The organism is Actinomadura litoris (assembly GCF_009733595.1).
GTDB classification, from domain to species: Bacteria; Actinomycetota; Actinomycetes; order Streptosporangiales; family Streptosporangiaceae; genus Spirillospora; species Spirillospora litoris.
The window spans coordinates 342,164-399,455 of record NZ_WOFH01000007.1; the positions used below are offsets into that span (position 1 = coordinate 342,164).

Genomic DNA, 57,292 nt, shown 5'->3' on the forward strand with positions numbered 1-57,292 from the left:
GGGCAGGCGCAGTTCATCCGGCACGAGGACCCCCCGGACGGCGGCACCGCGCTCCAGCCCACGCTCGCCTGGCTGGAGGCGAACCTGCACCGCCCGCTGGCGCTGGAGGACATCGCCCGGCACGCCTGCGTCAGCGTCCGCACCCTGACCCGCCGGTTCCGCGAGCAGGCCGGGACGACGCCGCAGCAGTGGCTGTCGCGGGCCCGGGTCCGCCGCGCCCAGCAGCTGCTGGAGAGCACGGACCTGCCGGTCGAGCGGGTCGCCGCCGAGGCGGGCTTCGGGTCCCCGGTGACGCTGCGCGCCCACTTCGCGCGGCGGGTCGGCGCGTCCCCGCAGTCCTACCGCGCCGCGTTCCGCGCCCGCGCGTCCTGACCCCCCGCCTCCGCCGGGCCACCGTCCGCATCCGGCCGACCCCGGGCCCCGTCCGGGCGCCCGCCCCTACGCTCGGCGGGAGGTAGAGACCCGCTCCCGGAGGGCCGGCCGTGGGCAATCCCCCACCACCCGAATCAGGACGCGGCCTGGCCGCGCTGTTCGACTGGATGACCGGGCGGCTGCCCTGGCGTCCCGACGCGCGCCCGTTCCCGCTGATCGTCCTCGAACCCGCCGGGCCGGACGACCCCGAGCCCCACATGGAGGAGCTGCGGCACCTCGCCGCCGAGATGGCGCTGCCCTTCGTCTCCCCCGAGGCCCCCGCCGGGCCGGACTCGGACGCGGCGGCGATCGCGCTCGCCGACGCCCTCTCCCAGCCGATCACCTGGAGCCGGACCCGCTCCCAGTTCAGCCGCCCCCGCTTCCCCCGCTCCGACCTCGTCCGGACGATCGAGCGCGCCGCCGCGCCCGCCCCCGACGACGGCGACGCCGCTCCCCCCTACCGGCGCTCTCCCGTCTCGACCGTCGAGCGCTGGAACGACCATGCCGGGCTGTTCCGCTGGCAGGGCGGGCCGCTGCGCGCTCCCGCCTGGTGGTCGACGATCGGCGCGTCGCTCGTCGCGGTGATCGCCGTCCTCGCGGGCGGCATCGCCGAGCAGACGCCGCGGCGCATCCTCGTCACCGCCGCCGCCGTCCTCGCCGGGGTCCTGCTGCTGGTCGCCGGGCTGTCCGCGCGGCGCGTCTGGCTGCCGGTGCTCGCCAGCGTCGGCATCGGCGGCCGCTACCGCTGGTTCGCCCGGACCTCGTTCTTCGCCGCCCTCGGCGACGAGGACGGCGACGACCTCGGCTTCGACGGCCGCCTGCACCGGGTCGCCGAACGGCTCACCGAGCCGGGCGCGGCCCGGTTCCTGCTCCACATCAAGACATTCGCGCTGCTGGAGGACGTCCGCGACCAGTACCGGCGGTTCGCGCCGAGCCTGCGCGGCTTCAAGCGCCCCGCCCCGCTCGTGGTGTTCCTCTCCCACGCCGGGCACGGCAACGGCGGCCTCGCGCTGCTGGCGGCGATGAGCGACATCCGCGCCCGCCGCAGCGAACTCCACCCGCTGCTGGTCGTCGCGTCGCTGGACGCCGCCACCCGCGACGCCTGGCTCGGCGGTCCCACCCCCGGCGAGGACGCCCGCGACCGCTACGAGCGGTGGCGGTCCTCGCTCGGCGCCGCGCTCGGCCCGAGCGAGTCGGTCCCGCTCCCGTGGCTGCTGCGCGTCCCCGTCGCGGGCGAGCCCGCCGCGGACCGCCCCGACGGCGCGTTCCGCCCCCGCCGCCGCCCCCGCTGGACGTGGCTCTGGTCCTGGCGCGGCCTCATCGCCGCCGCCGTCGCCTTCGCCATCGCGCTCACCTTCGCCCAGGTGCACCTGCGCTCCACCTACTGCAGCGTCGGCTTCCCCGTCGGCTGGAACGGCGACACCCGCCAGCAGACCAACCCCGACGGCAGCCGCGAGTGCGTCGGCGTGTCCACCCGCGGGGTCCGCTTCGAGCGCGGCGCCGACAGCATCGCCCTGGACGGCGACCGCCGCCGCCCCTCCCCCGCCAACGCCGGGGGCCACATCACCCTCGCCGACCTCCAGCGCGACATCGACAAGGAGAACCGCGCGGTCGTCGCCGACCACCAGCCGTACGTGACGATGATCTACGCCGGGACGTTCACCGCCAGCCCGGGGCAGAGCGAGCTGACCGTCAGCAGCGTCCACGAGCTCGCGGGCGCCTACCTCGCCCAGCTCCGCAACAACCACCGTGGGCAGCCCGGCGAGATCGGCAACACCCTCAAGCTGCGGATCCTGCCCGCCAACACCGGCCAGGACATGGCGTTCGCCGGCGAGACCGCCGACCGCGCCCTGCACCTGGCCCGGCGCGACCCGTCGATCGTCGGCGTCGTCGGGCTCGGCCGCAACACCCGCTCCTCCCGGGCCGCGATCGAACGGCTCACAGCCGCCGGGCTGCCCGTCATCGACACCGTCAACTCCTCCGACGAGCTGCCCGGACTCGCCCGCTTCTACGGGCTGGCCGCCACCAACCGCGAAGAGGCCACCGCCGGCCTCGCCGCCCTGCGCGACGCCGGCCTGCGCGGACGCGTCGACCGCGCCATGATCGTCGCCCGCACCTCCGGCCCGCCCACCGACGTCTACAGCAGCGAGATCGCCCGTGACGTCGTGAGCGTGCTGCGGCCGCGCGCCCCCCACACCGTCGGCTACCGCGGCCCCGGCGACATCTCCAGCAAGGTCAAGGCCGCCTGCGACAACGGCCGGCCCCCCTACACCCTCGTGTACTTCGCCGGGCGTGCCGAGGACCTGCCCGGCCTGATGAACGGCCTCGTCCAGGGCGGCTGCACCCGGCACCGCCTGCTCCTGATCGCGGGCGACGACGTCAGCAAGTCCCGCTTCGGCACCGGTCCGCACGAGGTGCCGCTCCCCCAGAACACCACCCTGTACCACACCGTGTTCGCCTACCTGCCCCACCTGATCGCCAAGGACGCCGACGTGACCGGCGACTTCTTCCTCATGGCCCGCAACCGCTTCGGCATCGGCGCCCCCCGCGTCCGGCCCGACGAGCCGCTGCTGGTGGACGGCCAGATGGCCATCACCTTCGACGCCACGTTCGCGCTGAGCCAGGCCGCGCAGAACGCCTACGACCTGCTCGGCCCCCGGCTGGTGACGGGCGAGCGGTCCGTCACGTCCGGGACGGTGCTGGAGGAGCTGCGGCACCTGCGGATCACGCGGGGCGGCTCGGCGACCGGCGACATCGACTTCACCAACGACCACGGGGACCCGCCGCGGCCCCGCAACCGGGGCCTCACGCTCGTCAAGGTCACCCTGAAGGACGGCCGGCCGCAGCCCACCGCGATCTGCGGCCGCCTCGGCGGCGGCGTGCCGGTCGAGGGCCTGCGGCCGTGCTGACGCCTCACCCCGGCCGCAGGACCGTGCTGCGGCCCCCGCAGGCGTCGCGGCGGCGGCCGCACACCTGGAGGTGGACGGCCGAGGACGCGCCCGTCCAGGCGTAGGCGAAGGCGACCTCGCGGGTCTGCCCGCAGGCGAGGCCCGCCGCGTGCTCGGCGTCGGGCAGCCCGGCCAGCACCACGGTGATCTTCAGGTAGGACGGGCCGTCCTCGCAGCGCAGGTCCCGGTGCGTGCCCCGCACCACCACCCCTCGCGCGCCGACCGTGACCGTGCCGTGGCTGACGCCCTGCCCGCGCAACGTCTTCGCGTAGCGCAGGCCGCGGTTCCCCCTGGCCGCGCCCCGCCCGTTCCGCTGCGCCGACGTCGCCGAGACCGTGGACATCGTCAGCGGGACGGACACCCCCTCCACCGCGCCGTACCCCACGATCGCGACGGCCGGCACGAGCACGGCCGCCGACAGCAGGCCGAGCGCCGGCCTCACCCAGATCATCTGCCCCCTCGACACCTCGCGATCCGCCGGTGCCGACGAGGCTAAGGGCTCGTGATCACCCGCCCTAGGGCCCTAGGGCCCTATGCGCGAGCGGCCGGGACCCCAATGCGGGCTAGGGCGTGCGGGTGAGCCAGGTGACCTGGGTGCCGTTGTCGAACTCCTCGCGCGCCGTCGGCGTGAACCGGGTCGGCCGGAACCCGCCCGCGAAGGCGGGGACGCCCGCCCCCGCCACCACCGGGTAGCTCTTGACGATCATCTCGTCGATCTCCGGCAGCAGCGCGGCGGCGAGCCTGCCGCCGCCCGCGAGCCAGACGTCCATGCCGCCGTCCTCGGCCTTGAGCGAGCGGGCGAGCTCCAGCGGGTCGCGGACGAGCGTCACGGCGGGGTCGGCGATCTCGGGCAGCGTGGTGGAGGCGACGTACTGCCGGACGTGCGCGTAGGGGCTGGTCACGCCGATGTCGAGGGCCGGCCGGTAGGTCCCGAGGCCCATCACGAGCGTGTCGAAGCGCTGGTTCGGCGCGTCCTGGATGCCGAGGTGCGGGCGGACGTGCGTCGGGAGCGTCTCGGGATAGTGCTCGCCGATCCAGGCCATCACCTGGTCGCTGACCGGCAGGAAGTCGATCTCACCGCCGGGGCCCGCGATGAAGCCGTCGAGGCTCGTTCCGACGTAGTAGACGAGCTTGCGCATAGGGGATTCCGTTCGTAGTACTCTACTTGAAGTGGTTGGAACGTAGTACTACGTCTGGAGTGGTGTCAAGTGAGGAAGAACGTCGAGCGGCGCGCCGCCCTGGTCGACGCGGCGATCGAGGTGCTGGCCAGGGACGGCGCGCGCGGCCTGACGTTCCGCGCGGTGGACGCCGAGGCCGGCGTGCCCGTCGGCACCGCGTCCAACTACTTCGCCAAGCGCGACGACCTGTTCACGCAGGCGGGCGGGCGGATCTACGAGCGGCTCCAGCCGGACGCGGCCACGCTCGGCGGCATGCTGGAGGGCCCCCGCGACCTGGCCCGGGTCACCGCGCTGCTGACCGAGACCGTCGGCCGGATCTCGGCGTTCCGGACCGGCTACCTCGCCCTGCTGGAGCTGCGGCTGGAGGCCACCCGGCGGCCCGGGCTGCGCGCCGTCCTGACCGAGCGGGTGCGCGAGGACGTCGAGGCGAACGTGGCGCGGCACCTGGAGTCGGGCATGCCGGGCGACGCCACCACCGTCCGGCTGCTGTACCTGACGCTGAACTGGCTGATCGTCGAGAACCTGACCCTGCCGGAGGTGTTCACCGAGGAGGACGTGCGGCGCCTCGTCGCCGACGCCGTCGAACGCTCCCTCCCCCGGCAGGACCCCCGCTAGGAGACGGGGCGGCCCGGCCCCTTCTTGACCTGCTCGATGAACAGCCCGGCGAGGGCGTGCTGGCCGCTCACCGTGGGGTGGTAGCTGCGCGGCTCGGCCTCCAGGGCCGACAGGTTCACCGTGAGGCCGTTCATGTACGGCTGGCCGCTGCCGACCTCGTGGCCCGCGAACGCGCTGTAGGAGTCGACGAACTCGACGCTGCCCTGCTGGTGCCGGGCGGCGATGCGGCGGTCGGCCTCGGCGGCGGTCTCCCGGATGAGCCGCCCGAGGTCGTAGGCGCGCGCGTTGAGCCACTGCTGCTCCGACACCCTGAGGTTGTCGCCGCCGGTGCCCTCCACCTCGGAGAACGCCTTCGGGTAGCCCATCAGGATGATGCGGGCGTGGGGTGCGCGCGCGTGGATCTGGCCGATCAGCTCGGGCAGGTTGCGGCGCAGGTCGGACATCTTCCTGGCGATGTCGTCGCCCTGCCTGAAGCAGCTCCTGCTCCACGGCAGCTTCACCACGCAGCCCGCGACGACCTTGGAGAACCCGATGTCGTTGCCGCCGACGCTCAGCGTGACGAGGCTCGTGTCGGCGTTGAGCCGGCCGAGCTGCGAGGGCTCACCGTGCCTGCCGTCGCGGATGTCCGCCGTGGTGGCGCCCGAGCACGCCCAGAACGAGGTGCCCTTGGCGAACGGGAACGCCTTGGAGACCTCGTTGTAGTACGCCTTGGACGTCCGGTGGCAGCGCTCCAGCGGGTTGTTGTCGCCGACGGTCGCCTCGGCGCCGACACCGGAGGAGTAGGAGTCGCCGAGCGCGACGTAGCCGCCCCGCGTCGCCGCCTCCACCGGGGTGAACTGGCGGCCCGGCGCCGACACCGGGTCGGCGCGGACCTCGGGCGGCGGCGTGCGGCACCCGCTCCCGAACACCTCGCAGCGGACGGCCGGCAGCGCCACCAGCGGGACGACCGCCAGCGCCAGCAACGCCACCAGCGCGGTCAGCGCGAGCCCCCGCTCGCCGAAACGCCCGCGCGCCCACCGTGCCCATGACCCCGGACCCGTCATCGTCCTCCTCCGGCTCCCTCAGGCTGACGCTCGCGCGACGTCACCGGTTCCCACCTTTACATTGTAGATTTTTAGTGGCGCACCGCCGTCCCCGGCGGGTCTCCGGGAGACCACATTACGTGCCGGGGCGGTGCCGGGGCGGCGCTCAGCGGGACGGCGCCCACATGACCGTCCGGGGGCCCAGGTCGTGCAGGCCCGCCTCGATCTCGGCCTTCCAGTAGGCGCGCAGGCCGGGCCCCCAGCGCTCCTCGGGCAGCTCGGCGAACCCGTGCGCGGCATACCATGGCCCGTTCCACGGGACGTCGCGGAACGTCAGCAGGCTGACGCCCGGCGAGCCGGCGGCGGCCGCGCGCTCGCGCACCGTCGCCAGCAGCCGGGTGCCGATCCCCCGGCCCACCAGGTCGCCCCGTACGGAGATCTGCTCCAGGTGGGTCGCACCGTCCACCTCCTCGACGGCGGCGAACGCCACCGGCGGGTCGCCCGCCACGAGGATCTCCACGTCCGCGCCGTCCATCTGCTCGATCACCGTCGGGCCCGGCGGGAACACGATCCCGAGCGGGGCGAACAGCGGGTCGGCCGAGTTCTCGATCGCCGGCAGCACCGCCAGATCGGCGGGTCGCGCCAGGCGCACCTCGTACTCCATACGGCGATGGTAGGTCCCCGCCGGGGCCGCCTTCCCGGACTCCCGCGCGACACTTCCGGGACGTTCGCGCGGGCGGCCCCGGGAGGGTCAGTGCGGCCGGGGCAGCAGCCCGCGCTCCATCGCCACGACGACCGCGTGCGTGCGGTCGCTGACGTCGAGCTTCGCGAACACCCGCAGCAGGTGCGTCTTCACCGTCGCCTCCGCGATCACGAGCCGCCGGCCGATGTCGGCGTTGGACAGGCCGTCGGCGACGCCGTTCAGCACGTCCACCTCGCGCGCGGTCAGCGGCACCTGCGCGGGCCGCCGCATCCGCGCCACCAGGCGCTCGGCGACCCGCGGCGCGAGCACGGTCTCGCCGCGCGCCGCCGACCTGATCGCGTCGGCGAGCCGCTCGCGGGTGGTGTCCTTGAGCAGGTAGCCGACCGCGCCCGCCTCGATCGCCCGCTCGATCTCGGCGTCGGTGTCGTAGGTGGTGAGGATCAGCACCCGCGTCCCCGACGCGCCCGCGACGATCTCGGCGGTGGCGCTCGCCCCGTCCAGGACGGGCATCCGCAGGTCGACCAGCGCCACGTCGGGCCGGAGCCCGGCGGCGAGGTCGACGGCCGCGCGGCCGTCGCCCGCCTCGCCGACGATCTCGATGCCGGGCTCGGTGGCCAGCAGCGCCACCACCCCGGCGCGCATCACCGTGTGGTCGTCCACCACGATGACGCGGAGCGTGCGGTCGGTCATGTCACTCCTGCGGGCTCGTCGAGATCAGGGGGGTCGGCGGGTCCTGCGGGCTCAGCGGGATCATCACGTGGATCCGGGTGCCGTCGCCGACCGAGCTGGTGACGGTCAGCCCACCGCCGAGCTCGGCCAGCCGGCGGCGCATGCCCTCCAGGCCGAAGCCGGCGGCGGCGCCGACCACGAAGCCGCGGCCGTCGTCGGTGATCTCCAGCTCGACGCCGTGCGGGTGGCGCTCCAGCACGACGCCGACCGACGAGGCGCCCGCGTGCTTGCGGATGTTCGCGAGCGACTCCTGCGTGCAGCGCAGCAGCGCGATCCGGGCCGGCTGGTCGCACTCGACGTCGGGCAGCTCCGCGCCGACGGGGATGCCGGTGTCCTCGGTGAAGCGGTCCAGGACGCGGCGGAGCGTCGCCGCGACCGGGCCCTGCGCGGGGCCGTCGCGCCGCGCGGAGTCGACCAGGGCGCGCGCCTCCGCGAAGTTGTCGCGCGCCGTCCGCTCGATCGAGCGGAGCTGCTGCTCGCTGCGGCCCGGCTCGGCGCCGAGCCCCGCGCGGGCCGCCTCCGCCAGCACGATGATCGAGGCGAAGCCCTGCGCGAGCGTGTCGTGGATCTCCCGGGCGAGGCGCTCGCGCTCCTCCGCCGCGCCCTGCCGCCGGTTCGCCTCGGCCAGCTCCCGCTGCGCCACCGCCAGCTCCGCCGACAGCCGCCGCGCCCGCTCCTCGGTCTGCCGCACGTACCGGTGCGCCGCCAGGCCGAGCAGCAGCCCGGCCAGGAAGCCGCCGACGGTGAAGAGCATGTTGCCGGTCGGGAGGTGCGCGGCGCCCGCCGCGACCTCCCCGGCCAGCGTCGCCAGCCCGGCGGCGCCGCTCAGCGCGACCGCGTACCGCTGGCTCCTGGTGAGGATCCAGAACTGCGGGAGGGAGGCGATGTAGAGCGAGGCACCGCCTCCCCGCACGTACGACAGGGCGCCCACACCGGCGGCGAGCACGCAGAGGTACGCCATCGGCGGCAGCACGCGCGGGTACAGCTCCGTCACCGCGTAGCAGGCGCCGAGCACGACCGGCAGCACGATCCCCGAGACCCGCGCCGCGCCGGGGTCGTCGGCCGCGGCGAGGACCTGCGGGATCAACCCCAGCACGAGCCACAGCGCGGCGTACCACCGGACGAGGGCGCGGACCTGGAACCGATCGTCGAGCTGCGGCCGGGCGTCCATGCCGGTCAGCCTACTTTTTCGGCGGGACGCTCCGCCGCGGCCCGCACCCGGCGCATCCCCCGCGAGGGCCACCAGCTCCGCTCCCCGAGCAGCAGCATCGCCGCCGGCAGGATCATGATCCGGATGATCGCCGCGTCCAGCAGCACCGCGACCGCGAGGCTGAACCCCATCTGCTTCATCTCGATGATGTGCAGCGGCACGAAGCTCGCGAACACCGTCACCATCACGAACGCCGCGCTCGTCACGACCCGCGCGGACCCGCCGACGCCCTCCAGGACGGCCTGCCGGGTCGGCACCCCGGCCAGGGCCGCCTCCCGGATGCGGCTGATCACGAACACCTGGTAGTCCATCGACAGGCCGAACAGGATCACGAACAGCAGCAGCGGGACGCGCGAGCCGATCGACCCCGTCGAGGTGAAGCCGAGCAGGCCCTCCGCCCAGGTGTACTGGAACACCGCCACCAGCACGCCGAGCGACGCGGCGGCCGACAGCAGGTTCAGCACGACGCCGACCAGGCCGAGCACCACCGACCGGAACGCCCACGCGGTCATCGCGAACGTCACCAGCAGCAGCGCCCCGATGATCATCGGCAGCTTGTCCTTCTGGTGCTCGGGGTAGTCGGTGTAGCGGGCGACGTCCCCGGACACCGCGACGTCCGCGTCCAGCTTTCCGAGCGAGGCCGGGATGTACCGCTTCCTGAGGTCGCGCAGGGAAGCACGCGCCGCGTCCTCGCTGCCGTAGTGCGGGACGGGCAGCTCCAGGAGGCTGACCCGGCCGTCCGCCGAGGTGCGCAGGCTCGGGGCGCCCGCGAAGCGCCGGTCGCCGCGCGTGCGCCCGGCGAGGTCGCCGAGGGCGGCGCGCACCTCGTCCGACCGTCCGGCGTCGGCGCGGACGACGACCTGGTGCGTGGACTTCAGCTCCGGGAACACCGCGTTCATGCGGTGGTAGGACTGGACGGCGGGGATGCTGCGGGGATGCGTCTCCCGGCCCATGTCCGTGAGCTTGAGGCCGAGCAGCGGGGAGGCGAGCGCCAGCATCGCCAGCACGGCGACGGCCAGGGTGACCGCGGGGCGCTTCTCGGTGGGGCGCAGCAGCGCCGTGGTGATCCGCCCGGCGCCGTCCTCGCGGTGCGCCCGGACGGCCTTGCCGCGCCGCGCCCTGCGCTCCCGGCGCCGCTCGGCCCGCGCGCCGAGCTTCGCGAGCAGCGCGGGCAGGACGGTCATCGAGCTGGCCACCGCGACCAGCGTCACCACGATCGCGCCGGTGGCGAGCGAGGAGAAGATCACGTCGTCGGCCAGGAACAGCGTCGCGCTCGACACCGCGACCGCGAGGCCGGACACCACCACGGCGTGCCCCGAGGTCGCCGCGGCCAGCTCCACCACCGCCCGCGGGCTGAGCCGTCCGCCCGCGCGGGCCCGCTCCTCCCGCTCCCGCTTGAGGTAGAAGAGGGTGTAGTCGACGCCGACGGCCAGCCCGATCAGCAGGATGACGTTCGTGCCGACCCCCGCGTCCGGGAACACGTGCGAGGCGAGCATCGACAGGCCCACCGCCGCGACGATCGACGACAGCGCCAGCAGCAGCGGCACCACCGCGAGCGCCACCGACCCGAAGACCAGCAGCAGCGTGATCAGCGTCACCGGGAGCGCGATCACCTCGGTGCGCGAGAGGTCCTTCCCGCGCAGCTCCTCGACGCCCTTGCTGACCGACGGCCCGCCGGTCTCCTCCACCCGCAGCCCCGGGTAGGCGGCCCGCACCGCGTCGGTCTGCTCCCGGAGCGGCTCGACGTGCTTGCGCCCGTCCAGCTCGGCGCCCTTGAGGGTCACGTCGACGCGGACGACGTCCCCGCCGGGGGCCCGCACCGGCGCGGCGACCGACTCGACCTCCGGCAGCCCCTTCATCCGTCCCGCGATGTCGCGCGCGGCGGCGTCCCTGGCCCCCTCGCCCGAGATCATCACCCGCTCGACGGGCTTGTTCTGGAGCCCGCCCTCGGCCGCCATCGCCTCCGCCCGGCCGGCCTCGCCGACCCGGAAGTCCGCGGACGTGGCGGCGTGGCCGCCCACCGAGATGCCCACGCCGAGGCACAGCGCGACGAACAGGAACCATCCGGCGATCGCCCGCCAGGGGTGCCCGGCGCTCCACCGGGCCGCGCGTACTGGAAGATTCATCATGTGCTCGATGCTGCTGGCCGGGCCCCCTTCCCCGGCAGCGGCGAACGGCTGAACCTGCCGTCCACCGATCGGTGGACCCCCCGGAAGGAGACAGGATGATCTACGCCGAGACGCCGCTCACGGGCGCCATGCGGAAGGCGGTCCAGGATGCTTGGAACGTTCCCGCCGACGGCCCCGCCGAGCGGCTGTTCGGCGGCGAGGAGTCGGCCGCGTACCGGATCGGCGATCTCGTGGTGCGCGTCGGCCCCGCCTGGCGGAGCGACGCCGAGACCGAGTGGTGCCACGCGGTGGCGGCGCACGCCGCGTCCCGCATGCCCGAGGCGGTGGCGCCGCTGCGCGCCCGCGACGGCGCCACGGTCGTCCGGGGCGACGGCCGCCCGCTGTCGCTGTGGCGCCACGTGGAGGGCGAGTGGCCCGACACCGAGGAGCCCACGACGCGCACGCAGGCCGCCGCGCTCCTCGCCCGGCTGCACCGGGCGCTGGCCGACCACGCCCCGCCGCCGCGTCCGACCCGCTCCTTCGCCGAGATCGGGTTGGACGGCGCCTTCCCCGAGGACGTCCCCGAACTCGCCGACCCCGACCTCGACCGGTGGCTCGCGGCCTTCCACGCCCGCACCCCGGCGCGCCAGGTCGTCCACGGCGACTACTACGAGGGCAACACCCTGGCGCGCGGCGGCCGCCTGGTCGCCCTCCTGGACTGGGACGAGGCGTTCGTCGCCGCCCCCGAGTTCGAGGTGGCCTCCGCCGCCCTCGAATGGACGGACGAGCACGCGCGGGCCCCCGAGCTGCGGCGCCGCTTCGTCGCCGACTACCACGCGGCGGGCGGCACCGCCGGGCCCATGGACGAGGAGACCGTCGCCCAGCTCATCCGCCACCGCCTCCGGCGCGAGACCGCCTACTTCAACCTGGCACGCGCGCGAGGCGTCGAGCACGACGAGGACGATCTCGACTACCACCGGCGCCGCGTGCGGGAGTTCTTCGCCCTGAAGCCGTAGCCGGCCCTCGGGCTCCCGCACCTAAAGGACGGGTCAAGGGGAATTCCCAAGTACCCGAACAAAGGCCGGTACAAAGAGCGGGGCGATAGGCGGGGCGAAGGCCGGACCAAAGGGCGGGCGACCTCCCGTACCCCCGTTCGACGCGACCGGATATTGGACCGCGCACACCCGTCCTCATAGGTCGCGTATTTGCACCAAGCGGCATCATTCTGGGTTACGGACAGGTTAATATGATCCTTCGCCTGTGGCACCGAACAATGTCCGCAGGGACAGGTAATCCGATTTACCGGAAGCCCCATACCACCGGGTATGGTTGCCTTATCCCGTTTTCTCCTCCTCGAAGCCGCCATCGATCGCTCCGGCGCCATGAAGATCGGATATCGGCGGGATGGTCAACCGGCGCGCCCGGATGTCATGCTTCTCGCGTTTCGCATTCCACCGAGAAGAGCGGAAGGCGGAACACGGGAGATCTCCCCTGGGAAACCCACGGCAAGAGGAGGAGAAAATGCAGAAGTACGAGACCCCCGCCCTTGTGGCGGCCGGCTCCTTCCGCAAGGTCACCGGACTGCTCGGCTTCCACGGCAACGACCGTGTGATCCTCAGCAAGAACTGAGCCGGGCGTTCACGGCCCATGCCTGATCACGATGGCATGCCGGGCCACGGCGAGGCGTCCTTCGTGGTCCTTCCGGACCACGAGGCGGCCCTCGCCGTGGCCGCGGGCCTGCCCACACCCCCCGAACGCATCCTGCGGCACCGCTCCGGGCGGCCCTGGCTGGCGGGCCGCTGGAGCGACGCCGAGATGACCGAGGCCGCGGCGGGAGACGCCCGGATCGCGATCATCGGCACCTGCCCGATCGGTCCCGAGCGGCTCGCCCGGGAGGCCGGGCGGCTGCGCGACCTCGCCTCCCTCGACCGGCTCGTCCGCTCCCTGCCGGGAAGCTTCCACCTGGTCGCCGCGCTGGACGGCCGGACGCGCGTCCAGGGCGACGCCGCCGGGCTGCGGCTGGTCTTCCACACCCGCGCGGGCGGCGTCACGGTGGCCGCCGACCGCGCCGACACGCTCGCGGCCCTGACCGGGGCCGCGCTGGACGAGCGCCAGATCGCCGCGCGCCTGCTGTGGCCGCTCCCGCACCCGCTGCTCCACACACCGCTGTGGCGCGGGGTCGAAGGCGTCGAGCCGGGTGCCCACCTGCTGCTGGAGCCGGACGGCCGCGCGCGGACGCGCCGCTGGTGGGCCGCGCCGGAGGCGGTGCGCCCGCTCGCCACCGCCGCGGACGAGGTCGCGGCGGCGCTCACCGCGGCGGTCGACGCGCGCACCGCGGGCGGCGGCGTCGTGAGCTGCGACCTGTCCGGCGGCCTGGACTCGACCTCGATCTGCTTCCTGGCGGCCCGGGGCGAGGCCGAGGTCGTCGCCGCCACCTGGCCCGGCCGCGATCCGGCCGACGAGGACCTGGCCTGGGCGCGGCGCGCCGCCGCGCACCTGCCCGGTGTCGAGCACACGGTCTGGCCCGCCGAGGACGCGTCGCTGGTCTACGCGGGGCTCCTGGAGATCGACGACCCGCTGGACGAGCCGAGCATCGGCGTGATGGACCGCGCCCGCATGCTCGACCACGTCCCCCGGCTGGCGGCCAGGGGCAGCCGCCTGCACCTGACCGGCATCGGCGGCGACCACGTCGCCTGGTGCTCCGAGGCCCACTACCACGGGCTGCTGCGCAGGCGGCCGCTCCTCGCGCTGCGGCGGCTGCGGGGGTTCCGGGCGCTGTTCGACTGGCCGCTCGCCCCGGCGGCGCGCGCCCTGGCCGACGGCCGCCCCTACCGCCGGTGGCTCCTGGACGCGGCCGGTGACCTCCGCGCCCCCGCCCGCCCGGCCGTCGCGGGCGCGCTCGGCTGGGACACGGCTCCGCGCCTGTTCGACTGGGTCACCCCCGAGGCGGCGGAGGCGGCGGCGCAGGTGCTGCGCGAGGCCGCCCGGACGGCCGAGCCGCTGGCCCCCGACCGGGGGCAGCACCTCGACCTGCACTCGATCCGGGCCTGTACCCGCATCATCCGGCAGTGGGAGCGGATGAGCGCCCGCGCCGGCCTGCCGATGGCCTCGCCCTTCCTGGACGACCGGGTCATCGAGGCCTGCCTCGCCGTGCGCGCGGAGGACCGGGTCACCCCGTGGCGGTACAAGCCGCTCCTCGTCGCGGCCATGCGCGGCGTCGTCCCGGCCGAATGCCTCGCACGCGCCAACAAGGCGGAGGCGTCCATGGACGCCGCCGACGGGCTGCGCGCGCACAGCCGCGACCTGATGGAGCTGTGCGAGGACTCCCGGCTGGCCCGGCTCGGCCTCGTCGACGGCGAGCGGCTGAAGGCCCTCCTCGCCCGTCCCGACACGCCCGCGCTGCGCGGGGCGATCCTGTACTCCACGCTCGGCTGCGAGGTCTGGCTGCGCACCCTGGACCGCCGGCGCGCGCGGCGATGACCCGTCCGGAAGACCGGTACTGAAAGGAAGACCCCGCATGGGTTTGCGACTGCGCCCCGGCGTGTCCACGACCGACACCGCCTACGGCACGGTGCTCCTCGACGAGCGCAGCGGCGACTACTGGCAGCTCAATCCGACCGCCGCCCTGGCCCTGCGGCTGCTGGCGGACGGCCGCACCGCCGAGCAGGCCGCCGCGGCCATGGCCGAGGAGTTCGACGTCGACGAGCCGCGGGCGCTGCGGGACGTCACGGCGCTGGTGGGACAGCTGCGCGCGGCGGGACTGGTGCGGCCGTGACCGTCCCGAGCGCGCTGGAGCGCCCCCCGAAGGGCCCGCTGCGGCGCCGCGCGGCCGCGCGGCTGGCCGTCCTGCTGGCCCGGCTCGTCGCCCTTCTGCCGCCCGCGCGGATCCGCACGCTCCTCACCCTGCTCTCCAGGGGCGCCTCCCCCGCCACCTATGACCAGGCGAAGCGGGCGCGCGACGCCGTCCTCGCCGGCAGCCTCGCCTGCCTCGGGCCGCGGGGGTGCCTGCCCCGGTCGCTGGCGACCGTCCTGCTGTGCCGGATGTGGGGCGTGTGGCCGAGCTGGTGCGTCGGCGCCCGGGTGCGGCCGCCGTTCGGGGCGCACGCGTGGGTGGAGGCCGAGGGCCGCCTCGTGGAGGAGAACGTGCCGGACGGCTACCTCGCCGCGCTGATCACCGTGCCACCGCGCCGGGACGGGGCCCGTGGACGCTGAGGCGCCCGCGCCGGGCGGCCGGGCCGGGCACCGGAGGAGCACGGCGGGACCGCGCGAGGTGCTGCGGCTGGCCGCCGGGCACCGCGGCGCCATCGCCGCCACCGTCGCGGCGACCCTGCTGGCGTCGGCGCTGGCGCTGGCCCAGCCCCTGGTCGCGCGGGACGTGATCGCGGCCGCCGCGTCGGGCCGGACGCCGTGGGCCGCCGTGGGGGCGCTGGTCGCGCTGTTCGCCGGCCAGGCGCTGGTGCAGGCCCTGGTCCGCTTCCAGCTCGCGCGGACCGGCGAGGGGATCGTCCTCGGCGTCCGGCTGAACCTGATCGACCACCTGCTGCGGCTCCGCATGCCCGTCTACGACCGGCACCGGATCGGCGACCTGATCTCCAGGGCGGACGCGGACACCCTCGCGCTGCGGCAGATCATCGCGGGCGGGCTCACCGACGCCGTGACCGGCGCCATCGGCCTGGCCGCGACGGTGGTGCTGATGCTCTGGCTGGACTGGGCGCTGTTCGCCTGCGTCGCGGCCGTCGTCGCGGGCGCGGGCACGGCCCTCGCCCTCGCGCTGCGGGGCATGCGGGCCGCGTCGCTGCGGGGTCGGGAGGCGGCCGGCGAGATGGCCGCCGGTCTGGAACGCGCGCTCAGCGCGATCCGCACCGTGAAGGCCGGGCGCGCCGAGCCCCGCGAGAGCGCCCGCATCGGCGGGCGCGCCGAGGCCGCCTATGCCGCGAACGTCCGGATGGCCGGTTTCGACGCGCTGGTCTCCCCCGCCACCCAGCTCGCGGTGACCGGCTCCTTCCTCGTGGTCCTCCTGGTGGGCGGGACGCGCGTCGCGGGCGGCACGGGCTCCGTCGCCGACCTGGTCGCGTTCCTGCTCTACATGCTGTACCTGACGGCGCCGCTGGGCTCGATCTTCGAGGCGTTCAGCGCCGTCCAGCAGGGCACCGGGGCCGTCCACCGGATCACCGAGGCCCTGGCACTGCCCCGGGAGACCGACGCCGCCCCGGGCCTCCCCGCGCTGCCCCGCCCACCTGGCGCGACCAGCGGACTCGCCGGGGACGAGGTCTCCGCCGGGCCCTGCGCTCAGGGCGGCACCGTAGCGGAGCCCGGTGCGAACGGTGGCCGAGCGGCCGCACTGGAGTTCCGGGAGGTGTGGTTCGGGTACCGGCGGGGGCGGCCGGTGCTGCGGGGGGTGTCGTTCCAGGTGCCGGCGGGCGGGCACGTGGCCCTGATCGGGCGCTCCGGCGCGGGCAAGTCGACGGTCTTCGCGCTCGCCGAGCGGTTCTATGATCCCGACCGCGGCGAGGTGCTGGTCGAGGGCGTGCGGGCCGACTCACTGAGCCGCGACGGCCACCGGTCGAGGATCGGGCTGGTCGAGCAGGACTGCCCGGTTCTGGACGGGACCCTGCGCGACAACCTGGTCTACGCGGTCCCGGAGGCCGGGGAGGAGGAGATCCGCCGGGCGGTCGCCATGACCAACCTGGACGAGCTGGTCTCGCGGCTGCCCGAGGGGCTGGACACCCGCGTCGGCGAGCACGGGAGGGAGCTGTCGGGCGGGGAGCGGCAGCGCCTGGCGATCGCCCGCGCGCTCGTCGCGCGGCCCCGTCTCCTGCTGCTGGACGAGCCGACCTCGCATCTGGACCTGGAGAGCGAGGTGGCGCTGCACCGCGCGATCGAGGAGGCCGCCGGGCGGTGCGCGCTGCTCGTCATCGCGCACCGCTTCACCACCGTCCGCGCGGCGGCGGGCGTCATCGTCCTCGACCAGGGCAGGATCGCCGCGTCCGGCACCCATGAGCAACTCCTGGAGACCAGCGCCTACTACCGCGACCTCGCCTCGCAGTGGCTGGCGCGCCGGGGAGACCGCTCCGCCACCGGGAGCGGCTGTGAGCACGCCGGCCGAGGCTGAGGACCGAGCCATGCCGGGTGGCCGGCAGGCAGCCCCGGAACGCGAGCGTGTTTGCCCGCCGCCTCCCGGCCGCCCTGGTCACGGACGTCCCCGACCACGTCAGGGACGTGGTCGGCGAGCGTGACCAGCAGGCGTGACCGGCGAGCGTGACCAGCAGGCGTGACCGGCGGACAGGATCGGCGGACAGGATCGGCGGACGGGGTCGGCGGAGGGCACGGTGGCGCCAAGGGCCGGAGCCCATGGCGTGTTCCGAAGTGGCCTCGGCCACCGCGCGGGCGCGTGGCTGAGCGGTGGGGCCGACGCCGGAGGCGAGGCCCCACCGCGAAGATCGCGAAGCGATGCCGCGCCCGCCAAGGCACGGTCACCCCCCGAGCCGCCAGGCGAGGGGGGTGGGCCGGGTCTTCATGAGAACAGCCGGGACTTTACGAGTACAGCCAGGGGGCCTAGGGCGTTTCTGATGGATCATCAGGGCGACCTTGCGGGTCCTGGAACGGCTCCACAAACCACCTCTCGGCGACCTGCTGCCACAGCAGCAACAACCACGTTGCTCGTTGGGTCCGCCCAAGATTCATCAGAAGCGCCCTAGCTGACGCCCGCCTCCTTCATTTCGCGGAGTTCGCGCTTGAGTTCCTTGATCTCGTCGCGGAGGCGGGCGGCCAGCTCGAACTGGAGGTCGGTGGCGGCCTGGTGCATCTGGGCGGTCATCTGCTCGATGAGGCCCTCCAGCTCCTCGCGGGGGCGCTCGCCGACGAGGTCGGCGGCGTGGCGGCCCACCTCGCGGGTGCGGGAGGCGAGGCCGGGCACGGGCGCCTTGCCGCGGCTCTGCTGGCGGCCCGCGCCGCCGATGAGGGTCTCGGTGTCGGCGTCCTCGCGGGCGAGGGAGTCGAGGATGTCGGCGATGCGCTTGCGCAGCGCCTGGGGCTCGATGCCGTGCTCGGTGTTGTAGGCCTGCTGCTTGGCGCGGCGCCGGTTGGTCTCGTCGATCGCGCGCTCCATCGACGGGGTGACGGTGTCGGCGTACATGTGGACCTGGCCGGAGACGTTGCGGGCCGCGCGGCCGATCGTCTGGATGAGGGAGGTCTCCGAGCGCAGGAAGCCCTCCTTGTCGGCGTCCAGGATCGCGACCAGGGAGACCTCGGGGAGGTCGAGGCCCTCGCGCAGCAGGTTGATGCCGACCAGCACGTCGAACTCGCCGGCGCGCAGCTCGCGCAGCAGCTCGATGCGGCGCAGCGTGTCGACCTCGCTGTGCAGGTAGCGGACCTGGATGCCGAGTTCGAGGAGGTAGTCGGTGAGGTCCTCGGACATCTTCTTGGTGAGCGTGGTGACCAGGACGCGCTCGTCCTTGTCGGTGCGCAGCCGGATCTCGTGGATGAGGTCGTCGATCTGGCCCTTGGTGGGCTTGACGACGATCTCGGGGTCGATCAGGCCGGTGGGGCGGATGACCTGCTCGACCACGTCGCCGCCGACGCGGGTCATCTCGTAGTTGCCGGGCGTCGCGGACAGGTAGACGGTCTGCCCGATGCGCTCCAGGAACTCCTCCCACTTCAGCGGCCGGTTGTCGATCGCCGAGGGCAGCCGGAACCCGTGCTCGACCAGCATCCGCTTGCGGGACGCGTCGCCCTCGTACATCGCGCCGATCTGCGGGACGGTCTGGTGCGACTCGTCGATGACGAGGAGGAAGTCCTCGGGGAAGTAGTCCAGGAGGGTGTTGGGGGCGGTCCCGGCGCCGCGGCCGTCGATGTGGCGGGAGTAGTTCTCGATGCCCGAGCAGGTGCCGACCTGCCGCATCATCTCGACGTCGTAGGTGGTGCGCATGCGCAGCCGCTGCGCCTCCAGCAGCTTGCCCTGCCGCTCCATGACGGCGAGCGTCTCCTCCAGCTCGGCCTCGATGCCGGCGATGGCCCGCTCCATCCGCTCGGGGCCGGCGACGTAGTGGGAGGCGGGGAAGACGTACAGCTCGTCGTCCTCGGTGATGACCTCGCCGGTGAGGGGGTGCAGGGTGGCGAGCTTCTCGATCTCGTCGCCGAACATCTCGATCCGGACGGCGAGCTCCTCGTACTGCGGGATGATCTCGACGGTGTCGCCGCGGACGCGGAAGGTGCCGCGCGTGAACGCCAGGTCGTTGCGGGTGTACTGCATGCCGACCAGCTGGCGGAGGAGGTCGTCGCGCTCGATCCGCTGCCCGGTCTGGAGCCGCACCATCCGGTCGACGTACTCCTGCGGGGTGCCGAGGCCGTAGATGCACGACACCGAGGCGACGACGACGGTGTCGCGGCGGGTCAGCAGCGAGTTGGTCGCCGAGTGCCGCAGCCGGTCGACCTCGTCGTTGATCGAGGAGTCCTTCTCGATGTAGGTGTCGGTCTGCGGGATGTAGGCCTCGGGCTGGTAGTAGTCGTAGTAGGAGACGAAGTACTCCACCGCGTTGCCGGGCATCATCTCGCGCAGCTCGTTGGCGAACTGGGCGGCGAGCGTCTTGTTCGGCTGCATCACCAGGACGGGCCGCTGGAGCTTCTCGACCAGCCACGCGATCGTGGCGGTCTTGCCGGTGCCGGTGGCGCCGAGCAGTACCGCGTCCTTGTCGCCGCGGCCGATCCGCTCGGCCAGCTCGCTGATCGCCTGCGGCTGGTCGCCGGACGGCGTCATCTCGGTGACGACCTCGAAGGGCGCCACCCGGCGCCGAAGATCGGTGACTGGCCGCATCCCGGCCCCCCTCCCCTGTGACTACTCCCCCACTGTACGCACGGCGTCCGACAAACCGGTCCACGCTGGTCAGCGGGCCGGACGGCGATCAGGACGCGGGCAGCGGCAGCCGCGCCCGGACGGCGTACCCGCCGTCCGCGCTGGGCCCGGCCTCGAAGCTGCCGCCGAGCGCGGTGACCCGCTCGCGCAGCCCCACCAGGCCGTGCCCGCCGCTCGGCAGGCCGTGGTCGGGCGGGGCGGTGGGCGCGTCGTTGGCGATCTCGACCTCGACGGCCTCGGGGAGCAGCCCGAGGCCGACGCGGGTGTCGGCGGCGCCCGCGTGCTTGTGGACGTTGGTCAGCGCCTCCTGGACGAGCCGGTAGACCGTCCGCCCGACGGCGGGCGGCATGGGCCGCTCCTCGCCGCGCACGGCCAGGTCGACCACCAGGCCCGCCGCCCCCGACTGGTCGACCAGCTCGCGGACGTGGGCGAGCGTCACCGCCTCCTGGGGCAGCGCCTCCTCGCCCTGGCGCAGGACGCCGATCACGTGCCGGAGCTCCTCCAGCGCCTGCCGTCCCATGTCGCCGATGACGGTGGCGGTCTCGGCGGCCCGGCCCGGGTCGCGGACGGCGATCGCCTTCAGGGCGCCCGCGTGGACGACCATGACGCTGATCCGGTTGGCGACGACGTCGTGCATCTCGCGGGCGATGCGGGTGCGCTCCTCGCCCCGCGCGCGCTCCGCGAGGAGGTGCTGCTCGCGCTCCAGCCGGGACGCCCGCTCCTGGAGGGAAGCCAGTAGTTGCTTGCGGGCCCCCATATAGAGGCCCAGCAGGATGGGGACGGCCGTGAACGCCACCCCGAAGATCGCCTGGGCGAGGAACGGGTCGTCGCTCTCGGTGGGGCCGGGGAAGGCGATCCCGGAGACGTACCCGAAGGCGGCGATCGTCCACACCGTCCGGCGGTTGGGGGTGTAGGCGGCCAGCGAGTAGAGGATCACCACCAGCGCGAACACGCCCGCGCCCGCGACCGTGCCGAGCGCCACGGCGACGAGCGCGAGCCGGACCGGGTGCCGCCTGCGGAAGACCAGGCCCAGGCCGAGGAGGAAGCTGCCGACCGACGTCACGGCGGGCGGCAGCCAGAAGTCCTGAGGGGCGAACCACAGGAACACGCCGTCCACGACCGCCAGCGACACCGCGAGGGTGAGGTCCAGCGCCCGTGAACGCGGTGTCGGCCATGCCGCCGACCACCAGCCCCGCAGCTGCATGCGATGAGTGTAGGGGGCGGAGGGGACCAAGGTCGTCCATGCCGGAAAGCGTGGTCGTCCGCGGCCCGAGGGGAACGTGACCTGCGGCGCCTCAGCCCCGGCCGCGTAGGGGACGCGGGCCGGTGGCCCCCCTCGCGGTGCTGTGGTTACGATGACGGCGCCGACAAGGACGGGGAAAACGCATACAATGACCCGCTTCGCCACGTGGCTCGGGAAGAACGCCGACGCCTTCATCGCGCTGATCCTCGCCATCACGGTCGCGGTGCTCGGGGTCGGGGTGGACCTCCCCCACGAGGACGAGGTCACCAACAGCGCGATCCTCGCGGTGGTCGGCCTCCTGGCGACGTCGGTGCTGCGGGACCGGGGGCGGCGCGTCCCGGTCGAGGCGGAGGTGCGCGACACGCTGCGGGCGTCCTCGGCCACGCTGGACGAGCTGAGCGGCAAGCTGACCCACATCGAGACGTTCGAGGGCGTGCTGGCCGACACCAAGCGCGCGCTGGACGAGACCACGATCGTCCGGGTGATCAGCGGCGCGCAGGTGGCGCAGGTGCTGGAGGAGGCGCGCCGCGACACCGACCGCTGGATCTTCAAGGGCGGCACCGGCACCTACATCCGCGCCAAGACGCTGCCCGAGACCGTCGCCGCCGCCCGCCGGGACGGCCGGACGCTGCTGTTCCGGCTGGAGATCATCGACCCGACGGACGTCGAGGTCTGCGAGGCCTACGCGCGGCACCGCCGCTCCTCGGCGGACGGGCCCGACGGCACCGGCGAGCCGTGGACGCTGGAGCGCACCCGCAAGGAGGCCTACGCCACGATCCTCGCGGCGTGCTGGCACAAGCAGCGGTTCGGGATGCTCGACATCGACATCGGGCTGGCGCGGACGATGACGACGCTGCGCTACGACCTGTCGTCCTCGCTGATCGTGGTCACCCGCGACAACCCGCGCGGCCAGGCGCTGGTGGTCGACAGCACGAAGTTCTACTACAGCTGGCTGAGCGCGGAGCTGCTGACGAGCCTGGACCAGGCGCGCCGCGTGCCGGTCGAGCAGGCGCGGTTGGCGCCGCTGGACGATGAGCCGACCGTCGAGGAGGTCCGCAGGCTCTTCGAGGTGATCGGCATCGACATGGCCCAGGGCTACACCGACCGGGACGTCATCGAGATCATCAGGAAGGCGCTGCGGCCCAAGGACCCCTACGAGTGACCGCGTCCGCGCGGGCAGGACGCACGCGGACGCCACAAAGGAACAGCGACATCGGGTGCGAGCGATGAGGTACGAGGAGATCCGCAGGGAGATCGAGGCCGGGACGGCGGCGCGGACGCTCCCGGCGTGGGCGGGCCGCGTCCTGGCGGACGTCGCGGAGGGGCGGTCCCGCGTCCCGGCCGTGCGGCATCCCCTGGGGTTCCTGTGCCTGCCGGTGGAGCGCGCCGGCGACTTCGGCGTGTGCCTGCACATCTGGACGTCCGAGGTCGACCCGGCGCCCTCCACCACCTCGCCCGTGCACTGCCACAGCTGGGACCTGCTGAGCTTCGTCCTGTACGGGACGGTGCGCAACGTCCGGATGGACGTCGGCGAGGGCCCCGGCGGGGCGGCGGCGCAGGTCTTCGAGGTCGTCAGCCGGGGCGAGGTCGACGAGCTGAGGGCCACCGGGCGCACCGTCCGATACTCTCCCGGCCGTTCCACCGCCCACGGGACGGGCGAGTCGTACACTCTGCCCGCGGGCGTGTTCCACAGCACGCTGATCGAGGACGGGCGGGACGCGGCCACGGTCGCGCTCGGCCGCCAGACGCCCGGGGGCGGCGACCTGTCGCTCGGCCCGCCGGACGTCGCGACCCACCGGGTGCGCCGCGCGCGGTCCGACCCCGGCGAGGCGGCGCGCGCCCTCCACCGGTCGGCCCGCGAGGTCGCGAACGCATACGCCGCTCGTCCCGCGCCGCCCGGGCCGGGACGCCCCCGCGACGACCTGTCACCGACGCGCCGGTAGGCGGCCGCCGGACCCCGAGCCCCCGGACCCGACTGGAGAGGCCCCCGATGAGATCCACGACAGCGTCACCGGCCCTACCGGTCGATCTCGGCGAGGCCCGCCGGGTGGCGGTCGATGCGGCCGAGGCGGCGGGGGCGCTGCTGCGCGCCGGCACGGGCGGCCCGCTGGTCGCCCGGCCCAAGGGCGGGAACGGCGACGTCGTCACCGAGCTGGACACCGCCGCCGAGGAGCTGATCCTCGGGCGGCTGCGCGCCGCCTACCCCGGGCACCGGATCATCGCCGAGGAGTCGGGGGTGCTCGACGGCGCGGACGGCTCCCACCTCGTCTGGCTGGTCGACCCCCTCGACGGCACCAACAACGTCGCGATCGGCATGCCCGTGTACGCGGTGGGGCTGGCGCTGTGCGCGGGCTCCGTCCCGGTGCTGGGCGTCGTCCACGACCCCGTCTCGGGGCGGACGTGGACGGCGGTGCGCGGCGAGGGCGCGCTCGACCCCGACGGCGCCCCGCTGACGCTGGCGCCGCGCCCGCGCCCCGGCCGGGAGCGCAACCCGGTGCTGGGCTGGACGCAGGGCCACGCGGTCAAGGCGGGCGACCCGTCGGCGCTGGCGCTGCGCACGGCGCTGGAGCTGCGCTGCTCGCGGCTCCTCCAGCTGTGGGCGCCGCTGGTCGCGTGGGCGATGCTGGCGCGCGGCGACATCGACGGCATCGTCGGCTACCGGCCCGAGCTCGTCGACCTGCCGCCGGGCGCGCTGCTGGCGGCCGAGGCGGGCGCTGAGCTGCGCCGCCTGGACGGCGGCCCCTACGAGCTGAGCATCGACCGCACGCCGTCGGAGCTGGGGTTCGTGGCGGCCCGTCCGGAGCTGCTCGCGCGGCTCGTGGAGACCGCGAACCGCGCGCTGGACACCGCCGGGCCGGACGGCCAGATCCCGCTCGTCCGGTAGTCAGCGGGTCGCCGGCAATGCCGCGATGGCGGCGGCGCAGCCCAGTACGGCCAGGACGGTCCCGGTGAGGACGAACTTGCGCATGGGGACGCGCACGTCCCAGCGGCGGCACCACTCGAACCACAGCAGCGTCGCCAGCGACCCCCACGGCGTGATCACCGGGCCCACGTTCGTGCCGATGAGCAGGGACAGCAGCTGGTCCCGGTTGGCCTCGGGGACCGCCGACTCCCCCGCGACGTAGGCGGGCAGGTTGTTGAGGACGTTGGAGAGCCCCGCCCCCGCGAACCCGGCCCTGACGGCGCCCGCGGCGCCGTCGTCGCCGCCGACGAGGGAGCGCATCACCTCGTCCAGCCCGTACCGCTCAAGGGTCGGGACGACCAGGAACAGCCCGGTCACGAACACCATCAGCCGCCACGGCACCAGCTCGCCCCGCAGCGCCGACCGGTCGCGGACGGCGAACGCGGCCACCGCCACGACGGCGGCGGCGGTCGCGGCGAGGCCGAGCTGGAGGCCGGTGTGGACGCCCGCGAGGATCGCGCCGATGAACAGCAGGCACGCGGCGCCCGTCGCGGAGAACAGGACGCGGTCGCGGACGGGCGCGACGTCCGGCGGGTCGTAGGTGTCGGCGCCGCGCATGCCGCGCCGCCAGAAGAACGCCCACAGCAGCAGCATGGTGACGGCGAGGACGGCGACCTGCGGCAGCCACATCCGGGCGGCGAACGCGGGGGTCTCCAGGGCCACCCGGTCGGCGGCGAGGAGGTTGGTCAGGTTGGACACGGGCAGCAGCAGGCTCGCGGTGTTGGCCAGCCACACGGTCGTCATGGCGAGCGGCAGCGCGGCGATCCGCGCGCGCGCCGCGAGCGCCAGCATGACCGGCGTCAGCAGCACGGCGGTCGTGTCCAGGTTCAGGAAGACGGTGGTGGCCGCCGCGAACCCCACGCACAGCAGGAACAGCGCGGCGTAGTTGCCCCGGCCCGCGCTCGCCATCCGCTGGGCGATCGCGTCGAAGACCCCGGCCTCCTTGGTCAGCTCCGCCAGCACGATGACGCTGAGCAGGAACAGCAGCAGCGGCGCGATGCGCTCGACGCTGTCGCGGGCCGTCGCGGGCGGGAGCAGGCCCGTCGCGACGAAGACCAGCCCGAGGGCCAGCAGCCCCACCCTGACGCGGTCCAGGAGGCCCATGGACCGGACGGCTCGGCGCAGGGTCGCGGGCGGGGACGGCACGCGCGACATGATCCCATAGGCGGCGCGGCGCGGCGTCCGACGGGCCGCGCGGCCCGGTTCTCCACAGGCGGCACGGCGTGCTGAACTCCCCGCCCCCGCACGCGATACTGGCGGCATGACACCCCCCGGTGACCACTCCAGGCAGGAGCGTCCGACCGACTTCTTCATCAGCTACTCGCCCGCCGACGAGCGGTGGGCGTCCTGGATCGCCTGGCAGCTTGAGGCCGCCGGGCACCGGACGATGATGCAGGCGTGGGACTTCGTGCCCGGCACGAACTTCATCGACTTCATGGACCGGGGCCTGTCGGAGGCGAAGGCCGTCGTCGCGGTGCTGTCGAGCAACTACCTGCGCTCCCGCTACGGGCGCCTGGAGTGGATGGCGGCGCTGCGGGCCGACCCCGACGACCCGGCGCGCAAGCTCGTGACGGTCCGCATCGAGGACTGCCCGATCGACGGCCTGCTGTCGACGATCACCTATGTGGACCTCGTCGGCGTCGACGACCCCGACCGGGCGCGCGAGCTGCTGATGCGGCGCATCGGAGAGGCCCTGGCCGGGCACGCCCGCCCGCTGGACGGGCCCGGGTTCCCCGGCGGGCTCTCCCGCCCCCCGCTCGCCGGGCGGGTCGAGGAGGGCCGCGCCGAGCCGCCTCCGGAGCCGCCCGCGCCGACGGGCGAGCGGCCGGTGCGGCGCGCGCCGGTCGCCGCGCCCGCCTTCCCCGCCCGCGACGGCGGCCCCCAGGAGGACCGCGAGCACCTGAGCGTCCTGCACGTGGGCGGCCCCCGGTTCGGCCGGACGCTCGCCGAGCCCGGGGAGCCGACGACCGCCAGCGAACTCCAGGACCGCATCTGGAGCGATGTGGCGCGGCTCGCCGACTCCGGCGTCCCGCGCCCCGACCTGCTGGTCGTCACCGGGAACCTCACCCACTCGGGCAGCCGCAAGGAGTTCACCGAGGCGCTGTCGTTCCTGACGAGCCTGCGGGCGCTGCTCGGGCTGGAGGCGCAGCGGGTGGTGGTCGTCCCCGGCACCCACGACGTGACCCGCGCGGCGTGCCAGGCCTACTTCTCCAGCTGCGAGGCCGACGACATCGAGCCGCAGCCGCCGTACTGGCCGAAGTGGCGGCACTTCGCGGGCCTGTTCAAGGAGTTCTACCAGGGCCTCGACTCGCTGATCTTCGACAGCGCGCAGCCGTGGACGCTGTTCCCCGTCCCCGACCTGAAGGTGGCGGTCGCCGGGCTCAACTCCACGCTGCCGCAGACCCACCGCGAGGAGGACCGCTACGGCCGGGTGGGGCAGGCGCAGGCCGCCTGGTTCAACGAGCGGCTCCGCCACTTCGAGGACGAGGGCTGGCTGCGCCTCGGCGTGGTCGAGCACACCCCGATCGCCGGGGAGCCGGGCGCCCTGCGCGACCCCGAGACCGTCGAGACGCTGCTGGGCGGGCACGTGAACGTGTTCTTCCAGGGCGCGCCCTCGGAGTTCGGCGCGGTGCCGCTGCTGGCCTCGGGCGTCCCGGCCGTCCCCGCGCTCGGGCCCGGCCGCCACCAGATCGTCGTGCTGCGCCGCGACGGCATGGAGCGGTGGATCCCCGAGGACGCCGCGCGCCGGGGCCCCGAGCGACTGGAGGCCGCCTGGCCGCGGGTGGAGGGAACGTTCCCCCTGCCGTCCGGGCGCGGCGCCGCCGGCCCGGCACCCGAACTCGGCCCCGGCGGCTCCCCCGCCCCCGGCGGGGCAGGCGAGGACGAGGCCGCCGCCGACCCCGTCGCGCGCCTGCTCGACCGGCTCACCGAGGCCTGCGAGACCCGGTTCGAGCGCGCCACGATCCGGCGCGTCGTCCCGCCCGCGCGCGAGGACGGCCGCGCCGAGACGCCGCACCTGCTGCTCACCCACCTGGAGGACGGGTTCGTCCGGCAGTATCGGATCGGCGCGCACGTCGGCCGGGTCACCGAGGACGACGTGGACGCGTTCGTGCGGCACGTCCACGCCGACGGCGCCGATCACGGGTCCGAGCTGGTCTACCTCGGCCCGGCGCCCGCCCGTTCGCTGCGCGAGGACGCGCTGCGGCGCGGCATCCGGGTGCGCAGCCTCACCGAGTTCCAGGGGCTGCTCGACCTGTCGGAGTACGTCTCCGCGCAGACCGGGCGGCTCGCCTCCGGCGGCCTGTACCCGCCGTCGCTGTACGTCCCGCAGCGCTACCGCGAGCTGGACCGCCTCCGCGCCGACGGCGAGGGCGGGGGCGGGCCCGGCGAGGTCCGCGAGGACGTCGTCGGCGAGATGCTGCGGCTGCTGGCCGCCGACCACGGCCGGTTCCTGCTGCTGCTCGGCGACTTCGGGCGGGGCAAGACGTTCTCGCTGCGGGAGCTGGCCCGCCGGATCCCCCAGGAGCTGCCGCACGTCGTCCCGATCCTGATCGAGCTGCGCGCGCTCGACAAGGCGCACTCGGTGGACGGCCTGGTCGCCGCGCACCTGGCCAACCACGGCGAGGAGCTGATCGACCTCAAGGCGTTCCACTACATGCTCCGGCAGGGCCGCATCGTGCTGCTGTTCGACGGGTTCGACGAGCTGGTCACCAGGGTGACCTACGACCAGGCCGCCGACCACCTCGACACGCTGCTGCGGGCCGCCCAGGACAAGGCGAAGATCGTCGTGGCGAGCCGCACCCAGCACTTCAAGTCGCAGGCGCAGGTGCTCACCGCGCTCGGCGAGCGGGTCGGCGTGCTGCCGCACCGGCGCGTGCTCGGGCTGGAGGAGTTCACCCCGTCGCAGGTCCGCTCCTACCTGGTCAACCGGTACGGCGACGAGGAGGCCGCCGACGAGCGGCTCGGGCTGCTGTCGGGCGTGGAGGAGCTGCTCGCGCTCACCCCGAACCCGCGCATGCTCAGCTTCATCGCCGACCTGCCGGGCGACCGGCTGCGCGCCGTCGCGCGGGCCCGCACCACCGTCAGCCCCGCCGACCTGTACGAGGAGATCCTCTCGTCCTGGCTGGAGTACGAGGCCGAGCGGGTCCGCCCGGCGGGCGGCCAGCCGGGCCTGCGGGTCGAGGACATGTGGGAGGCGGTCGGCACGCTCGCGCTGCGGCTGTGGGAGGGCGACGACCGGTTCCTTCGGCTCGCCGAGCTGGCCGACGTCGCCGACACCCTCACCGGCCTCGCCGAGGGGCGGCTGTCGCCGCACCAGGTGACGCACGCCGTCGGCGCGGGCAGCCTGCTCGTCCGCACCGACGAGGGCCTGTTCGGGTTCATCCACGTGTCGGTCATGGAATGGCTCGTGGCCAGGCACATCGCCCGCGAGCTGGACCGGGGCGCCGCGCCCGCCGCGCTCGGACGGCGCGCGCTGTCCCAGCTCACCGTCGACTTCCTGTGCGACCTCGCCGACAACCGCGCCTGCCAGGAGTGGGCCGAGCGCGTCCTCGCCGACCCGGCCGCCGCCGACGCCGCCCGCGCGAACGCGATCCGGATCACCACCCGGCTGCGCACCCCGGCCCGCGCCGACCTGCGCGGCGCCGTCCTGAAGGGCGAGGACCTCTCCTACCGCGACCTCCAGGAGGTCGACCTCACCGGCGCCGACCTCACCGACGCGCTGCTGGTCGGCGCCAACCTCTCGCACGCCGTGCTGCGCGACGCCTCCCTCGCCGGCGCCCGGCTGGACGAGGCGCGGCTCACCGGCGCCGACCTGCGCGGCGCCGACCTGTCCCGGGCCCGGCTCGCCCGCGCCGACCTGCGCGACGTCGCGGTCGAGGGCAGCCGCTGGACGCGCGCCGCGCTCGTCGACGCCGACCTGCCCGACCGGGTCGCCGCCGCGCCCGAGCTGCGCGAGGCGGCGATCGCGCCGGGCCGCCCCGTCGACATCCAGGTCGCGCCCGCCGCCGTCGGCGTCCCCTACGGGTTCCACTTCCAGACGAGCCGCCTGCCGCAGCCGCTCGCCTACAGCCCCGGCGGGTCCGTCCTCGCCGTCGGCAACGAGGACGGCGGCGTCCTGGTCTGCGACGCGGTGACCGGCAGGCCGATCCGCACCCTCCAGGGCCACACCGACCGCGCCTACGCGGTGGCGTTCGACCGCGAGGGCAACGTGCTGGCCAGCGGGTCCGCCGACGGCACCCTCCGGCTGTGGGACCTCGCCACCGGCCACTGCGCGCACGTCCTGGACGTCCACCCCGAGGGCGTGTGGCCCGTGGTGGCCGGCGGCGACGACCTCGTCGCCGCCGGGGACGCCGACGGCGTCGTCCGCGTCTTCGACCTCGCCACCGGCGCCCAGCGCCACCGGTTCGCGGGCCACACCCCGCCCGTCTTCACCGCCGTGTTCGACCCGGCCGGGTCGCTGATGGTCACCGGCGACCAGGGCGGGACGCTGCGCGTCTTCGACCTCGCGACCGGCGCGCTGCGCCGCGAGCTGACCGGCCACCGGGGCGCGGTCTTCCGCGCCGTGTTCCACCCCGGCGGCTCGCTGCTCGCGGCGGGCGACGAGGCCGGCGTCGTCCGGCTCTGGGACATCCGCACCGGCGAGATCCGCCAGGAGCTCATCGGCCACACCGGGCGCGTCTACGCCATCGCCTTCCACCCCGACGGGCGGCTCCTGGTCACCGGCGACACCGACGCCTCCGTCCGGCTCTGGGAGGACGGCGCGCACCGCGCCACCCTCACCGGCCACGGCGGCGGCATCTACCAGGCCGCCTTCAGCCCCGACGGCGGTCGCCTGGCCACCGCCGACAGCGCCGGGTCGGTCCGGCTGTGGGACCCGGCGACCGGGCGGCAGCGCGTCGAGCTGGCCGGGCACCGGGGCGCGGTGTGGCCGTTCGCGTTCCGCCCCGACGGCGCGCAGCTCGCCACCAGCAGCAACGACGGCACCGCCCGGCTGTGGGACACCGAGACCGGGCAGTGCCGCCTGGTCCTGCGCGGGCACGGCCGCCGGGTCACCGGCGTCGCCTTCAGCCCCGGCGGCGGCCTGCTGGCCTCCAGCGGCAACGACGGCCTCGTCCGCCTCTGGGACCCGCGCACCGGGCGCCTCGTCCGCGAGCTGCGGGGCGTCGCCGACAACCTCACCTCCGCGCTGTTCAACACCCGCGACTCCCAGCTCGCGACCGCCACCAACGACGGCGGCGTGCACCTGTGGCAGGCGGGCACCGGCACGTTCGAGCGGGAGCTGAACGTCGAGACCGACCACGTGTGGGCGCAGGCGTTCGCGCCGGACGGCGACGTCCTCGCCACGGCCAACGACGACGACAGCGTCCGGCTCTGGTACTGGACGACCGGCCGCGAGATCGTGAACCTCGCCGGGCACCGGGGCCGCGTCCGCTCGATCGACTTCGCGCCGGGCGGCGCGCTGGTCGCCACGGGCTGCGACGACGGCCTCGTCCGCCTCTGGGACCCGCGTACCGGCGGGCTCGCCGCCACCCTGCGCGGCCACTCCGACCGCGTCTACCGGGTGGCGTTCGCGCCGTCCGGCGACGTCCTCGCCAGCGCCGGGAACGACGGCACCGTCCGCGTGTGGGACCCGTCCACCGGCGCGACGCTGCACGTCCTGACCGGCCACGCGGGCCGGCTGTGGACGGCCGCGTTCCACCCGTCGGGGAGGCTGCTGGCCAGCGCGGGCGACGACATGGCGGTGCGCCTGTGGGACCCGTCCACCGGCGACCTCCTCCACACCCTCGACGGCCACACCCGCCGCGTCTGGTCGGTGGCCTTCAGCCCCGACGGCACGCTGCTGGCCTCCGCGGGCGACGACGGCGCGATCATCCTCTGGGACGTGGCGGACCCCGCGGCCCCCGTCCGCCGCGCGACCCTCCTCGGCCTCGCCGCGGGCTGGGCCGCCCTCGCGCCCGACGGACGCTACAAGTGGGAGGGCGAGGCCACCGCCGAGTTCTGGTACGCGGTCGGCATGTGCCGCTTCGAACCCGGCGAGCTGGACACCTACCTCCCCGAAGTGCGCCAGGTCCCCCTGGACGCCCCGCTATGACCGCCCCGGCCGGGGTCGGCGCCCGCTGCCGAGGGTCAGAAGGCGAAGACGTGGCCGTACTGGATCCGCGCGAAGCAGTCGTTGGAGATGACCTTCGCGAACGGCCGGATCGACATGCCCCGCCACCACCCCGAAGCGGACGCGGTGACCGGGGCCCGATCCGTGAAGCACCATCTGTCGCGTTGTGGCGGAACCTGCGCGACCTCCCCGTAGGCCAGGTCGAGTTCGTCGCACGCCTGCTGCGCGTTGGGCTGGGGACCGGCCGGGTCGCAGGTCAGGACCATGCGGCGGGCGTCGCCGCGGGTTCCCGGCTCGGGGACGACGCTGAGCGTGATCCTCGTCAGCGGGCCGGGGGCCGCGGCGGCGGACGCGGCGGGGGCCACCGCGCCGCCGGCCACTAACAGGGCCGATCCCAGGACCATGCGAAGCGTGACGCGCGTCATGACATCTCCTTGGAGTCGAAGTCGAGCGGGGCTCCCCCCGGCCCGCCGATATCGCGGAGTGGTTCTGCGGCGGGGCGGGGGGCTTGGTGAGATGACCGGGTGCTCGGCGGGCTGACGGCCGATGCGTCCTGCCCGCCGGCGGTCAGAAGTCGAAGACGTGGCCGTGGGCGATCCGTGCGCAGCCGTCGTTGGTGTAGGTCTGCGAGAAGGGCGGGATCGGTACGCCCCGCCACCGTCCGGACGCGGACGCAGTGACCGGGAGCCAGACCTGGGCGCAGGCCGCCTGCTGCGGCGGAACCCGCGAGATGTCCCCCTTCGCCTTGGCGAGTTCGTCGCACGCCTGCTGCGCGCGGGGCAGGGGGCCGGCGGGGTCGCAGGTCAGGACGGTCCGGCGGGGGGCGCCGGGGGTTCCCGGCTGGGGCACGACGCTGAGCGTGATCTCCGTCGCCGGGGCGGGGGCCGCGGCGGCGGTCGCGGCGGGAGTCACCGCGCCGCCACCCGCTAACAGGCCCGATCCCAGGATCGCGCAGAACATGACACGGGCCATGACATCTCCTCAGAACCGTAGTCGAGTAGGCTCAGTACACCACTCCGCCGGACGCCCGCCACGTCCGCAACCGGCCACCGCCGCGTCCGGACGGGGAGTTCAGAAGTCGAAGACGTGACCGCGTCCGATGCGTGCGCAGCCCTCGTTCTGGAAGTCCTGCGAGAAGGACGGGATCGGGATGCCCCGCCACCGTCCGCCCGCGGACGCGGTGACCGGGAGCCAGTCCTGGGGGCAGGTCGCCTGTCGACGCGGAACCGCCGCGACGTTCCCGTTCACCAGCGCGAGTTCGTCGCACGCCTCCTGCGCGTGGGGCAGGGGCCCGCCGGCCGGTTCGCAGGTCAGGACCACATGGCGAGGGGCGCCTGGAGACCCCTGGTGGGGGACGAGGGCGAGCGTGATCTGCGTACCCGGGTGGGGAGCCTCGGCGGCCGTCGCGGCGGGGGCCGGCGCGCCCACCCCGCCTGCCAACAGGGCCGATCCCAGGATCGCGCGGAGCGTGACACGGGTCATGACATCTCCTCAGAGCCGGAGTCGAGTGGGCTCAGTACACCACTCCGGCGGACACCCGCCGCGTCCGCAACCGGCCACCTCACGCGCGGGGGGTCAGGGCCTTCCAGAGGGCGTCCACCTGGGACGCGAGGTCGTCGAGGGTGCCGGAGTTGTCGATGACGCGGGTCGCGACGGCGCGGCGCCGCTCGCGGGTGGCCTGGCTCGCCATACGGGCGCGGGCGGCGTCCTCGGTCATGCCCCGGCGGGACGTGAGCCGGTCGAGGCGGACCTCCTCCGGCGCGTCCACGACCACGACCTCGTCGTAGCGGGACTCCAGCCCGTTCTCGACGAGAAGCGGCACGTCGTGGACGACGACGGCGCTGGCGGGCGCCGCCTCCGTCCGCTGCCGCGTCAGCTCCGCCACCAGCGGGTGGACGATCGCGTTCAGCGCCGCGAGCCGGTCCGGATCGGCGAACACGATCGAGCCGAGCCGCTCCCGGTCCAGTTCCCCCGAGGGCAGCAGGACGCCGTCGCCGAACTCGGCGGCGACGGCGGCGAGCCCTGGGGTGCCGGGCGCGACGACCTCCCGCGCGAGCCGGTCGGCGTCGATGACCACGGCCCCGCGCGCGGCCAGCAGCGCCGCGACCTCGCTCTTGCCCGAACCGATCCCGCCGGTGAGCCCCACGTTCAACACGGGTTTCACCCTAGCCCGTGTTGTTTAGGCCCCGGCCCGCGGCTGTGATCACTGCGATCTCGGCCCAGCGTGCTCGCCCGCTGATCGACCCTGTGCGGACGCGGCATCGCTTCGCGACCTTCCGGTGGGGCCTCGTCTCCCGGTTCGGCCCCACCGCTCAGCCAACGCGCCCGCGTGACAGCCGAGGCCACCTCGACGACGCACCCCCTAGGTTCCGGGGTTCTCCGCGGCCGGGAGGGGTTTGCGCATGTGGACGAGGGTCAGGTGAGCGGCGACGCGTTCGCGGTGGGTCTCGGTGTAGCCGAGGCCGCGGTACAGGCGCAGCGCGGGTTCGCTGAGGTGGCCGGTGAACAGCACGCAGGCGTCGGCGCGGCCGGCCACCTCGTGCTCCAGGGCCCGCATCAGGTCGCCGCCGATGCCCCGGCCCTGGAGGTCGGGGACGACGACGAGCCGCCCGACCAGGCAGGTGCGGTCGCTGAACTGGGCGCGGACGGCGCCGGCGAGCCGTCCGTCCAGCGTCGCCTTCAGCACCACCGCCTCGCCCGCGAGGAGCTTGCCGAGCTGGTCCAGCGACTCCACCAGCGGTGGCAGGAAGGGGTCGCCGTACAGCTGCGCCTCGCTGACGTAGGCGGCGCGCTGGACGGTCAGCAGCGCGCCCGCGTCCGCGGCGTCCGCCCGCGTGATCGCGACGGTCTGTTCGGTCATGCGCCCGACCCTAGACCCGCGCGGGCCCCGCGCGGGGGTCAGCGGCCGACCCGGATGGTCACCGCGATCGGGTAGTGGTCGGACGCGTCGGAGCGCGGCACGTCGTAGTCGGTGAACATCAGCCCCTCGGAGCCGAGGACCTGGTCGACGCGCTTGCCGTCCGAGCGGGTCGGGGAGGTGTCGGCGCCGAGCGCGGCGCTGCGCAGGTCGGTGTCGGTGAGGCCGCTCAGCTCGGGGCTGCCCGGCTCGGCGTTGAAGTCGCCGCCGATGACCGTGCGGGGGGCGCCGCCCCAGGCGCGCACGAGCGCGGCGACCTCGCGGGCCCGCTCGTCGGCCTGGCCGTCGCCGCCCTCCAGGTGCGTGGACCACACGTCCATCGTGGTCTGCCCGACGGCGAGCCGCGCCCACACGTAGCCGCGGATCTGCGACCAGTCGCCCTTGGCCATCCGCCCCGTCCCGGACGAGCGGACCGGCAGCGACGTCAGGATCGCGTTGCCGAACTGGCCGTCGGCGGCGGGCCCCCAGATCAGCTTCATGCCGAGGCGCCGCGACAGCCATACGCCGACGTCGGTGGTGCCCGACAGCAGCGACCCCCGGCTCGCCTCCTGGAGCAGGACGACCTGGGCGCGCTGCCCCTCGATGGTGCGGGCGATGCCCTCGGGGTCGAGCCGGCCGTCCTGGTTGACGGAGTCGTGGATGTTGTAGCTGAGCAGCCGGACCTGCCCGGAGCCCGGCCCGGCCACCGCCTTGCCGTCCGGCGCGGCGACGGTGAACACCAGCGTCCCGGCGAACAGCAGCAGCGCGGCGGCGCCGGCGGTCAGCGCCCGCAGCGGGGCGCGGGCCGGGAGCGGTCCGCCGCGGGCCGCCGCGGCGGCGGCGAGCACGCCCAGCAGGATCCCGGCGAGGCCCGGCAGCGCGTTGTTGGGGAAGGGCAGCGGCGACACCGCGCTGACCTGGTACGGGACGAGGATCAGCGCGACCAGCAGGCCGCCGAGCGCGGCGCCGACGTCGATCCGCCAGGCGGGTCCGCCGGTCCCGGCGCGGCGCAGCGGGGCGCGGCAGGCCACCGCCAGCAGCCACGCCGACAGCACCTGCCCGACGATCACGACGGGCACGACCTCGATGCCGGCGATCGCGTAGGTCCCGGCGACGGACCCGGCGGCGACGCCGAGGACGGTGCCGCCGAGCACGCACACGCCGCCCGGCACGGCCCGCACGGCGAGGCCGGAGGCGAGGAAGGCCAGCGCGAGGCCCTGCCCGACGACGATCACCGCGTGCGCGGCGGTCAGCGACCGCCAGCCCGACGAGGCGACGAACGCGGGGCTGGACAGCACCAGCACCTGGAGTGCCAGGAACGGGCCGATCGCCGCCGCGCCCAGCGCGTCCCGCCAGGAGATGCCGGGCGCGGTGACCGGCCCGGAGGCCAGCTCGCGCCAGAGCGCGCCGGCGCCGAGCAGGACGAACGCGGCGCAGGCCAGCCACGGCCCGGCCCCGGACCGCCACACCGGGTCCCAGGTGGCGAAGCACATGCGGACGGCGGAGTCGGCGGACAGGCCCGCGACCGTCGCGGTCGCGAACCCGACGCCCGACAGGCCGCGCGCGCCCTCGAACAGGGCCGCCACCGCGACCATGCCGATCGCGGTGCCGACGAAGGCCAGCCAGGTCTGGGCGCCGAGCGCCTGGGCGAGCAGCCGGACGGCCAGCAGCCCGCCGACCCCGGCGACCAGCAGCCCGCGCGGCCCGGCGGCGCGGCGCAGCGCCGGCGCCGCGAACCCGGCGAGGTAGACCACCAGCACCGCCAGCGCGGCGAGGCCGTTGCCGGCGTCGTCGGCGAAGTGGTCGATCTGGGGAAGGGAGAAACGCAGGGTCTGCGCGAGCACCGCGACCGTGATCGCGATCAGCGCGAGCCTGGCGGGCCCCTGCGGGACGATCATGGGCCCGGCGGCCGGGCCGGGCTTGGTGCCTGCGTCTGTGGTGGCCAATTGAACAAGAGCTCCCCGGGGGACGAGCGGACCTGCGCGCGACGGCGCCGCGGCCGTGCGGCACTGCGGACTCTATTGCCCTGGCGGGTGTTCCCGCGCGCGAAACGGCCACGGCCGGAGCCCGATCCCAAAAGATCGTTCTCCGGCCGTGGTCTCGGTGTCAGTGACGGGTCACTGGCCGCCGGAGAGCTTCTCCCGCAGGGCCGCGAGCGCCTCGTCGGTGGCGAGGGCGCCACCGGTCGACTCGCTCTCGCCGCCGCCGGAGTAGGAGGTCTCGCCGCCGCCGCCACCGCCGGCACCGCCCGCGGGGGCGGCGTCGGCCTCGGCCTCGGCCTTGCGGGCCTCCTCGATCTGCTTGCGGTGGGCGTCGAAGCGGGCGCGGGCCTCGGCGTACTGCCGCTCCCAGGTCTCGCGCTGCTCGTCGAACCCTTCGAGCCACTCGCCGGTGTCGGCGTCGAAGCCCTCGGGGTACTTGTAGTTGCCCTGCTCGTCGTACTCGGCGGGCATCCCGTACAGCGTCGGGTCGAAGTCCTCTTCCTCGATGGCCGCAGCGCCCTCGTTGGCCTGCTTGAGCGACAGGCTGATGCGGCGCCGGTCGAGGTCGATGTCGATGATCTTCACGAAGATCTCGTCGCCGACCTGGACGACCTGCTCGGGGATCTCCACGTGCCGCTCGGCCAGCTCGGAGATGTGGACCAGGCCCTCGATGCCCTCCTCGACCCGGACGAACGCGCCGAACGGCACCAGCTTGGTGACGCGGCCCGGCACGACCTGGCCGATCTGGTGGGTGCGGGCGAACTGCTGCCACGGGTCTTCCTGGGTGGCCTTGAGCGACAGGGAGACGCGCTCGCGCTCCATGTCGACGTCCAGGACCTCGACCGTGACCTCCTGGCCGACCTCGACGACCTCGGACGGGTGGTCGATGTGCTTCCAGGACAGCTCGGAGACGTGCACGAGCCCGTCCACGCCGCCCAGGTCGACGAACGCGCCGAAGTTGACGATCGAGGAGACGACGCCCTTGCGGACCTGGCCCTTCTGCAGCGTGTTGAGGAAGGTCTGGCGGACCTCGCTCTGCGTCTGCTCCAGCCAGGCGCGGCGGGACAGGACCACGTTGTTGCGGTTCTTGTCCAGCTCGATGATCTTGGCCTCGAGCTCGCGGCCCACGTAGGGCTGCAGGTCGCGGACCCGCCGCATCTCCACCAGCGACGCGGGCAGGAAGCCCCGCAGGCCGATGTCGAGGATGAGGCCGCCCTTGACGACCTCGATGACGGTCCCGGTGACGATGCCGTCCTCGTCCTTGATCTTCTCGATCGTGCCCCAGGCGCGCTCGTACTGGGCGCGCTTCTTGGACAGGATCAGCCGGCCCTCCTTGTCCTCCTTCTGGAGGACGAGGGCCTCGACGTGGTCGCCGACGGTGACGACCTCGTTGGGGTCGACATCGTGCTTGATGGACAGCTCGCGCGAGGGGATGACGCCCTCGGTCTTGTAGCCGATGTCGAGGAGGACCTCGTCACGATCGACCTTGACGACGGTGCCTTCGACAATGTCGCCGTCATTGAAGTACTTGATGGTCTCGTCGATCGCTGCGAGGAAGGCTTCCTCGGACCCGATGTCGTTGACCGCTACCTGCGGGGTGGTCGAGGTGGCCTCGGTGCTGCTCGTCATGTGTCGGCTGGCTCCGGTACGGACATGGAAGTCGTATGGGTTGTGCGCGGAGGGCCGTTATCCGCCCTGCCGAGAACCGGAAGGGGACGCGGGCGGTGCCCCGTCGCTGTACCGAACCGATGTCGCCGACCTGACCGAGCGCGAGCCTGCTCCGTCCGAAGCGCACGCAGGCCCACAGCGCAGCGATCAGGATATGGGACCAATCTCTCGTGGTCAATCCGCATGCGGCCGCTCCCGGCTAGTAAACACGAGCGCGGGCCCTGTACTGCTTGGCGATCCGGTCCTCCGCGGCCCTCGGAATCGTGACCGTGTTCGGGTCGCCGTCAGATGTGTACCGCTCATCGGGGTGCTTGTCCAGATACTCCAGCCAGGCGGTCGAGCAGTACCGCTTGCAGTCGTTCTCGGCGATCTTCCCCTCGGACCGGACGCGGTTGATCGCCCACCGGTCGAACCTCTCGTCGAACGGCGACTCCGACGGCCGCCACCCCGCCAGGAAGATCCCCTGGAAGTGGTACCGCGCGTCCTCGCGCGCCCACGCCTTCTTGCGCGGCGCCGACCCGAACGGGTAGGCGAGCGTGGTGGTGTGCGCGCCGGCGAGGCCGAGGATCTCGTCCTCCATCCCGCCGATCTCGTCGCGGACCTGCTTCTCGGACATGCCGGACAGGTCCGGGTGGGTCGTCGTGTGGTTGCCGAGTTCGAACCCGTGCTGGGCGAGCCATCTGACGCCCGCGGCCGCCTCGGCCCCGCTCAGCTGGAACAGGTCCTTGTTGAGGTAGAACGTCGCGACGGGACGGAACCCGGGGTTCTCCCGCGCCACCTGCTCGATGACCGCGACGGCGGTGTCGGGTTCGGGGTCGCCCCGCGCGTCCAGCCCGAAATGGCCGGGAGTGCTGTCGTCGAAGGTCAGCACCACGGGGTGCCTCCCGGCGGGCACGTCGAACCGGCCGCCGACGAACTCCGCCGCCGTGACGGGGACGTAGCCGCTCCTGGCCAGCCGCGTCAGCTCGTCGTACAGCTCCTTGGACGAGCGGTCCAGCGACAGCTCCGCCTTCTTCATGATCCGGTGGTACATGAGCACCGGCACCTGGCCCAGCTCGTTGGCCTTCGCGGCCACCGCGCCGGGCGCCGCCGCCGGGATCGGCGCCGTGACGGTCGGCGTCGGGCTCACCGGCGTCGCCGAGGAGCCGGCGGGCCGGTCCTTCACCCCGCCCCCGGGAGCCGCCCGCCCGGTCGGCGTCATCGTGCCCGCGGCTCCGGCCTGCGTCGCGGTGGGCTCCTTCTTGTCGCGGTGCCCCCGTCTCTCCCCCGGCAGCGTGAGCCCGAGCACCACGGCACAGATGATCACAACTCCGGCGATCTTGTGTAGGAGAGGCACGTTCCCCCCGTCCTCGACGCGGACCAGGACCTGAAGCACGACCAGGGACAGCGTAGAGCGCCCCGGACATCCACGGACACCTACTCGCTTACCCGCCTGATCTTCACGCACCGCCCCGCCCGCCCACGGGATCCGCCCAAGTCCGAAAACCCCCGGTAAACCCACCCGCGCCACCGAGGAACGAGTCGAACATTTCAGACACGCCGAAGAAACCTGGGCCGACAGAAGTCACCCAGAACAGACCACAGGGCAACGGCCCGAGGAGCGGACCTCAGCCGTCACGCGAGCGCGTAACTGACCGGTGGGGGCGAAGCCGAAGGCGAGCCCCCACCGGGAAGATCGCGAAGCGATGCCGCGCTCGCACAAGATCGGTCAGGTGGGCGAGCCGCCAGGCGAGCCCACCTGGGCCGAGATTGAATCAATGAGCAGCGTCCTGCCAGGTGCGGCCGGTGCCCATGGAGACGCCGAGGGGCGCGCGGAGTTCGTAGGCGCCGGCCATCCGGGCGCTGACCAGGTCCTTGAGGGCGTCGAGCTCGCCGGGGGCGACCTCGAAGACCAGTTCGTCGTGGACCTGGAGGAGCATCCGGGAGCGCAGGTCGGCGGCGCGCAGGGCGCGGTCGACGTCGAGGCTCGCGACCTTGATGATGTCGGCGGCCGAGCCCTGGATGGGGGCGTTGAGCGCCATCCGCTCGGCCATCTCGCGGCGCTGCCGGTTGTCGGAGTTGAGGTCGGGGAGGTAGCGGCGGCGGCCGAGGATCGTCTCGGTGTAGCCGTCCTGGCGGGCCCTGGCGACGATGTCGTGCAGGTAGTCGCGGACGCCGCCGAACTGCTGGAAGTACTCCTCCATGAGCCCGCGCGCCTCGTCGGGGGAGATGCGGAGCTGCTGGGAGAGCCCGTAGGCCGACAGGCCGTAGGCGAGGCCGTAGTTCATCGCCTTGATGCGGGCGCGCAGCTCGGAGTCGATCTGCTCGGGCGGCAGGCCGAACACGCGGGACGCGGTGATGGTGTGGAAGTCGGCGCCGGAGCCGAACGCCTCCAGCAGCGCCTCGTCCTCCGACAGGTGCGCCATGATCCGCAGTTCGATCTGGGAGTAGTCGGCGGTGAGGAGCGACTCGTAGCCGCCGCCGACGACGAACGCCTCGCGGATCTGGCGGCCCTCGGCGGTGCGGATCGGGATGTTCTGGAGGTTCGGGTCGGTGGAGGACAGCCGGCCGGTGGCGGCGACCATCTGGTTGAAGGTGGTGTGGATGCGCCCGGCGTCGTCGGCCATCGGGATGAGGGAGTCGACGATGCTCTTGAGCTTGGCGACCTCGCGCCAGCGCAGGATGCGCTCCAGGACGGGGTGGCCGTCCTTCTCCAGCAGCGTGGTGAGCGCCTCGGAGTCGGTGGTGTAGCCGGTCTTGGTGCGCTTGGTCTTCGGCAGGTTCAGCTCGTCGAACAGGACCTGCTGCACCTGCTTGGGGGAGCCGAGGTTGAACTCGCGCCCGACCGCCTCGTGGGCGCCGCGCTCCTGCTCCTTGACCTGCGCGCCGAGGGAGGCCGACAGCCCGGACAGGTGGTCGGCGTCGACGGCGATCCCGGCGCGCTCCATCCCGGCGAGGACGCCGACGAGCGGCAGCTCGACCTCGTGCAGGAGGCGGGTGGCGCCGCGCTTGTCGAGGTCGGTGTCCAGGACGTCGGCGAGCTCGGCGACGGCGCGCGCGCGGACGGCGAGCGCCTCGGCGGCCTCCTCCTCGCCGGAGCCGTCGAGGGTGAGCTGGCCGGAGTCCTCGGTCTCGTTGCGCAGCTCGCGGTGCAGGTAGCGCAGGACGAGGTCGGACAGGTCGAAGGTCCGCTGGCCCGGCAGCGCCAGGTAGGCGGCGAGGGCGGTGTCGCTGGTGACGCCGTCCAGGGCCAGGCCGCGCGCGGCGAGCGCGAGCATCGGGCCCTTGGCCTCGTGCAGGGCCTTCGGCCGGGACGCGTCGGCGAGGTAGGCGGCCAGGGCGCGCTCGTCGTCCTCGATCAGCTCGACCGGGTCGAGGTGGACGGCGGGGCCCTTCTTGGACGCCAGCGCGAGCGCGGTCAGCTCGCCGGTGCCGCGCCCCCAGGTGCCGGTGGCGGCGAGGCCGAGCCGGTCGCCGGCGTTGGCCTCCAGCCAGGCGCCGAGCGCGCCGGGCTCCAGCGCCTCCAGCTCGACCTCGAAGCCCTCGTCGGCCTCGGGCTCGGCGGCGGAGATCGAGGAGTACAGGCGCTCGCGCAGCACCCGGAACTGGAGCGAGTCGAAGAGGGTGTGGATCTCCTCGCGGTCCCACTGGCCCATGGCGAGCTGCGGCGGGGTCAGCTCCAGGCCGACCTCGGTGTCGAGCTTGTTGATCTGATGGTTGCGCAGCACGCCGGCGAGGTGCTCGCGCAGGCTGTCGCCGGCCTTGCCCTTGATCTCCTCGACGCGGTCGACGAGGGTGGCGAGGTCGCCGTACTTGACCAGCCACTTGGCGGCGGTCTTCGGGCCGACGCCGGGGACGCCCGGCAGGTTGTCGCTGCTCTCCCCCACCAGCGCGGCCAGCTCGCGGTAGCGCTCGGGCGGGACGCCGTACTTGGCCTCGACGGCGGCCGGGTCCATCCGGGCCAGCTCGGACACGCCGCGCACCGGGTACAGGATCGTCACGTGCTCGTCGACGAGCTGGAAGGCGTCCCGGTCGCCGGTGACGATCAGGGTGTCGAGGCCGGCCGCGGTGGCCTGCACCGACAGGGTGGCGATGATGTCGTCGGCCTCGAACCCGGCGACCGACATCCGCGGGACGCGCAGCGCGTCCAGCACCTCGAAGATCAGGCTGACCTGGCTGCGGAACTCGTCGGGGGTCTTGGCCCGGCCCGCCTTGTACTCCACGTACTGCTCGTGCCGGAACGTCGGCTCGGAGCGGTCGAAGGCCACCGCGATGTGGGTGGGCTGCTCGTCGCGCAGGACGTTGATGAGCATGGACGTGAAGCCGTACACCGCGTTGGTGGGCTGCCCGTCGGTGGTGGAGAAGTTCTCCACGGGCAGGGCGAAGAACGCCCGGTAGGCCAGGGAGTGCCCGTCGAGCAGGAGGAGCCGGTCACGCTTGTCAGGGGTCGATGCTGTGGTCGCCACACCAGGACTCTAGTCTGCGCCTGGGACACTTTTGCGGAGGCTTCGTGAGCGACACCGGCGGCGAGAGCGCGACCGAGCGGAATGCCAGGATCCTCTCGGGCCTGGACGGTCATTCCTATGGTGACCTGGCCAAGTCCATGGGGATCGAGTTCCTGGAGGGCAGCGCCGAGCGGGTCGTGGGGCGCATGCCGGTCGCGGGGAACACCCAGCCGTACGGGCTGCTGCACGGCGGCGCCTCCTGCGTGCTGGCCGAGACGCTCGGCTCGTCGGGCGCCGCGCTGCACGCCGGCCCGTCCCGCATCGCGGTCGGGATCGAGATCAACGCCACCCACCACCGGTCGGCGAGCGAGGGCTTCGTGACGGGCGTCGCGACCCGCGTGCACGGCGGCCGGACGCTCGCCACCTACGACATCGTGATCACCGACGACCGGGACCGGCGGGTCTGCACCGCGCGCCTGACCTGCATGCTCCGCGATCTCCCCGGCGCCTGATCCGCCGCTTCCTTTGCGGTCGACCGCCCCGGGTCTGTAGCGTGGATCGGAACGGCCCGGGATCACCGAGTAGACAACGTACGCGCCCGGGGAAGGTTCGTACGGCCCCAAAGGTGATCCCGGGCTTCTGCGTGCCCGGCCCCGCCCGCGCCGGGGTCGCGGTTGGGTTGCGATCCGTCGTGGACCGTTCACCCCGTCCGGGGATCGGCCGTACGTTCCGTCCATGCCTCCGATCAAGCGATCCGGTGCCGCGCTCGCGCTCGTGCTCGCCGCCGTCCTGCCGGCGGGCTGCTCGGGCTCGGGGGACGGGAGGTCCGCGGCCACCTACGCGATCCCGGCCGAGAAGGTCCGCGAGTCCGAGGCCGCCACGACCGGCAGGACCGGACGCAGCGCCGACATGGAGTTCACCGTGATCGGGTTCCGTGAGCGGATGACGGAGGTGATGGGCACCCACGCCGCCATGGGCGCCCACGGCGCCTTCGCGCGCGTCCGGCTGCTCGCGGTGAACACCGGCCGCGACATCCAGGTCTTCGACACCTGGAAGCAGCGGCTCGTCACCACCGACGGCAGGTCCTACGGGCCCGACGTCAACGCCACCATGATCAAGCGGCAGCCGGAGCGGCTGTCGGTCGGCGCGTCGATGCGCTGCGAGTTCGACCTGTGGTTCGACGTGCCGCGCGGGTCGAAGGCCAAGGCCGTCCGGTTGCAGGGGTCCCCGCCGGTGGGGGCCGTCAGCGACCCCGCCCCCGCCGAGATCCCGCTCCCCTGACCCGCCGCCGGGCGGTCAGCGGTCCAGGACGCGGACGACCGTGCCGAGGATCCTCTCGCGGGGGAAGAGGCCCATCTGCCGCGAGTCCACGCTGTTCCGCGGGTTGTCGCCCAGGAGGACGTAGCCGCCGTCCGGGACTCGTCCGTTCGGCGCCGGTGCGATGAGCCCGGCCTCCGCGGGCAGGTCGTCGCCCGGCGCCCCCGCGACCCGCTTGATGTACCAGTCGCGGCGGGCCAGCCCACCGGGCGCGCCGCCGCGCGGCACCGGGGGCGCGGGCCACCCGAGGCCGACGACGGGCTGCTCGACGACGACGATCTCGCCCCGCGCGGGGGCGCGGCCGCGCCGCACCAGCACCCGGTCGTCCGAGCGGTAGGTCGGCTCCATGCTCGCGCCCTGGACCGTGACGACCACGAACCGCCTCCGGGCCGAGACGGCCAGCAGCGCGGCGGCGCCGACCACCGCCGCGGCCGCGGCGCCCGTCCGCCGCCCGGTCACGTGTAGCCCTTCGATTGCAGGTCGAACATCCGGAAGTACTCCCCCTTCTTCCGCATGAGCGTCTCGTGGTCGCCGAGTTCGGCGACCGCGCCGTCCTTGATGACCGCGATGCGGTCCGCGTCGCGGACGGCGTTCAGCCGGTGCGAGACCAGGACGCTCGTCGACCTCCGCCGGAGGTCGAGCAGGGTCGTGTGGATCTCGTGCTCGGACTCGGCGTCCAGCCCCGAGGACGGCTCGTCCAGGATCATGAGGTCGCGGTCGGCGCGCAGGAAGGCGCGGGCCAGCGCGATCCGCTGCCACTCGCCGCCGGACAGCACGACGCCCTCCCCCTCGCCGTCCTCCGCCGGGAACATCCTGGTCAGCGGGGTGCCGTAGCCGCCGGGCAGGGAGAGCAGCCGCTCGTGGATCCGCGCCCTGCTCGCCGCCTCGACCACGTGCCGCCCGTCCCGCATCCGGCTCAGGTCGCCGACCGCGATGTTCTCCAGCGCGCTGATGTCGTAGCGCATGTAGTCCTGGAAGACGGCGCTGATGCGCGCCCTCAGCTCGTCGACGTCGAGCCGGGCCAGCTCGACGCCGTCCCAGAGGATCGTCCCCCGGGTCGGGTCGTAGAACCGGCAGAGCAGCTTGACCAGGGTGGACTTGCCCGCGCCGTTCGCGCCGACGATCGCCGTGGCCTCCCCCGGCGGGATCTCCAGGTTCAGGCCGCGCAGCACCCAGGGGTGCTCGTCGGAGTAGCGGAACCAGACGTCGCGGAACTCGATGCGGGGTGCCGGCGGCCACGGGACCGGCGGCGCCGGGGCGGCGCGCGGCCGGGCGACCGCGAGGTCCGGGGCCGCGCGGACCAGGTCCACGTACCCGGCGAGCATCAGCGTGGCCTGGCGCGCGCGGGCGATCTCGTTGGACAGCACGGCGAACGCGCCCTGCAGCCCGGTGATCGAGGCGACGACGACGGTGACGTCCCCGGCGGACAGGCGCCCGTCGAGGGCCGCCGAGACCGACCACACCAGCCCGTACCCGGACACGAGCGCGGCCACGGCCCCGAGGCCGACCTGCATGAGCAGCTCCCGCCCGTCCACGCGCCTGCGGGCCCTGTTGGCCTTGCGCCGCTCCTCGCTCATCCGCCGCCGCAGGAACGCCCCGATGCCGAACAGCCGCACCTCCTTGGCGGCCTCCACGCTCGTGAGGAGCTGCCCGTAGGCGATCTCCCTCCGCTCGACGGGGCCGACCCGCCAGAGCATCCGCACCCGCGCCTTGGCCAGCGCCGTCTCGGCGACCAGCACCGGCACGCCCGCCGCCACGACGAGCAGGGTCAGGACGGGGCTCAGCGTGAACAGGGCGCCCAGGAACCCGGTGACGGTGATCGCGCCCCGCGCCGAGGCGAGCACCCCCTCCAGCACCGAGCCCGGCGCGGCGGACGCCGCCTGCTGGGCCATCCGCAGCCCGTCCAGGGAGCGCGGGTCCTCGAACCGCGCCAGCCCCTTCCAGGCGTTGACGGCGCCGAACAGCTCGTCCTGCGCGAACAGGCTGATCTTCCGGTCCATCTCGGCGCGCAGGTAGACGACGACCTGGGGGCTCAGGGCGTAGACGGCGCCGAGCGCGGTCAACCCGACGGGCAGCCACCCCGGGACGTGCGGGCGCGGCCGCACCAGGCCGTCGAGCAGCAGCTTCGTCAGCCAGGCGATCGCGACGGGGCACACCCCGGCGAACAGCGTGATCGGGACGTACAGCAGCAGCTCGCCCCCGCTCGCCCGGACGGCCAGCCGGACGGCCTCGGTGAGGCACGCGATCGCCGAGCTCCTGGGCGTCCCGGGGACGTCCGCGTCCACCGGCCTAGAACACGACGTCGTTGTCGACGACCACGAGGCGGTTCCGCTCGTCCGGCTCCACCTGGAGGACGGTCGGATACATCCTGACGCCGAACGCCCTGCCGAGCGGGCCGAACGGCTGCTCGCTGACGACGTTGGCGTAGGGGGCGAGCGCGTCGATGAAGCCGCGGCCGTCCGCCCTGTCGCCGACGACCGCGACGAGCAGGCTCTCCCGCGGGTTCGGCAGGCTCTTCGCGTAGTCCACGAACCTCGGCAGCTTCTCGCGGCACGGCTCGCAGTCCGGGGAGAAGAACGCGACGGTGGTCTTTCCCGTGAAAGCGCCGCCGTCGATCTCGACGTCGTCCACGGTGACGGTCGAGAACGGCTCGGCCGGCGTCCCGATCTCGACGAGGGGATTATCGAGCGCCGCCCTCCCGCGCGCCGAGAGCAGGGTGGTGTGCTCGCGCAGCCTGCGGATCACGCCGAAGGTCAGCACCAGGTTCAGGACGCACAGAACCGCCGCCAGCGCGGCGACGGCACCCGGAATGGACATGGTTCTCCCCGTTCTGCGAACTGGTTCAGGAACACCGGGAATGGCACTTCACATCGCACCGGCCGCGGAATGGCCGAATGCCGGGCGCGGACCCGGGGCCGACCGCGTGGGCGCCCGGCGGCCGGCCCCGGGCACTCACCCGCGCGTCAGCACTGCGCGCCGGTGTTGTAGCACGAGCCGCAGGTGTAGGGCCCGCCCGCCTGACCGGTCCAGCAGCAGTTGCGGAAGTAGATCCACCTCGGGGCGTAGCTTCCGGTCCCGTGGCACCCGCAGGTCTGCGTGAAGCAGTCCCCGGCCGCGGCCGTCACCTTCGGCGCGAAGATCTCCAGTGCCCGGTCGCTGAGTTTCGCGAGCATCGGCGTCCTCCTCTCAAGGAAAGGTAACTGGTGTTCTCGCCGGCCAGATCAGTAGAACATCCCGGTTGTTACAGGGCAAGAACGACGCATTCCCAAGAGAACGCGCCATTGCATTTCGCCGTCGATCGAAACAGCGAGGCCATCGCTAAAGGAGATCGGAACACATGTTGACCTGGGTGAATTCACACTTCCCCGACGAATGAGCCTCGATGGTTCTCACGGAAAGCGAAGCGGCGCCACCGAGCGCGATGGTTCTAACGCCCGGCTCAACGCCGGAGTCCGGGGTCACAAACCCGGTGCCGCGCGGGCGCGGGCACCCGGAGACAGCGGAACGCCCGCCGTTCCCGGACGGACCGGGAACCGGCGGGCGCTCCACACGGGTCGCCTGCGCGGCGCGCGCTACCCCGCGTCGTCCGAGGACGGCGCGTCGGGGCGCGTGGCGCGAGGGGCCGCCTCAGAGCCGGAGGAGCCCTTCCCGCCCTTGGCGGACGCCTCGCCGTCGCCCAGGTCGCCGCCCAGGTAGGCCGCGCGGACCTCGGGGTCGTCCAGCAGGTCCCCGGCGGGCGCCGTCTTCACCACCCGGCCGGTCTCCAGCACGTACGCGCGGTGCGCGATCTGGAGGGCCTGCTGGGCGTTCTGCTCGACCAGCAGCACGGTGGTGCCGCGCCGGTTGATCTCCTGGATGATCGTGAAGATCTGCTGCACGAGCATCGGCGCGAGCCCCATGGACGGCTCGTCCAGCAGCAGCACCTTCGGCTTGGCCATGAGCGCCCGCCCGATCGCGAGCATCTGCTGCTCGCCGCCGGACATCGTGCCGCCCGCCTGCGACTTGCGCTCGGCGAGCCGCGGGAACAGCTCGTAGGCCTCGGCGAGCTCCTTGGAGGGGTCGTCCTTGCGGGCGTAGGCGCCCATCAGGAGGTTCTCCTCCACCGTCATGCCGGGGAAGATCCCCCGGCCCTCCGGCGCCTGCCCGATCCCGACGAGGACCCGCTTGTGGCCCGCCATCGAGCTGATGTCGCCGCCGTCGAAGCGGATCGCCCCCGACGTCAGCGAGCGCAGCCCCGAGATCGTCTTCAGCGTGGTCGTCTTCCCGGCGCCGTTGGCGCCGATCAGCGTGACGATCTCGCCCTGGTCGACCGACGCGGTGATGCCCTTGAGCGCCGCGATCTTTCCGTAGTGGACGTGGATGTCCTCGATCTCAAGAAGCATCGGCCGGAGCCCCCAGATACGCCTCGATGACCCGCGGGTCGTTCTGCACCTCGGCCGGCAGCCCGTCGGCGATCTTCTGGCCGAAGTCCAGCACCGCGACCCGGTCGCTGATCCCCATCACGAGGCTCATGTCGTGCTCGATCAGCAGCACCGTGACGCCGGTGTCGCGGATCGTGCGGATCAGCTCCTGGAGCGCGACCTTCTCCGCCGGGTTCATGCCGGCGGCCGGCTCGTCCAGCAGCAGCAGCTTCGGGTCCGTGCCGAGCGCCCGCGCGATCTCCAGCCGCCGCTGGTCGCCGTAGGGGAGGTTCTTCGCGGCCTCGCCGGCCCGGTGCGAGATCCCCACCAGCTCCAGCAGCTCGCGGGCCCGCTCGCGGCCCTGGCGCTCCTCGCGCCGGTGCCACGGCAGGCCGAGCGACGCCCCGGCGATGCCCGTCCGGTGGTGGGTGTCGGTGCCCACCAGGATGTTCTCCAGCGCCGTCATGTTGTGGAACAGCCGGACGTTCTGGAAGGTCCGGGCGACGCCGAGCTTGGTGACGCGGTAGCGCTTCTTGCCGTCGATCCGCTTGCCGTCGAACACCACCTGGCCCTCGCTCGGCCGGTAGACGCCGGTGGTCACGTTGAACACCGTCGTCTTGCCGGCCCCGTTCGGGCCGATCAGCGCGAAGATCTCGCCCTTGCCGATCCTGATGTCGACCTTGTTCAGGGCGACGACGCCGCCGAAGCGCATGACGACCTCACGCAGCTCCAGCACCGGCGTCCGCCCGCTCGCCTCGGTCACTTGCCCACCTCCCCGGCGGCGGCGGCCTGGCCGGGCCCGGCCACCTCGGCTCCCATACTGCCCATGCCGCCGGTGCCCTCCGCCAACTCGGCCTTGCGGCGGCGGGAGGGCCACAGCCCCTCCGGACGGAAGATCATCATCAGCACCAGCGCGGCACCGAAGATCAGCATCCGGTAGTCCTGCATGAACCGGAACCGCTCGGGCAGCCACGCCACCACGAAGGCGCCCAGCATCACGCCCGGGATGTTGCCCGAGCCGCCCAGCACCACGCCCGCGAGGATCAGGGCCGACACCAGGAACGTGAAGTTGTCGGGGTTGATCGAGGTCTGCTTGCCGGCGAACACCACGCCGCCGCTGCCGCCGATCGCCGCGCCGATCGCGAACGCCGCGAGCTTGAACTTGAACGTCGGCACGCCCATCAGCTCGGCCGCGTCCTCGTCCTCGCGGATCGCCGCCCAGGCGCGGCCCACCCGCGACCGGTCCAGCCGCTTCACGAAGATGATCGTCAAGATGATGAAGAACAGCAGCAGGTAGTAGTACGGCCGCGAGTCCAGCAGCCCGTACTTCAGCGGCTGCACGCCCATGATCTCGAACTCCGACAGCGTCGGGGGGTGCGGGATGCCCTGGATGCCGCGCGGGCCGTTGACGTAGGAGCTGTTCTGGGCCGTCACCCTGACGATCTCACCGAAGCCGAGCGTGACGATCGCCAGGTAGTCGCCGCGCAACCGCAGCGTCGGCGCGCCGAGGATGACCCCCGCCAGCGCCGAGAACACGATCGCGAGGACGAGCGTCTCCCAGAACGACCAGCCGTGCTTCGAGGCGAAGATCGCGATGGTGTAGCCGCCGACCGCGTAGAACGCCACATACCCGAGGTCGAGGAGGCCGGCCATGCCGACCACCACGTTCAGGCCGAGCGCCAGCAGCACGTAGATGGCGATCTGGTCGCTCAGCATCGACGCCCAGTCGGTGCTGCTCGGCGCCATGAACGAGCCGATCGTCTGGTTCGGCAGCAGCAGCGCGCCGATGACGAGCAGGAGGTAGACGCTCCAGCGCGCCCAGCCGGGCGCGTCCGCCCACGCGTCGCGGGCGCGGTCGAGCGAGAGGCCCGACGCCGCGGAGTTCGCGTTCGCCTTCTTGGAGAGGTTCATGCGCGCGCCTGCTGGAGTGACTCACCGAAGATTCCGGTGGGACGGAACATCAGGACGAGGATGAGCAGGGAGAACGCGACGACGTCCCGCCATCCCGAGCCGAAGAAGCTGGAACCGTAGGTCTCCAGCAGCCCCAGCACGAAGCCGCCGGCCAGCGCCCCGCGGATGTTGCCGATCCCGCCGAGCACCGCCGCCGTGAACGCCTTGATGCCGAGCAGGAACCCGACGAAGTAGTCGGTCTGCTCGATGCGCACGATGTAGAGGGCCGCGGCGACGCCCGCCATGATGCCGCCGATCAGGAACGTCGTCTGGACGACCCGGTCGATGTTCACGCCCATGAGCACCGCGGTCTCCGGGTCCTGCGCGGTCGAGCGGATGCCGCGGCCGAGCTTGGTCCGGTTCACGAACTGGTCGAGGGCGATCATCATCAGGACGGCGCCGACGAACACGATCAGCTTGTCGTTGCTGACGTGGATCGGCCCGATGTCGATGACCGTCTTGAGCTTCCGGAAGTGCTCGTTGACGGGAAGCTTGCCGCCCGACTTGGAGGTGCCGAACACGTGGCGGATGATCACCGTGCCGAACAGCTGCTGGATGAAGATCGACGCACCGATCGCCGAGATCAGCGCCGCGAGCCGCGACGCCCCTCTCTTCCGGAGCGGTCTGTACGCCGTCACCTCCAGGAGCATGGCGCTACCGCCGGCCACCGCCCCGGCGACCACGGCCATGACCACAACGACGCCGATCAGGGCGAACCCGCCGACCTGGTCGACGCCCATGGACCGGACCGTCCACAGCGCGGCGAACGTACCGATCATGAAGACGTCGGCGTGCGCGAAGTTGATCAGACGGAGCACGCCGTAGACCATCGTGTAGCCGAGCGCCACCAGCGCGTAGATCGCGCCCAGCGACAGCCCGTCGACGGTCGACGGCCAGAATTGATTGATGAAGTCGTCGAGCACCTTTGGTCGCCTTTGGTAAAAGGAGCGGGAGCGCTGTAGCGCTCCCGCTCCCGCTCCATCAGGGGCCCCCCGGAACGGGGGAAGGGTCGGGCAGGGCGTGGTGACGCCTACGCGACCTTGGCCTCCTTGCTGTTGCCGAGCAGCGGAATCGTGTTGTTCTTCACCTCGTAGATGAAGATGTCCTGCGCCGCCAGCTCACCGTGTTCGTCGAACTTGATCGGCTTGCCGACCCCCTGGAAGCTCACCGTCTTCAGGGCGTCGTTGATGTCCTCGGTCGTCTTCTTGCCGGACTTGATCGCCTCGATGAACGCCGTCGCCGCGTCGAAGCCCTCGGTCGAGTAGATCGCGACCTCGGTGTTGAACTTGGCCTTGTAGTCGGCCGCGAACTTCTTGGCCTTCTCGTTGGTCTTGCCCGTGGCGTCGATCAGGCAGCCGCAGCTCAGCAGCGCGCCCTGCGCGTTCTGCTGGCCGGCGCCCTCGACCAGGCCCGTCGCCAGCGAACCGTCGCCCGACATCATCTTGCCCTTGTAGCCGCCCTCGCGGAGCTGCTTGAACAGCCGGCCCGCGACCGCGTAGTAGCCGCCGAAGTACACCGCGTCCGGCTTCGCCTGGTTGATCTTGTTGACGGTCGAGGAGTAGTCCGTCCCCTTGTCGTTCACGGCGTCGCTCTGGACCGTCGCGCCCTTGGCCTGCACGGCCTTGCCGACCGCGTCCGCCAGGCCCTTGCCGTAGTCCTGGTTGTCGGAGACCGTGAAGAGCTTCTTCACCCCCGCGTTCGTCAGGAACTCGCCGGCGCCGGCGCTCTGCACCGCGTCGTCGGCCACCACGCGGTGCCAGTACTTCCAGCCCTTCTCGGCGAGCGTGATCTGCGTCGCCGACGGCGTGACGCTCGGCACCTTCGCCTCGTTCAGGATGGGGTTGGCCGCCTGCGACTCACCCGAGAACGCCGGGCCGATGAGGCCGACGATCTTGTCGTTCTTGATCGCGCCCTGCACCTGGGTCGTCGCCTGCTCGGCCTTGCCCTGGGTGTCGTACTTCTTCAGCTTGATCTTGATCTTCGGGTTGGTGGCGTTGTACTGGTCCACCGCCAGCGTCGCGCCCTGCCAGGGCGGGACCACCAGACCCGAGTTCTCACCGGTCAGGTCGCCCATGAATCCGATCGTGACCTCGTCGCCACCGGAGCCACCGTCGTCGTCACTGCAGGACACGGCGCCGAGCGCGAGCACCGCGCTCACCGCCATCGCGCCGGTCACCCTCATCTTGTTGCGCCGCAAGGTGCCCAACCTTTCCATCCGGATCCGGCAGGGGATCGGGTACGAGTGAAACCCCGACGCCGACCTCTGGTGGAGGAATCGGTCACTCGGGGACCAGCTATGTCGTACACCGTGGAGCCGTCCCAGATCAGCACCCCCGGATAGAAGGGTTACTCGTTCGTTACTCCCCCGTGCCCATCTGATACAGGGCATTGCCAGGGACGATTACGAAACGTGAACACAGCGGGTTGCACAAGGTACCCGCGTGAAACCTTGACAACACGAAGCGTGACTGGGAGTGGAGTCAGCCCGCGGCGGGCTCGTCGCGCCCGGGGCCGCCGCCGCTCGCCCCGGCCACCACGGCCTCGGCGACGGCGCGCATCGTCAGCCTGCGGTCCATCGAGGTCTTCTGGATCCAGCGGAACGCCTCGGGCTCGGTCCAGCCGTTGGCCTCCTGGAGCAGGCCCTTGGCGCGATCCACGAGCTTGCGGGTCTCCAGGCGGTCCTGGAGGCCGGCGACCTCCGCCTCCAGCGCGCGCAGCTCGGTGTAGCGGCTGAGGGCCATCTCGATCGCGGGCGCCAGGTCGCTCTTGGAGAACGGCTTGACGAGGTAGGCCATCGCCCCGGCGTCGGTCGCCCGCTGGACGAGCTCGCGCTGGGAGAACGCGGTGAGGATCACGACGGGGGCGATCCGGTCCGCCGAGATCCGCTCGGCCGCCGAGATCCCGTCCAGGACGGGCATCTTGACGTCCAGGATCACCAGGTCGGGCCGGAGCTCGCCGGCCAGCCGCACGGCGTTCTCGCCGTCGCCGGCCTCGCCCACGACCTCGTAGCCGTCCTCCTGAAGCATCTCCTTCAGGTCCAGCCGGATCAGGGCCTCGTCTTCCGCGATCACCACGCGCCGAGCACTCTCCACGCGCACGAGCCTACCGGGACCCGCTACGCTGGTCTTGGTCAGGGCGCCCTCTGCGCGTGGGCGGAGCACCAAAGCCAGCATGTCCGTTTTAATGGGACATGAGCCCCGATATCCCAATGGCAGAGGAAGCGGTCTCAAACACCGTTTAGTGTGGGTTCGAATCCCACTCGGGGCACCTCTCTCCCCCGCCCCCCTGCGCGGCGACCCTCTTCCCGCACCCCCGAAACCCTTATTGACCTGCGAAGACGTCGTGCTGCCCGAGCGGGGTGCGGTGGCGGCCGCGGTCAGATCCGGCCGGTCAAGGCAATGAGGCGCCGCGCGGGGTTTCCGGAGCGACGTGGAAATGAGACCGCGTGGTGATTTCGCACACGCGCCGCATACGGCGCCCGCAGCGCCCACGGCGCCCACGGCGTCCGTGGGGCCTGCGGCGGACGCCGCGGCCGGGGCTGGGCGGCGCGGCGTCCGTGGCGAGCCGGGGAGCGCGAGGCGGATCGGCGCGGATCGGCGCGGATCGGCGCCGGATCGGCGCGGATCAGTAGGGCGTGTCGCCGATGTTGTGGACGCGCAGGGCGTTGGTGGAGCCGGCCGTGCCGGGGGGCGAGCCCGCCACCACGACGACGCGGTCGCCCTTCTGGCAGCGCCCGATCTCCACGAGCGCGTGGTCGACCTGGCCGACCATGTCGTCGGTGTGGTTGACCTCCGGGACGATGAAGGTCTCCACGCCCCAGACGTGCGCCAGGCGGCCCCGGACGGCGGGCACCGAGGTGAAGGCGAGCAGCGGGATCGGCGACCGGTAGCGCGACAGGCGGCGGGCCGTCTCGCCGGACATCGTGAACGCGACCAGTGCCTCGGCGCCGACGGTGGCGCCGACCTCGGCGGCGGCGCGGGCGATGGCCCCGCCGACGGTCTCGGGGATGCGGTCGAGGGTGTGGGTGGCGTGCAGCGCGGCCTCCTCGGCCGTGCTGACGATGCGGCTCATCGTCAGCACGGACTCGATCGGGTACTGGCCGACGCTGGTCTCGCCGGAGAGCATGACGGCGTCGGCGCCCTCGAAGACGGCGTTGGCGACGTCGGAGGTCTCGGCGCGGGTCGGCCGGGGCGCGGAGATCATCGATTCGAGCATCTGGGTGGCGACGATGACCGGGCGGGCCTTCTCGCGGCACAGCTCGATGGCGCGCTTCTGGACGATCGGGACCTGCTCCAGCGGCATCTCGACGCCGAGGTCGCCGCGCGCGACCATGATGCCGTCGAAGGCGGCGACGATCTCGGGGAGGCGCTCGACGGCCTGGGGCTTCTCGATCTTGCCGATGAGGGGGACGCGGACGCCCTCCTCCTCCATGATCTGGTAGCAGATGTCGGCGTCGGCGGGGGTCCGCACGAAGGAGAGCGCGACCATGTCGACGCCGAGCCGCAGCGCCCAGCGCAGGTCGGCCTCGTCCTTCTCGGTGAGGGCGGGGACGCTGACGGGGACGCCGGGCAGGTTGAGGCCCTTGTTGTCGGACACCATGCCGCCCACGGTGACGGTGGTGTGGACGCGCGGCCCGTCGACGCTCACGACCTCCAGGCCGACGCGCCCGTCGTCGATGAGGACGGTGTCACCTGGGCTGACGTCGCCCGGGAGGCCCTGGTAGGTGGTGGAGACCTCGCGGCGGGTGCCCGGGATGTCCTCGGTGGTGATGGTGAACTCGTCGCCGAGGGTGAGGCGGACGGGGCCGTCGGGGAACCGGCCGATGCGGATCTTGGGGCCCTGCAGGTCGGCCAGGACGCCGACGCCGCGTCCGGTGGCCTCCGCCGCCGCCCGGATCCGGTGGTAGACCTCCTCGTGGACGGCGTGCTCGCCGTGGCTCATATTGAGTCTGGCGACGTCGATGCCGGCCTCGACGAGGGCGGTGATCTGCTCGGGGCCGGAGCAGGCGGGACCGATGGTGCTGACAATCTTCGCTCGACGGGTCACTTGCACAACCGTAACTTAGTTACCCGCCGGTACGGATATAAGTGCAGGATGTGGTCACCTCGGGTTCACCGATTGGTCTAGGTCAGAGGTCTAGACCAGAAGTGGCCGTCTCACCCTTCGAACACCTCGACGGCGGTCCGGCAGAACGCCGCGAGGTCGCCCGGCCGCCTGCTGGACACGAGGACGTTGGGCCCGGCCGCGCAGATCCTCACCTCCTCGTCCACCCAGGTGGCGCCCGCGTTGCGCAGGTCGGTCCGCAGGCTCGGCCAGGAGGTCATCGTGCGGCCCCGGACCACGTCGGCCTCGATGAGCGTCCAGGGCGCGTGGCAGATGACGGCGACGGGCTTGCCCGCCTCGAAGAACGCCCGGGCGAAGCCCACGGCGCGGGGGTCGGTGCGCAGGAAGTCGGGGTTGGCGACCCCGCCGGGCAGGACGAGCGCGTCGAAGGCGTCCTGCCCGGACACCTCCACGGTCGTGTCGACGGGGAAGGTGTCGGCCTTGTCGAGGTGGTCGAAGGCCTGGATACGTCCGGACTGCGTGGAGACGAGGCGCGGCGTCCAGCCCGCCTTCTCGACGGCCTTCCACGGCTCGGTGAGCTCCACCTGCTCGGTGCCCTCGGGGGCGCAGAGGAACGCGATGGTCCTGACGTGCGGATCTGTCGGCATGTTGTCCTCCCTCCCCATGGCCCCTGCCCATGGATCGCGATGGTATGCAGGAGGCATGAACCCGACCGGCTATCGCGAGACGCCGCTCCAGGTCGCGGGGCTGGTGTGCGCCTGGGAGGCCGCGCTGCCCCCCGGCGCCGACCCGTACCTGCAGCGCGTGGTGCCGGACGGGTGCATGGACCTGATCTGGTCGCAGGAGGGGATCATGGTGGCCGGGCCCGACACCGGCCCGGCCCCGGCGCTGCTGCGTCCGGGCGACGCGATGGTCGCGGTCCGGTTCGGGCCGGGCGCGGCGCCGCCGGTGCTGGGGGTGCCGGCCGACGCCGTCCGGGACGTGCGGCCGCCGCTGCGGGAGCTGTGGGGCGCGGAGGCCGACCGGCTCGCGGAGGCGGTCGCGGCCGCGCGGACGGCGCGGGAGCGCGGCGCGGTGCTGGTGGCGGCGGTGGCGGCGCGCGCGGCGGCGGCCGGGCCCGCCGATCCGCTGGTGCCCGCGGTGGTGCGGGGCCTGGCGCACGGGTCGGTCCGGGCGGTCTCCGACGAGCTGGGCGTGGGCGAGCGGCAGCTCCGGCGCCGGTCGCTGGCGGCGTTCGGGTACGGGCCGAAGACGCTCCAGCGCGTCCTGCGGTTCCAGCGGGCGCTGCGGCTGGCGCGCACCGGGGGGCCGCTCGCGGACGTGGCGTACGCGGCGGGCTACGCCGACCAGGCGCACCTCGCGCACGAGGTGCGGGACCTGGGGGGCGAGCCCATCCGCGCCCTCCTGTGACCCTCCTGGGGCGTCAGGGCTTGAGCCTGCCGTACGCCTTCAGCGTGCGGAGGCGCTCGACGGTCAGGAACCCCCGCCAGTCGTGGCGGGTGACCGGCGTCCAGACGGGGAAGTTGACGTCCCAGCCGCCGTGCTCCCCCCGCGCGTCGATCAGCGCGTCCAGGTGCGCGTCGATGACCTCGGCGGTGAACAGGCGCCGCCCGAGGCCGCCGGGGGCGGGGGCGAAGTCGAGCGGGGAGTGCACCGCGCCCTCGGCGGACGGGTCGAGGGTCGCCGGCGCGGCGAGCGCGTCGCGGACGCGGGCGAAGGCGGCCTCCGCGCGGTCGCGGTCGGGGACGTGGTCGAGGAACATCAGGATGGCCAGGGCGTCGTAGGGGCCGGGCTCGGCGCCCTCGTCCTCCAGGTGCCGCCAGCAGAACGCGGTGGCGGGCCCGAGCCACGGGTGGTCGGATCCGGCGCGGTGGAGCAGGCCCGCGAGCGAGGCGGTGGGGTTGATCGTGCCGCGCTCCTCGCCGGAGGCCCGCCACCACGGGCCATGCGGCGTCTCCCGGACGGAGGGCAGCACGAACGGCACTCCCCCGTCCTCGTAGGTGATGGACGCCAGGTGGTCCCCGATGCGCGCCACGGCGGGGTCGTCGCTCGCGCCCGCCTGGTGGAGGATCTCCAGGGCGTGCTGCGCGGGGACGGGCTGGCTGCCCTCGCCGCGCAGGTCGGGTTCGAGGGCGTGCCCGTATCCGCCGTCGGGGTTCTCGTAGGGGCGGAGCGCGGCCAGCACGGGCTCGGCGCGCCCGCCGCGGAAGTGCAGGGCGAAGCGGTGGCGGTCTATGAGGCGCCCGTCGCGCAGCAGGCACTCCTCGGCGCGGGCCAGGTCGGCGTCGTTCAGAACCTTCATGGGCCCCACGCTAGGGCGGCCGCCGCGAACCGGTCTTGTAGGAAACGGACACCGCCGCGGACGCCCGCGGCGTGGGTGGGCCCGGCCACCCCAGCGGTGGGTGGCCGGGCCCCTGATGTCCCGCGTGCGGGGTGCGGGAGTCCGCGCGACCTGCGGCGACACGGTGACCGGCGCCGCCTGCCGGTGTCCGGCCGTCGC

The 57,292-nt window shown here is 73.5% G+C and carries 48 protein-coding genes and 1 tRNA gene (1 of these 49 only partly in view); 17 read left to right on the forward strand and 32 right to left on the reverse strand.

Annotated features, from left to right (window positions below; genetic code table 11):
• Positions 1-372, forward strand: the final stretch of a protein-coding gene (locus GNZ18_RS21945; RefSeq protein WP_156218383.1) for a GlxA family transcriptional regulator. It extends 603 nt beyond the left edge of the window; the window shows 372 of its 975 coding nt (coding positions 604-975); its start codon lies off the left edge, out of view; it ends in the stop codon at positions 370-372.
• A 110-nt stretch (positions 373-482) separates the two neighbouring features.
• Entirely contained in the window at positions 483-3,320 is a 2,838-nt protein-coding gene (locus tag GNZ18_RS21950; RefSeq protein WP_156218384.1) for an amino acid adenylation domain-containing protein, read from the forward strand.
• A 4-nt stretch (positions 3,321-3,324) separates the two neighbouring features.
• Here GNZ18_RS21950 and GNZ18_RS21955 read toward each other — a convergent pair whose 3' ends face one another.
• Both GNZ18_RS21955 and GNZ18_RS21960 read right to left on the reverse strand, forming a co-directional pair.
• Positions 3,325-3,810 (reverse strand): hypothetical protein, encoded by a 486-nt coding sequence (locus GNZ18_RS21955; protein WP_156218385.1) that lies wholly within the window; start codon positions 3,808-3,810, stop codon positions 3,325-3,327.
• A gap of 112 nt (positions 3,811-3,922) precedes the next feature.
• Complete coding sequence (locus GNZ18_RS21960; protein ID WP_156218386.1) at positions 3,923-4,498, reverse strand: dihydrofolate reductase family protein; 576 nt, start codon at positions 4,496-4,498, stop codon at positions 3,923-3,925.
• A gap of 69 nt (positions 4,499-4,567) precedes the next feature.
• Here GNZ18_RS21960 and GNZ18_RS21965 point away from each other — a divergent pair, with 69 nt between their 5' ends.
• Positions 4,568-5,152 (forward strand): TetR/AcrR family transcriptional regulator, encoded by a 585-nt coding sequence (locus tag GNZ18_RS21965; RefSeq protein WP_242887301.1) that lies wholly within the window; start codon positions 4,568-4,570, stop codon positions 5,150-5,152.
• Here GNZ18_RS21965 and GNZ18_RS21970 read toward each other — a convergent pair.
• The 5 genes from GNZ18_RS21970 to GNZ18_RS21990 form a co-directional block, all read right to left on the reverse strand.
• Positions 5,149-6,195, reverse strand: a complete 1,047-nt coding sequence (locus GNZ18_RS21970) for an SGNH/GDSL hydrolase family protein (protein WP_156218388.1) — start codon at positions 6,193-6,195, stop codon at positions 5,149-5,151. The genes GNZ18_RS21965 and GNZ18_RS21970 overlap by 4 nt on opposite strands.
• Positions 6,196-6,340: 145 nt before the next feature.
• A complete protein-coding gene (locus GNZ18_RS21975) occupies positions 6,341-6,838 on the reverse strand; it encodes a GNAT family N-acetyltransferase (RefSeq protein WP_156218389.1) in 498 nt (165 codons plus the stop codon).
• An 87-nt stretch (positions 6,839-6,925) separates the two neighbouring features.
• Positions 6,926-7,567, reverse strand: a complete 642-nt coding sequence (locus GNZ18_RS21980) for a response regulator (RefSeq protein ID WP_156218390.1) — start codon at positions 7,565-7,567, stop codon at positions 6,926-6,928.
• 1 nt (position 7,568) lies between these two features.
• Complete coding sequence (locus GNZ18_RS21985; RefSeq protein ID WP_156218391.1) at positions 7,569-8,777, reverse strand: sensor histidine kinase; 1,209 nt, start codon at positions 8,775-8,777, stop codon at positions 7,569-7,571.
• 5 nt (positions 8,778-8,782) lie between these two features.
• Positions 8,783-10,945: an MMPL family transporter gene (locus tag GNZ18_RS21990; RefSeq protein WP_156218392.1), complete on the reverse strand. Its 2,163-nt coding sequence runs from the start codon at positions 10,943-10,945 to the stop codon at positions 8,783-8,785.
• Between the two features lie 95 nt (positions 10,946-11,040).
• Here GNZ18_RS21990 and GNZ18_RS21995 point away from each other — a divergent pair, with 95 nt between their 5' ends.
• From GNZ18_RS21995 to GNZ18_RS22020, 6 genes are all read left to right on the forward strand, one after another.
• The gene (locus GNZ18_RS21995) at positions 11,041-11,940 is read left to right on the forward strand and encodes a phosphotransferase (protein WP_156218393.1); all 900 of its coding nucleotides are present in this window, start codon (positions 11,041-11,043) and stop codon (positions 11,938-11,940) included.
• Positions 11,941-12,445: 505 nt separating this feature from the next.
• The gene (locus GNZ18_RS22000) at positions 12,446-12,553 is read left to right on the forward strand and encodes a keywimysin-related RiPP (RefSeq protein ID WP_156218394.1); all 108 of its coding nucleotides are present in this window, start codon (positions 12,446-12,448) and stop codon (positions 12,551-12,553) included.
• Positions 12,554-12,571: 18 nt separating this feature from the next.
• Positions 12,572-14,404 carry an asparagine synthase-related protein gene (locus GNZ18_RS22005; RefSeq protein ID WP_156218395.1) on the forward strand — a complete coding sequence of 611 codons (1,833 nt, stop codon included), beginning with the start codon at positions 12,572-12,574 and terminating at the stop codon, positions 14,402-14,404.
• A 37-nt stretch (positions 14,405-14,441) separates the two neighbouring features.
• Complete coding sequence (locus GNZ18_RS22010) at positions 14,442-14,699, forward strand: lasso peptide biosynthesis PqqD family chaperone (RefSeq protein WP_156218396.1); 258 nt, start codon at positions 14,442-14,444, stop codon at positions 14,697-14,699.
• Positions 14,696-15,136 carry a lasso peptide biosynthesis B2 protein gene (locus GNZ18_RS22015; protein WP_242887280.1) on the forward strand — a complete coding sequence of 147 codons (441 nt, stop codon included), beginning with the start codon at positions 14,696-14,698 and terminating at the stop codon, positions 15,134-15,136. The genes GNZ18_RS22010 and GNZ18_RS22015 overlap by 4 nt, the downstream gene beginning before the upstream one ends.
• Complete coding sequence (locus GNZ18_RS22020) at positions 15,126-17,036, forward strand: ABC transporter ATP-binding protein (protein ID WP_216651400.1); 1,911 nt, start codon at positions 15,126-15,128, stop codon at positions 17,034-17,036. Before GNZ18_RS22015 ends, GNZ18_RS22020 begins: the two co-directional genes overlap by 11 nt.
• Positions 17,037-17,618: 582 nt before the next feature.
• Here the strand turns inward: GNZ18_RS22020 and uvrB are convergent.
• Both uvrB and GNZ18_RS22030 read right to left on the reverse strand, forming a co-directional pair.
• The gene (uvrB, locus tag GNZ18_RS22025) at positions 17,619-19,736 is read right to left on the reverse strand and encodes an excinuclease ABC subunit UvrB (RefSeq protein WP_156218397.1); all 2,118 of its coding nucleotides are present in this window, start codon (positions 19,734-19,736) and stop codon (positions 17,619-17,621) included.
• Positions 19,737-19,824: 88 nt separating this feature from the next.
• Positions 19,825-20,979, reverse strand: coding sequence for a sensor histidine kinase (locus GNZ18_RS22030; RefSeq protein ID WP_156218398.1), 1,155 nt, complete (start codon positions 20,977-20,979; stop codon positions 19,825-19,827).
• Between the two features lie 187 nt (positions 20,980-21,166).
• Between GNZ18_RS22030 and GNZ18_RS22035 the strand changes: the two genes are divergently transcribed.
• The 3 genes from GNZ18_RS22035 (at position 21,167) to GNZ18_RS22045 (ending at position 23,902) form a co-directional block, all read left to right on the forward strand.
• Positions 21,167-22,180 (forward strand): hypothetical protein, encoded by a 1,014-nt coding sequence (locus GNZ18_RS22035; RefSeq protein ID WP_156218399.1) that lies wholly within the window; start codon positions 21,167-21,169, stop codon positions 22,178-22,180.
• A gap of 64 nt (positions 22,181-22,244) precedes the next feature.
• On the forward strand, positions 22,245-22,961 hold the full coding sequence (locus GNZ18_RS22040) for a hypothetical protein (protein WP_214617874.1): 717 nt from the start codon (positions 22,245-22,247) through the stop codon (positions 22,959-22,961).
• Between the two features lie 47 nt (positions 22,962-23,008).
• Positions 23,009-23,902 carry an inositol monophosphatase family protein gene (locus tag GNZ18_RS22045; RefSeq protein WP_156218400.1) on the forward strand — a complete coding sequence of 298 codons (894 nt, stop codon included), beginning with the start codon at positions 23,009-23,011 and terminating at the stop codon, positions 23,900-23,902.
• Here the strand turns inward: GNZ18_RS22045 and GNZ18_RS22050 are convergent, their stop codons facing one another.
• Positions 23,903-25,126 carry an ArsB/NhaD family transporter gene (locus tag GNZ18_RS22050; protein WP_312874664.1) on the reverse strand — a complete coding sequence of 408 codons (1,224 nt, stop codon included), beginning with the start codon at positions 25,124-25,126 and terminating at the stop codon, positions 23,903-23,905.
• A gap of 115 nt (positions 25,127-25,241) precedes the next feature.
• Between GNZ18_RS22050 and GNZ18_RS22055 the strand changes: the two genes are divergently transcribed.
• On the forward strand, positions 25,242-31,073 hold the full coding sequence (locus GNZ18_RS22055; protein WP_156218402.1) for a WD40 domain-containing protein: 5,832 nt from the start codon (positions 25,242-25,244) through the stop codon (positions 31,071-31,073).
• 35 nt (positions 31,074-31,108) lie between these two features.
• Here GNZ18_RS22055 and GNZ18_RS22060 read toward each other — a convergent pair whose 3' ends face one another.
• The 9 genes from GNZ18_RS22060 to polA form a co-directional block, all read right to left on the reverse strand.
• A complete protein-coding gene (locus tag GNZ18_RS22060; RefSeq protein WP_156218403.1) occupies positions 31,109-31,516 on the reverse strand; it encodes an SSI family serine proteinase inhibitor in 408 nt (135 codons plus the stop codon).
• Between the two features lie 142 nt (positions 31,517-31,658).
• Positions 31,659-32,063 carry an SSI family serine proteinase inhibitor gene (locus GNZ18_RS22065; protein ID WP_156218404.1) on the reverse strand — a complete coding sequence of 135 codons (405 nt, stop codon included), beginning with the start codon at positions 32,061-32,063 and terminating at the stop codon, positions 31,659-31,661.
• A gap of 99 nt (positions 32,064-32,162) precedes the next feature.
• Positions 32,163-32,573, reverse strand: coding sequence for an SSI family serine proteinase inhibitor (locus GNZ18_RS22070; protein WP_156218405.1), 411 nt, complete (start codon positions 32,571-32,573; stop codon positions 32,163-32,165).
• Positions 32,574-32,652: 79 nt separating this feature from the next.
• Positions 32,653-33,246 (reverse strand): dephospho-CoA kinase, encoded by a 594-nt coding sequence (gene coaE, locus GNZ18_RS22075; RefSeq protein ID WP_312874665.1) that lies wholly within the window; start codon positions 33,244-33,246, stop codon positions 32,653-32,655.
• 207 nt (positions 33,247-33,453) lie between these two features.
• The gene (locus GNZ18_RS22080; protein WP_156218406.1) at positions 33,454-33,951 is read right to left on the reverse strand and encodes a GNAT family N-acetyltransferase; all 498 of its coding nucleotides are present in this window, start codon (positions 33,949-33,951) and stop codon (positions 33,454-33,456) included.
• Between the two features lie 38 nt (positions 33,952-33,989).
• Positions 33,990-35,933, reverse strand: a complete 1,944-nt coding sequence (locus tag GNZ18_RS22085; protein ID WP_246250118.1) for an endonuclease/exonuclease/phosphatase family protein — start codon at positions 35,931-35,933, stop codon at positions 33,990-33,992.
• 171 nt (positions 35,934-36,104) lie between these two features.
• Complete coding sequence (gene rpsA / locus GNZ18_RS22090; RefSeq protein WP_156218407.1) at positions 36,105-37,598, reverse strand: 30S ribosomal protein S1; 1,494 nt, start codon at positions 37,596-37,598, stop codon at positions 36,105-36,107.
• A 238-nt stretch (positions 37,599-37,836) separates the two neighbouring features.
• Positions 37,837-38,928, reverse strand: a complete 1,092-nt coding sequence (locus GNZ18_RS22095) for a polysaccharide deacetylase family protein (protein WP_312874666.1) — start codon at positions 38,926-38,928, stop codon at positions 37,837-37,839.
• A gap of 463 nt (positions 38,929-39,391) precedes the next feature.
• Entirely contained in the window at positions 39,392-42,082 is a 2,691-nt protein-coding gene (gene polA, locus GNZ18_RS22100; RefSeq protein WP_214617867.1) for a DNA polymerase I, read from the reverse strand.
• Positions 42,083-42,219: 137 nt separating this feature from the next.
• Between polA and GNZ18_RS22105 the strand changes: the two genes are divergently transcribed.
• The gene (locus tag GNZ18_RS22105) at positions 42,220-42,573 is read left to right on the forward strand and encodes a PaaI family thioesterase (protein ID WP_374225458.1); all 354 of its coding nucleotides are present in this window, start codon (positions 42,220-42,222) and stop codon (positions 42,571-42,573) included.
• Between the two features lie 223 nt (positions 42,574-42,796).
• Positions 42,797-43,342, forward strand: a complete 546-nt coding sequence (locus GNZ18_RS22110) for a DUF4352 domain-containing protein (RefSeq protein WP_156218408.1) — start codon at positions 42,797-42,799, stop codon at positions 43,340-43,342.
• A 15-nt stretch (positions 43,343-43,357) separates the two neighbouring features.
• On the opposite strand, the gene GNZ18_RS22115 is transcribed toward GNZ18_RS22110, so the two are convergent.
• From GNZ18_RS22115 to GNZ18_RS22160, 10 genes are all read right to left on the reverse strand, one after another.
• Positions 43,358-43,837, reverse strand: a complete 480-nt coding sequence (locus tag GNZ18_RS22115; protein ID WP_156218409.1) for a S26 family signal peptidase — start codon at positions 43,835-43,837, stop codon at positions 43,358-43,360.
• Positions 43,834-45,663, reverse strand: coding sequence for an ABC transporter ATP-binding protein (locus GNZ18_RS43735; RefSeq protein WP_216651401.1), 1,830 nt, complete (start codon positions 45,661-45,663; stop codon positions 43,834-43,836). The genes GNZ18_RS22115 and GNZ18_RS43735 overlap by 4 nt, the downstream gene beginning before the upstream one ends.
• 4 nt (positions 45,664-45,667) lie before the next feature.
• Positions 45,668-46,195 (reverse strand): TlpA family protein disulfide reductase, encoded by a 528-nt coding sequence (locus GNZ18_RS22125; RefSeq protein ID WP_156218410.1) that lies wholly within the window; start codon positions 46,193-46,195, stop codon positions 45,668-45,670.
• 146 nt (positions 46,196-46,341) lie between these two features.
• Positions 46,342-46,551, reverse strand: coding sequence for a hypothetical protein (locus GNZ18_RS22130; RefSeq protein WP_156218411.1), 210 nt, complete (start codon positions 46,549-46,551; stop codon positions 46,342-46,344).
• Between the two features lie 399 nt (positions 46,552-46,950).
• Positions 46,951-47,760, reverse strand: coding sequence for an ABC transporter ATP-binding protein (locus GNZ18_RS22135; RefSeq protein ID WP_156218412.1), 810 nt, complete (start codon positions 47,758-47,760; stop codon positions 46,951-46,953).
• Complete coding sequence (locus GNZ18_RS22140; protein ID WP_156218513.1) at positions 47,750-48,490, reverse strand: ABC transporter ATP-binding protein; 741 nt, start codon at positions 48,488-48,490, stop codon at positions 47,750-47,752. Before GNZ18_RS22140 ends, GNZ18_RS22135 begins: the two co-directional genes overlap by 11 nt.
• 47 nt (positions 48,491-48,537) lie before the next feature.
• Positions 48,538-49,689 (reverse strand): branched-chain amino acid ABC transporter permease, encoded by a 1,152-nt coding sequence (locus GNZ18_RS22145; protein ID WP_156218413.1) that lies wholly within the window; start codon positions 49,687-49,689, stop codon positions 48,538-48,540.
• Positions 49,686-50,651: a branched-chain amino acid ABC transporter permease gene (locus GNZ18_RS22150; RefSeq protein ID WP_312874667.1), complete on the reverse strand. Its 966-nt coding sequence runs from the start codon at positions 50,649-50,651 to the stop codon at positions 49,686-49,688. Before GNZ18_RS22150 ends, GNZ18_RS22145 begins: the two co-directional genes overlap by 4 nt.
• A 107-nt stretch (positions 50,652-50,758) precedes the next feature.
• Positions 50,759-51,925, reverse strand: a complete 1,167-nt coding sequence (locus GNZ18_RS22155; protein ID WP_246250120.1) for a branched-chain amino acid ABC transporter substrate-binding protein — start codon at positions 51,923-51,925, stop codon at positions 50,759-50,761.
• Between the two features lie 283 nt (positions 51,926-52,208).
• Positions 52,209-52,802, reverse strand: coding sequence for an ANTAR domain-containing response regulator (locus GNZ18_RS22160; RefSeq protein ID WP_214618105.1), 594 nt, complete (start codon positions 52,800-52,802; stop codon positions 52,209-52,211).
• A 120-nt stretch (positions 52,803-52,922) separates the two neighbouring features.
• Between GNZ18_RS22160 and GNZ18_RS22165 the strand changes: the two genes are divergently transcribed.
• A tRNA-Leu gene (locus GNZ18_RS22165) sits at positions 52,923-52,995 on the forward strand.
• Between the two features lie 357 nt (positions 52,996-53,352).
• Here GNZ18_RS22165 and pyk read toward each other — a convergent pair.
• Both pyk and GNZ18_RS22175 read right to left on the reverse strand, forming a co-directional pair.
• On the reverse strand, positions 53,353-54,774 hold the full coding sequence (gene pyk, locus GNZ18_RS22170; RefSeq protein ID WP_214617861.1) for a pyruvate kinase: 1,422 nt from the start codon (positions 54,772-54,774) through the stop codon (positions 53,353-53,355).
• 110 nt (positions 54,775-54,884) lie between these two features.
• On the reverse strand, positions 54,885-55,439 hold the full coding sequence (locus GNZ18_RS22175; RefSeq protein ID WP_156218414.1) for a type 1 glutamine amidotransferase domain-containing protein: 555 nt from the start codon (positions 55,437-55,439) through the stop codon (positions 54,885-54,887).
• 55 nt (positions 55,440-55,494) lie between these two features.
• Here GNZ18_RS22175 and GNZ18_RS22180 point away from each other — a divergent pair, with 55 nt between their 5' ends.
• Positions 55,495-56,202 carry a helix-turn-helix transcriptional regulator gene (locus GNZ18_RS22180; RefSeq protein WP_156218415.1) on the forward strand — a complete coding sequence of 236 codons (708 nt, stop codon included), beginning with the start codon at positions 55,495-55,497 and terminating at the stop codon, positions 56,200-56,202.
• A 13-nt stretch (positions 56,203-56,215) separates the two neighbouring features.
• Here the strand turns inward: GNZ18_RS22180 and GNZ18_RS22185 are convergent, their stop codons facing one another.
• Complete coding sequence (locus tag GNZ18_RS22185; RefSeq protein ID WP_156218416.1) at positions 56,216-57,094, reverse strand: hypothetical protein; 879 nt, start codon at positions 57,092-57,094, stop codon at positions 56,216-56,218.
• Positions 57,095-57,292: the final 198 nt, after the last annotated feature.

What these genes read in the sequence shown, in the direction of transcription:
- GNZ18_RS21955 (WP_156218385.1), bottom strand. Translation starts at nt 3,810, where the DNA reads ATGATCTGGGTGAGGCCGGCGCTCGGCCTGCTGTCGGCGGCCGTGCTC.
- GNZ18_RS21960 (WP_156218386.1), bottom strand. Translation starts at nt 4,498, where the DNA reads ATGCGCAAGCTCGTCTACTACGTCGGAACGAGCCTCGACGGCTTCATC.
- GNZ18_RS21970 (WP_156218388.1), bottom strand. Translation starts at nt 6,195, where the DNA reads ATGACGGGTCCGGGGTCATGGGCACGGTGGGCGCGCGGGCGTTTCGGC.
- GNZ18_RS21975 (WP_156218389.1), bottom strand. Translation starts at nt 6,838, where the DNA reads ATGGAGTACGAGGTGCGCCTGGCGCGACCCGCCGATCTGGCGGTGCTG.
- GNZ18_RS21980 (WP_156218390.1), bottom strand. Translation starts at nt 7,567, where the DNA reads ATGACCGACCGCACGCTCCGCGTCATCGTGGTGGACGACCACACGGTG.
- GNZ18_RS21985 (WP_156218391.1), bottom strand. Translation starts at nt 8,777, where the DNA reads ATGGACGCCCGGCCGCAGCTCGACGATCGGTTCCAGGTCCGCGCCCTC.
- GNZ18_RS21990 (WP_156218392.1), bottom strand. Translation starts at nt 10,945, where the DNA reads ATGATGAATCTTCCAGTACGCGCGGCCCGGTGGAGCGCCGGGCACCCC.
- GNZ18_RS21995 (WP_156218393.1), top strand. Translation starts at nt 11,041, where the DNA reads ATGATCTACGCCGAGACGCCGCTCACGGGCGCCATGCGGAAGGCGGTC.
- GNZ18_RS22000 (WP_156218394.1), top strand. Translation starts at nt 12,446, where the DNA reads ATGCAGAAGTACGAGACCCCCGCCCTTGTGGCGGCCGGCTCCTTCCGC.
- GNZ18_RS22005 (WP_156218395.1), top strand. Translation starts at nt 12,572, where the DNA reads ATGCCTGATCACGATGGCATGCCGGGCCACGGCGAGGCGTCCTTCGTG.
- GNZ18_RS22010 (WP_156218396.1), top strand. Translation starts at nt 14,442, where the DNA reads ATGGGTTTGCGACTGCGCCCCGGCGTGTCCACGACCGACACCGCCTAC.
- uvrB (WP_156218397.1), bottom strand. Translation starts at nt 19,736, where the DNA reads ATGCGGCCAGTCACCGATCTTCGGCGCCGGGTGGCGCCCTTCGAGGTC.
- GNZ18_RS22030 (WP_156218398.1), bottom strand. Translation starts at nt 20,979, where the DNA reads ATGCAGCTGCGGGGCTGGTGGTCGGCGGCATGGCCGACACCGCGTTCA.
- GNZ18_RS22035 (WP_156218399.1), top strand. Translation starts at nt 21,167, where the DNA reads ATGACCCGCTTCGCCACGTGGCTCGGGAAGAACGCCGACGCCTTCATC.
- GNZ18_RS22040 (WP_214617874.1), top strand. Translation starts at nt 22,245, where the DNA reads ATGAGGTACGAGGAGATCCGCAGGGAGATCGAGGCCGGGACGGCGGCG.
- GNZ18_RS22045 (WP_156218400.1), top strand. Translation starts at nt 23,009, where the DNA reads ATGAGATCCACGACAGCGTCACCGGCCCTACCGGTCGATCTCGGCGAG.
- GNZ18_RS22055 (WP_156218402.1), top strand. Translation starts at nt 25,242, where the DNA reads ATGACACCCCCCGGTGACCACTCCAGGCAGGAGCGTCCGACCGACTTC.
- GNZ18_RS22060 (WP_156218403.1), bottom strand. Translation starts at nt 31,516, where the DNA reads ATGACGCGCGTCACGCTTCGCATGGTCCTGGGATCGGCCCTGTTAGTG.
- GNZ18_RS22065 (WP_156218404.1), bottom strand. Translation starts at nt 32,063, where the DNA reads ATGGCCCGTGTCATGTTCTGCGCGATCCTGGGATCGGGCCTGTTAGCG.
- GNZ18_RS22070 (WP_156218405.1), bottom strand. Translation starts at nt 32,573, where the DNA reads ATGACCCGTGTCACGCTCCGCGCGATCCTGGGATCGGCCCTGTTGGCA.
- GNZ18_RS22080 (WP_156218406.1), bottom strand. Translation starts at nt 33,951, where the DNA reads ATGACCGAACAGACCGTCGCGATCACGCGGGCGGACGCCGCGGACGCG.
- rpsA (WP_156218407.1), bottom strand. Translation starts at nt 37,598, where the DNA reads ATGACGAGCAGCACCGAGGCCACCTCGACCACCCCGCAGGTAGCGGTC.
- GNZ18_RS22105 (WP_374225458.1), top strand. Translation starts at nt 42,220, where the DNA reads ATGGGGATCGAGTTCCTGGAGGGCAGCGCCGAGCGGGTCGTGGGGCGC.
- GNZ18_RS22110 (WP_156218408.1), top strand. Translation starts at nt 42,797, where the DNA reads ATGCCTCCGATCAAGCGATCCGGTGCCGCGCTCGCGCTCGTGCTCGCC.
- GNZ18_RS22125 (WP_156218410.1), bottom strand. Translation starts at nt 46,195, where the DNA reads ATGTCCATTCCGGGTGCCGTCGCCGCGCTGGCGGCGGTTCTGTGCGTC.
- GNZ18_RS22130 (WP_156218411.1), bottom strand. Translation starts at nt 46,551, where the DNA reads ATGCTCGCGAAACTCAGCGACCGGGCACTGGAGATCTTCGCGCCGAAG.
- GNZ18_RS22135 (WP_156218412.1), bottom strand. Translation starts at nt 47,760, where the DNA reads ATGCTTCTTGAGATCGAGGACATCCACGTCCACTACGGAAAGATCGCG.
- GNZ18_RS22140 (WP_156218513.1), bottom strand. Translation starts at nt 48,490, where the DNA reads ATGCGCTTCGGCGGCGTCGTCGCCCTGAACAAGGTCGACATCAGGATC.
- GNZ18_RS22145 (WP_156218413.1), bottom strand. Translation starts at nt 49,689, where the DNA reads ATGAACCTCTCCAAGAAGGCGAACGCGAACTCCGCGGCGTCGGGCCTC.
- GNZ18_RS22175 (WP_156218414.1), bottom strand. Translation starts at nt 55,439, where the DNA reads ATGCCGACAGATCCGCACGTCAGGACCATCGCGTTCCTCTGCGCCCCC.
- GNZ18_RS22180 (WP_156218415.1), top strand. Translation starts at nt 55,495, where the DNA reads ATGAACCCGACCGGCTATCGCGAGACGCCGCTCCAGGTCGCGGGGCTG.
- GNZ18_RS22185 (WP_156218416.1), bottom strand. Translation starts at nt 57,094, where the DNA reads ATGAAGGTTCTGAACGACGCCGACCTGGCCCGCGCCGAGGAGTGCCTG.